Annotated in this window: 48 protein-coding genes and 2 pseudogenes (1 of these 50 running past the window's edge); 22 read left to right on the top strand and 28 right to left on the bottom strand. The window is 60.9% G+C overall.

What is annotated here, in order from left to right:
- The 5 genes from C0Z19_RS15320 to C0Z19_RS15300 all read left to right on the top strand — a co-directional run.
- On the top strand, positions 1 to 297 hold the 3' end of the coding sequence (locus C0Z19_RS15320) for a hypothetical protein (RefSeq protein ID WP_102610689.1). 1,509 nt of this gene lie to the left of the window's left edge; only the last 297 of its 1,806 coding nucleotides appear in the window; its start codon lies beyond the left edge, outside the window; its stop codon occupies positions 295 to 297.
- 263 nt (positions 298 to 560) lie between these two features.
- Complete coding sequence (locus C0Z19_RS15315) at positions 561 to 1,691, top strand: DSD1 family PLP-dependent enzyme (RefSeq protein ID WP_102610688.1); 1,131 nt, start codon at positions 561 to 563, stop codon at positions 1,689 to 1,691.
- A gap of 275 nt (positions 1,692 to 1,966) precedes the next feature.
- Positions 1,967 to 2,635 carry a haloacid dehalogenase type II gene (locus C0Z19_RS15310; protein WP_102610687.1) on the top strand — a complete coding sequence of 223 codons (669 nt, stop codon included), beginning with the start codon at positions 1,967 to 1,969 and terminating at the stop codon, positions 2,633 to 2,635.
- Positions 2,636 to 2,709: 74 nt separating this feature from the next.
- Positions 2,710 to 3,429, top strand: coding sequence for a cupin domain-containing protein (locus C0Z19_RS15305; RefSeq protein ID WP_102610686.1), 720 nt, complete (start codon positions 2,710 to 2,712; stop codon positions 3,427 to 3,429).
- Between the two features lie 2 nt (positions 3,430 to 3,431).
- On the top strand, positions 3,432 to 4,757 hold the full coding sequence (locus C0Z19_RS15300; RefSeq protein WP_102610685.1) for an NAD(P)/FAD-dependent oxidoreductase: 1,326 nt from the start codon (positions 3,432 to 3,434) through the stop codon (positions 4,755 to 4,757).
- A 66-nt stretch (positions 4,758 to 4,823) separates the two neighbouring features.
- Here the strand turns inward: C0Z19_RS15300 and C0Z19_RS15295 are convergent, their stop codons facing one another.
- From C0Z19_RS15295 to C0Z19_RS15285, 3 genes are read right to left on the bottom strand one after another with little or no spacing between them, the layout of a single operon-like run.
- On the bottom strand, positions 4,824 to 6,281 hold the full coding sequence (locus C0Z19_RS15295) for an aldehyde dehydrogenase family protein (protein ID WP_102610684.1): 1,458 nt from the start codon (positions 6,279 to 6,281) through the stop codon (positions 4,824 to 4,826).
- Positions 6,278 to 7,555, bottom strand: coding sequence for an NAD(P)/FAD-dependent oxidoreductase (locus C0Z19_RS15290; protein WP_102610806.1), 1,278 nt, complete (start codon positions 7,553 to 7,555; stop codon positions 6,278 to 6,280). The genes C0Z19_RS15295 and C0Z19_RS15290 overlap by 4 nt, the downstream gene beginning before the upstream one ends.
- A 57-nt stretch (positions 7,556 to 7,612) precedes the next feature.
- The gene (locus C0Z19_RS15285; protein WP_102610683.1) at positions 7,613 to 8,017 is read right to left on the bottom strand and encodes a RidA family protein; all 405 of its coding nucleotides are present in this window, start codon (positions 8,015 to 8,017) and stop codon (positions 7,613 to 7,615) included.
- 107 nt (positions 8,018 to 8,124) lie between these two features.
- Between C0Z19_RS15285 and C0Z19_RS15280 the strand changes: the two genes are divergently transcribed.
- The 4 genes and pseudogenes from C0Z19_RS15280 to C0Z19_RS15265 all read left to right on the top strand — a co-directional run bounded on the left by C0Z19_RS15280 (position 8,125) and on the right by C0Z19_RS15265 (position 12,302).
- Positions 8,125 to 9,045, top strand: a complete 921-nt coding sequence (locus C0Z19_RS15280; protein ID WP_102610682.1) for a LysR substrate-binding domain-containing protein — start codon at positions 8,125 to 8,127, stop codon at positions 9,043 to 9,045.
- A gap of 165 nt (positions 9,046 to 9,210) precedes the next feature.
- Positions 9,211 to 9,396, top strand: a pseudogene (locus C0Z19_RS15275) (ABC transporter substrate-binding protein); the annotation flags it as partial.
- Positions 9,397 to 9,703: 307 nt separating this feature from the next.
- Positions 9,704 to 11,443, top strand: coding sequence for an asparagine synthase (glutamine-hydrolyzing) (gene asnB, locus C0Z19_RS15270; RefSeq protein ID WP_102610681.1), 1,740 nt, complete (start codon positions 9,704 to 9,706; stop codon positions 11,441 to 11,443).
- Complete coding sequence (locus tag C0Z19_RS15265) at positions 11,418 to 12,302, top strand: DMT family transporter (protein ID WP_102610680.1); 885 nt, start codon at positions 11,418 to 11,420, stop codon at positions 12,300 to 12,302. The genes asnB (C0Z19_RS15270) and C0Z19_RS15265 overlap by 26 nt, the downstream gene beginning before the upstream one ends.
- A 461-nt stretch (positions 12,303 to 12,763) precedes the next feature.
- Here the strand turns inward: C0Z19_RS15265 and C0Z19_RS15260 are convergent, their stop codons facing one another.
- The 10 genes and pseudogenes from C0Z19_RS15260 to C0Z19_RS15215 form a co-directional block, all read right to left on the bottom strand.
- Positions 12,764 to 13,132 (bottom strand): cupin domain-containing protein, encoded by a 369-nt coding sequence (locus tag C0Z19_RS15260; protein ID WP_102610679.1) that lies wholly within the window; start codon positions 13,130 to 13,132, stop codon positions 12,764 to 12,766.
- 36 nt (positions 13,133 to 13,168) lie between these two features.
- A complete protein-coding gene (locus C0Z19_RS15255) occupies positions 13,169 to 14,470 on the bottom strand; it encodes an NAD(P)/FAD-dependent oxidoreductase (RefSeq protein WP_102610678.1) in 1,302 nt (433 codons plus the stop codon).
- Positions 14,471 to 14,642: 172 nt separating this feature from the next.
- Positions 14,643 to 15,821, bottom strand: a complete 1,179-nt coding sequence (locus tag C0Z19_RS15250; protein ID WP_102610677.1) for a porin — start codon at positions 15,819 to 15,821, stop codon at positions 14,643 to 14,645.
- A gap of 190 nt (positions 15,822 to 16,011) precedes the next feature.
- On the bottom strand, positions 16,012 to 17,460 hold the full coding sequence (locus C0Z19_RS15245) for an APC family permease (protein WP_102610676.1): 1,449 nt from the start codon (positions 17,458 to 17,460) through the stop codon (positions 16,012 to 16,014).
- A gap of 217 nt (positions 17,461 to 17,677) precedes the next feature.
- Positions 17,678 to 18,616 (bottom strand): helix-turn-helix domain-containing protein, encoded by a 939-nt coding sequence (locus C0Z19_RS15240; RefSeq protein WP_102610675.1) that lies wholly within the window; start codon positions 18,614 to 18,616, stop codon positions 17,678 to 17,680.
- A 96-nt stretch (positions 18,617 to 18,712) separates the two neighbouring features.
- Positions 18,713 to 20,212, bottom strand: coding sequence for an aldehyde dehydrogenase family protein (locus C0Z19_RS15235; RefSeq protein ID WP_102610674.1), 1,500 nt, complete (start codon positions 20,210 to 20,212; stop codon positions 18,713 to 18,715).
- Positions 20,213 to 20,428: 216 nt separating this feature from the next.
- Positions 20,429 to 21,166 carry a response regulator transcription factor gene (locus C0Z19_RS15230; protein WP_102610805.1) on the bottom strand — a complete coding sequence of 246 codons (738 nt, stop codon included), beginning with the start codon at positions 21,164 to 21,166 and terminating at the stop codon, positions 20,429 to 20,431.
- 182 nt (positions 21,167 to 21,348) lie between these two features.
- Positions 21,349 to 22,215: a MoaF C-terminal domain-containing protein gene (locus C0Z19_RS15225; protein ID WP_102610673.1), complete on the bottom strand. Its 867-nt coding sequence runs from the start codon at positions 22,213 to 22,215 to the stop codon at positions 21,349 to 21,351.
- 122 nt (positions 22,216 to 22,337) lie between these two features.
- A pseudogene (locus C0Z19_RS29170) lies at positions 22,338 to 22,532 on the bottom strand (IS66 family transposase); the annotation flags it as partial.
- 279 nt (positions 22,533 to 22,811) lie between these two features.
- The gene (locus tag C0Z19_RS15215) at positions 22,812 to 24,191 is read right to left on the bottom strand and encodes a carboxymuconolactone decarboxylase family protein (protein WP_233196154.1); all 1,380 of its coding nucleotides are present in this window, start codon (positions 24,189 to 24,191) and stop codon (positions 22,812 to 22,814) included.
- Positions 24,192 to 24,283: 92 nt separating this feature from the next.
- Between C0Z19_RS15215 and C0Z19_RS15210 the strand changes: the two genes are divergently transcribed.
- From C0Z19_RS15210 to C0Z19_RS15195, 3 genes are all read left to right on the top strand, one after another.
- Entirely contained in the window at positions 24,284 to 25,201 is a 918-nt protein-coding gene (locus tag C0Z19_RS15210; protein ID WP_102610672.1) for a LysR family transcriptional regulator, read from the top strand.
- A 1,253-nt stretch (positions 25,202 to 26,454) separates the two neighbouring features.
- A complete protein-coding gene (gene asnB, locus C0Z19_RS15200; protein ID WP_102610670.1) occupies positions 26,455 to 28,227 on the top strand; it encodes an asparagine synthase (glutamine-hydrolyzing) in 1,773 nt (590 codons plus the stop codon).
- Between the two features lie 184 nt (positions 28,228 to 28,411).
- Complete coding sequence (locus C0Z19_RS15195) at positions 28,412 to 29,029, top strand: polysaccharide deacetylase family protein (RefSeq protein WP_102610803.1); 618 nt, start codon at positions 28,412 to 28,414, stop codon at positions 29,027 to 29,029.
- Here the strand turns inward: C0Z19_RS15195 and C0Z19_RS15190 are convergent.
- Entirely contained in the window at positions 29,000 to 29,959 is a 960-nt protein-coding gene (locus C0Z19_RS15190) for a phosphotransferase family protein (protein WP_102610802.1), read from the bottom strand. The two genes, C0Z19_RS15195 and C0Z19_RS15190, sit on opposite strands and share 30 nt — an antisense overlap.
- Positions 29,960 to 29,981: 22 nt before the next feature.
- On the opposite strand from C0Z19_RS15190, the gene C0Z19_RS15185 reads away from it, so the two are divergent.
- Entirely contained in the window at positions 29,982 to 30,671 is a 690-nt protein-coding gene (locus tag C0Z19_RS15185) for a cephalosporin hydroxylase family protein (protein ID WP_102610669.1), read from the top strand.
- Here the strand turns inward: C0Z19_RS15185 and C0Z19_RS15180 are convergent.
- The 10 genes from C0Z19_RS15180 to C0Z19_RS15135 form a co-directional block, all read right to left on the bottom strand.
- On the bottom strand, positions 30,628 to 31,833 hold the full coding sequence (locus C0Z19_RS15180; RefSeq protein ID WP_102610668.1) for a glycosyltransferase: 1,206 nt from the start codon (positions 31,831 to 31,833) through the stop codon (positions 30,628 to 30,630). The two genes, C0Z19_RS15185 and C0Z19_RS15180, sit on opposite strands and share 44 nt — an antisense overlap.
- 7 nt (positions 31,834 to 31,840) lie before the next feature.
- Positions 31,841 to 32,893 carry an asparagine synthase-related protein gene (locus C0Z19_RS15175; RefSeq protein ID WP_102610667.1) on the bottom strand — a complete coding sequence of 351 codons (1,053 nt, stop codon included), beginning with the start codon at positions 32,891 to 32,893 and terminating at the stop codon, positions 31,841 to 31,843.
- Complete coding sequence (locus C0Z19_RS15170) at positions 32,890 to 33,762, bottom strand: GTP 3',8-cyclase MoaA family protein (RefSeq protein WP_102610666.1); 873 nt, start codon at positions 33,760 to 33,762, stop codon at positions 32,890 to 32,892. Before C0Z19_RS15170 ends, C0Z19_RS15175 begins: the two co-directional genes overlap by 4 nt.
- Entirely contained in the window at positions 33,759 to 34,757 is a 999-nt protein-coding gene (locus C0Z19_RS15165; protein ID WP_102610665.1) for a phosphotransferase enzyme family protein, read from the bottom strand. The genes C0Z19_RS15170 and C0Z19_RS15165 overlap by 4 nt, the downstream gene beginning before the upstream one ends.
- Positions 34,758 to 35,507 (bottom strand): hypothetical protein, encoded by a 750-nt coding sequence (locus C0Z19_RS15160; protein ID WP_102610664.1) that lies wholly within the window; start codon positions 35,505 to 35,507, stop codon positions 34,758 to 34,760.
- Between the two features lie 428 nt (positions 35,508 to 35,935).
- Entirely contained in the window at positions 35,936 to 36,916 is a 981-nt protein-coding gene (locus C0Z19_RS15155) for an SH3 domain-containing protein (RefSeq protein WP_102610663.1), read from the bottom strand.
- 121 nt (positions 36,917 to 37,037) lie between these two features.
- The gene (locus C0Z19_RS28010; protein ID WP_146012077.1) at positions 37,038 to 38,036 is read right to left on the bottom strand and encodes a hypothetical protein; all 999 of its coding nucleotides are present in this window, start codon (positions 38,034 to 38,036) and stop codon (positions 37,038 to 37,040) included.
- Between the two features lie 111 nt (positions 38,037 to 38,147).
- On the bottom strand, positions 38,148 to 38,630 hold the full coding sequence (locus C0Z19_RS15150) for a hypothetical protein (RefSeq protein ID WP_146012076.1): 483 nt from the start codon (positions 38,628 to 38,630) through the stop codon (positions 38,148 to 38,150).
- A 17-nt stretch (positions 38,631 to 38,647) separates the two neighbouring features.
- A complete protein-coding gene (locus C0Z19_RS15145; RefSeq protein ID WP_102610661.1) occupies positions 38,648 to 40,894 on the bottom strand; it encodes a hypothetical protein in 2,247 nt (748 codons plus the stop codon).
- A gap of 657 nt (positions 40,895 to 41,551) precedes the next feature.
- Positions 41,552 to 43,012, bottom strand: a complete 1,461-nt coding sequence (locus C0Z19_RS15135) for a hypothetical protein (RefSeq protein ID WP_102610659.1) — start codon at positions 43,010 to 43,012, stop codon at positions 41,552 to 41,554.
- Positions 43,013 to 43,710: 698 nt separating this feature from the next.
- Between C0Z19_RS15135 and C0Z19_RS15125 the strand changes: the two genes are divergently transcribed.
- The 8 genes from C0Z19_RS15125 to C0Z19_RS15090 are packed head-to-tail and all read left to right on the top strand — an operon-like array spanning position 43,711 to position 52,033.
- On the top strand, positions 43,711 to 46,074 hold the full coding sequence (locus C0Z19_RS15125) for a bifunctional salicylyl-CoA 5-hydroxylase/oxidoreductase (protein WP_102610657.1): 2,364 nt from the start codon (positions 43,711 to 43,713) through the stop codon (positions 46,072 to 46,074).
- Positions 46,071 to 46,862 carry an SDR family NAD(P)-dependent oxidoreductase gene (locus C0Z19_RS15120; protein WP_102610656.1) on the top strand — a complete coding sequence of 264 codons (792 nt, stop codon included), beginning with the start codon at positions 46,071 to 46,073 and terminating at the stop codon, positions 46,860 to 46,862. The genes C0Z19_RS15125 and C0Z19_RS15120 overlap by 4 nt, the downstream gene beginning before the upstream one ends.
- 35 nt (positions 46,863 to 46,897) lie before the next feature.
- The gene (locus C0Z19_RS15115) at positions 46,898 to 47,398 is read left to right on the top strand and encodes a MarR family winged helix-turn-helix transcriptional regulator (protein ID WP_102610801.1); all 501 of its coding nucleotides are present in this window, start codon (positions 46,898 to 46,900) and stop codon (positions 47,396 to 47,398) included.
- Positions 47,399 to 47,443: 45 nt separating this feature from the next.
- Complete coding sequence (locus tag C0Z19_RS15110) at positions 47,444 to 48,301, top strand: enoyl-CoA hydratase family protein (protein WP_102610655.1); 858 nt, start codon at positions 47,444 to 47,446, stop codon at positions 48,299 to 48,301.
- A gap of 1 nt (position 48,302) precedes the next feature.
- Positions 48,303 to 49,532, top strand: a complete 1,230-nt coding sequence (locus C0Z19_RS15105) for an acyl-CoA dehydrogenase family protein (RefSeq protein ID WP_102610654.1) — start codon at positions 48,303 to 48,305, stop codon at positions 49,530 to 49,532.
- A complete protein-coding gene (locus tag C0Z19_RS15100; RefSeq protein WP_102610653.1) occupies positions 49,529 to 49,990 on the top strand; it encodes an acyl-CoA thioesterase in 462 nt (153 codons plus the stop codon). Before C0Z19_RS15105 ends, C0Z19_RS15100 begins: the two co-directional genes overlap by 4 nt.
- A complete protein-coding gene (locus tag C0Z19_RS15095; protein ID WP_102610652.1) occupies positions 49,987 to 50,382 on the top strand; it encodes a RidA family protein in 396 nt (131 codons plus the stop codon). Before C0Z19_RS15100 ends, C0Z19_RS15095 begins: the two co-directional genes overlap by 4 nt.
- A 13-nt stretch (positions 50,383 to 50,395) precedes the next feature.
- A complete protein-coding gene (locus tag C0Z19_RS15090; RefSeq protein ID WP_102610651.1) occupies positions 50,396 to 52,033 on the top strand; it encodes an AMP-binding protein in 1,638 nt (545 codons plus the stop codon).
- Between the two features lie 59 nt (positions 52,034 to 52,092).
- Here C0Z19_RS15090 and C0Z19_RS15085 read toward each other — a convergent pair whose 3' ends face one another.
- Complete coding sequence (locus C0Z19_RS15085; RefSeq protein WP_102610650.1) at positions 52,093 to 53,472, bottom strand: FAD-containing oxidoreductase; 1,380 nt, start codon at positions 53,470 to 53,472, stop codon at positions 52,093 to 52,095.
- A gap of 706 nt (positions 53,473 to 54,178) precedes the next feature.
- On the opposite strand from C0Z19_RS15085, the gene C0Z19_RS15080 reads away from it, so the two are divergent.
- Positions 54,179 to 54,952 (top strand): 4'-phosphopantetheinyl transferase family protein, encoded by a 774-nt coding sequence (locus C0Z19_RS15080; protein WP_102610649.1) that lies wholly within the window; start codon positions 54,179 to 54,181, stop codon positions 54,950 to 54,952.
- Positions 54,953 to 55,169: 217 nt separating this feature from the next.
- On the opposite strand, the gene C0Z19_RS15075 is transcribed toward C0Z19_RS15080, so the two are convergent.
- The 3 genes from C0Z19_RS15075 to C0Z19_RS15065 form a co-directional block, all read right to left on the bottom strand.
- On the bottom strand, positions 55,170 to 55,949 hold the full coding sequence (locus C0Z19_RS15075; RefSeq protein WP_102610648.1) for a class I SAM-dependent methyltransferase: 780 nt from the start codon (positions 55,947 to 55,949) through the stop codon (positions 55,170 to 55,172).
- Positions 55,950 to 56,072: 123 nt separating this feature from the next.
- Positions 56,073 to 56,729 (bottom strand): pyridoxamine 5'-phosphate oxidase family protein, encoded by a 657-nt coding sequence (locus C0Z19_RS15070; protein WP_102610647.1) that lies wholly within the window; start codon positions 56,727 to 56,729, stop codon positions 56,073 to 56,075.
- 208 nt (positions 56,730 to 56,937) lie between these two features.
- Entirely contained in the window at positions 56,938 to 57,453 is a 516-nt protein-coding gene (locus C0Z19_RS15065) for a pyridoxal-dependent decarboxylase (RefSeq protein WP_269844856.1), read from the bottom strand.
- Positions 57,454 to 57,671 lie beyond the last annotated feature (218 nt).

Below are 57,671 nucleotides of genomic sequence, written 5' to 3'. Positions count from 1 at the left end.
TCAGGCGGTTGGGCCGGCCCTTTCACGAAGCAGCAGTACTACACGCAGTTCTTCGTGCCGCAGACTCAAATCGGCCTCGATGGAAGCTATCAACAGCAATGGGCATACAACCAGCCCGGCGTGATCGTCAGCGCGACGGTGTTCGGCGAAGACATGGCGCAGATGGTGGCGGGCTACACGGATAGCTATGGCCGCGCCTACGTCAGTTCGTCACAAGGCGTCAGTGAGGTGGATCAAATGTGCGGGTTCACGCAATCGATCATTACCAACTATCTGCAGCAGATCGTGAATCCGTAATGAGCGTCGTTCGCTATCGGCAGTTCATCGCCGATTGAACTTCGCGGTTTTGCCCAGGCAGCCGACGCCGACGTCAAAGACCGTCGGCTGCCGGCTGCAGCAGCGTCTACCGCCGCCCTGGGCGAACAACCATTCAAGCTGGTTTAACGGCATCTTTATTCGACGTTAAGCACAAGTTCGCGATGAACTCCTATAGTGGTCTCTCCGCACGGGCGACGTCGGCACCCGCCGCCGATCGCGCGATGAATTGCCAGGAGCCATAGATGACTTTGGAGTCGTTGAGCACGCCCGCAGCCTTGATCGATGTCGCGCGCATGAACCACAACATCGAACGGATGCAACAACGCATGAACACGCTCGGCGTGAGTTTCAGGCCGCACGTCAAGACAACCAAATGCGAGCAGGTAGTCAAAGCGCAAATGGATGCCGGCGCACGCGGTATCACCGTGTCCACACTCAAAGAAGCCGAACAGTTTTTCGTAAGCGGCATCCGCGACATCGTCTACGCGGTGGGCATGGCCCCGCCGAAACTCCCACGGGCACTGGCGCTGCGCCGGCAAGGCTGCGACCTGAAGATCGTTGCCGATAGCGTCGCCTGCGCCGAGGCCATCGTCGCTTTCGGCCGGGAACACAACGAACGCTTCGAAGTCTGGATCGAGGTCGACGTGGACGGCCATCGTTCTGGCATCGCGCCCGGCGACGACACGCTGCTCGCCGTGGCAACGGTCCTTTCTGAGGGCGGCATGCATGTCGGCGGTGTATTGGCCCATGCAGGCTCCAGCTACGACTACGATGCCAACGAGGAACTCGTCCGCATCGCCGAACAGGAACGTTCCGGCTGCGTGCGCGCCGCCGAGCGCATTCGAGCGGCTGGCCTGCCATGCGACGTCGTCAGCATCGGATCGACGCCGACAGCGCTGGCCGCCGAACATCTGGAAGGCGTGACGGAAGTTCGCGCAGGCGTCTACGTCATGTTCGATCTCGTCATGCACAACGTCGGCGTCAACGACACGTCCGAGATTGCATTGAGCGTATTGACTACGGTAATCGGCCACCAGAGTGAGAAAGGCTGGGCCATTGTCGATGCAGGCTGGATGGCTATGAGCCGCGATCGCGGCACCCAGCGCCAAAAACGCGATTTTGGCTACGGACTCGTCTGCCTTGAAAGCGGGGAGGTCCTGGGCGAGTATCTGATGAGCAGCGCGAACCAGGAGCATGGCATCGTGTCTCGGTCCGGCACGCCGGATCGCGAGATCGAGCAGCGGTTTCCCATTGGGACGCGCCTGCGCATCCTGCCCAATCATGCATGTGCGACTGGCGCGCAACACCCGGCCTATCAGGCGCTCAGTGCCGACGGTAGTGTCGAAGCCTGGCCGCGCTTCTATGGCTGGTAAAGCGATCCCATCCGCTCGCCTCGGCGCGCGCGTGACGAGATACGGTGGTCACAGCCTGAGGCATCGCGCCATTCGACACGGCATAAACTGCCGCCAATCCCCACAAAAACGCGTGAAAATTTGTCTTTAAGACCAAGCAATTCAGTGCAGTAGCGAAGTCGTTCCCGCTTAAATTTCACCTGCCGACCTTGCCATCGGTGCTTGCACGAAGTGGCTTTCGGCAAGCTCCTCATTCAAGTGTCCGTTTGGATTCGCTACTCATCGAGACTGAAAACATGATCGACTTCGAACCGAAATTCATTACGTTCGATTGCTACGGCACCCTCGTCAACTTTCGCATGGCCGACACGGCGCGCGAAATCTACGGCAATCGCCTACGTGAAGACGCCATGGAAAGCTTCATCAGGCTATTCGCGGCCTATCGTCGCGACGAAGTGCTCGGCGCATGGAAGCCCTACCGCGACGTCGTGGTCAATGCCGTGCGCCGCACGTGCGAACGCACCGGCGTACCCTTCATCGCAGGCGAAGCCGAACAGTTCTATCGCGCAGTGCCGACGTGGGGGCCGCACCCGGATGTCCCCGAAGGTCTCTCGCGCCTTGCGAAGAAGTACAAGTTGGTTGGCCTGACCAATGCAGACAATTCGCAGATCATGAGCAACATCGAGAAGCTCGGGGCGCCGTTTCATGCCGTCATCACCGCGGAAGACGCCGGCGCCTACAAACCGCGAATGCAAGGCTTCGAATATATGTTCAAGAAGCTCAATGTGCAGCCTCACGAAATCCTGCATGTCTCGTCCAGCCCGCGCTACGACCTGATGACCGCGCACGACCTCGGTATTGTCCACAAGGCCTACGTAATGCGCGGCCATGAGCCGGAAGCGCCGGAGTACGGCTACACACCGGTCCGAAGCATCATCGAGTTGGCCGAGCACCTGGGCCTGTAAGGCAGCCACGCCGTCCGGCCACCACTGGAAATTACATGCACGAACCCTCGTCGGCGCAATCCATAGGAGCAAAAGTGACCGAAGCATTCGTACTGCATCGCGCCGAAGGGGCGCCATTTTCAACCTCGTTCCGTCGAGCAGCGTTCGGCCGGAACGATCCTTTTGCGCGACATCGGGAGATCGCTTGGGAAGGACCGGACTCGATTGCCGCGGGTCGCGTCAGCTTCATCGGCGAGCTCGATGTAGCCCGCTTTCCTCACATCGAAACCATCGTCGTCATGGAAGGCGCACTCACGCTCGAAGCGGCTGGAATGGTGCCGCTCGTGCTTGAAGCGCAAGAGGGTGCGGTGATCGGCAGCGGTACTGCACTTCGCGTCAGGGCCGAATCGCGCACGCTTTTCGTCTTCTGTGCCGCCGCCTGCAACGGGCCGTCGAAGAGCGGGGTCGTCCCCTTGCGCGCTGACGCCGACTTCAAGCCGTCCGCATCGCTACCCGCGGAGGTGCTGCTGGGCCCGGCCCCGCAATGCCGAAGTGACAACGCCTTCACCGATGACAGTACGGAGTTTCACTCGGGTACGTGGGACTCGACGCCCTACCATCGGATCGTTCGCCCGCATCGCGTGAACGAATTCATGCATCTTCTGGCAGGTAGCGTTCGGTTCGGCGCGCCTGACGGCAGCGTGCTCTCGCTCGGCGCCGGCGACGCGCTCTTCGTGCCCAAGGGTGCGCCGATCGGCTGGGAAAGCAGCGAACGAGTGGCGAAATTTTACGTTACGCAAACCGTCCGAGATTGATCATGTCCCCTCCGCTGATTCAGATCCAAACTTCGCCCACGTTGCCTGCCGCCGCCGACGTGGTCGTGATCGGAGGCGGCATCATCGGTGTCTTTGCCGCCTACTACATGGCCCAGCGTGGGGTTTCAGTCGCCCTCGTGGAGAAGGGGAGGATCGGTGCCGAGCAGTCGAGCCGCAACTGGGGCTGGTGCCGGCAGCAAAACCGCGACGCGCGCGAATTGCCGATGGCAAGCAAGAGCCTCGATCTGTGGGAACGATTTGCCGTCGAATCCGGCGAAGACACGGGTTTTCGTCGCTGCGGGCTGCTGTATCTCAGCAACAACGACGCCGAGCTATCCCGGTGGGCCAGTTGGGGCGAGTTTGCAAAGACCGCAGGCGTCACAACCTACATGCTCGATAGCCGGCAAGCTGCGGAGCGGGGGAAGGCGACCGGCCGGGCCTGGAAAGGCGGCGTGTTTTCGCCCAGCGATGGGACGGCGGACCCCGCGAAGGCCGCGCCTGCCGTGGCAACTGCACTCATGAAGCTCGGCGGGAGCGTCACCCAAAACTGCGCGGCGCGCGGCATCGAGTTGGAGGGAGGACGGGTCTGCGGCGTCGTCACGGAAGCCGGGGTCATCAAGACCCGGACGGTCGTGCTCGCGGGTGGCGCGTGGGCATCCGCGTTCTGCCGTCAGCTAGGCATCCGTTTTCCTCAGGCCTCGATCCGCCAATCGATTCTTAGTGTGTCTCCTGTGGAACACCGCTTGCCGGAAGCGCTATTCACGTCCGGCGTGTCCATTACTCGCCGCAACGACGGACGCTACGCGCTGGCCATCAGCGGGCGGGCGCGCGTAGATGTGACACCGCAATTCCTGCGGTTCGCGCCGCAGTTCCTGCCCATGTTCGCCAAGCGCTGGCGCAGCCTTCTTCCAGGCGGCCTGGAAGGCGTTCGCGGCGGCCATGAAACGCTGAAGCGGTGGCGGCTCGATGCGCCGACTCCGATGGAGCGGGTGCGGATTCTCGATCCGAAGCCCGATCAGCCGACGATTACCGAAACCCTGCGCCGCGCCGTCGAACTGCTGCCCGAACTTCGCGAAGCGAAAATCACGCACGCGTGGGCCGGTTTCGTCGACAGCACGCCCGACGGCGTTCCGGGGGTCGGCGAAGTGCCGGGCGTGCCCGGATTGATCCTGGCTGCGGGCTTTTCCGGGCACGGTTTCGGTATCGGGCCCGGCGCGGGTCACCTGGTCGCGGATCTCGCCACCGGTGCGAATCCGATCGTAGACCCCGCTCCGTATCGGCCTGGCCGATTCGCCCGCTCTGCATGGGGCAAGGTCGCGGATTTTTAGAGGGCGGCCGAACGCCGCTCGGAACTTCAAATTCTCAGCATTGCCGCGTCATACGCGACGGCTGCTTCAATCGTAGAAGCCGAGGATCGACTTCACCTCCATGTACTCTTCCATTCCCTCGACCCCATACTCTCGGCCATTGCCCGACTGCTTGTACCCGCCGAACGGCGCCTGCGGATCCCAGGCCGGATAATTCAGATGGACCTGGCCCGACTGAATGCGCGCGGCAACCGCACGCGCGAGCGTCTTATCCGCGCCTTGAACATGCGCACCGAGGCCATAAACCGTATCGTTCGCGATGGCGATGGCTTCCTCGACGGAGTCGTAAGGAAGAATGGCGAGAACCGGGCCGAAGATTTCCTCCTGAGCGATCCTCATATCGGTGCGGACGTCGGAAAAAATGCTCGGCCGTGCATAGAAACCATTGCTGAATCCCGCAGGCCGTCCGGGCCCGCCCACGATCAACCTGGCTTGCTCGTCGATGCCGGCCTCGATCATCTCCTGAACCCGACGAAACTGCGCACGATTCGCCAACGGGCCATGCGTCGTAGCTTCGTCGAATGGATCGCCAACGATCATCTGTTCCGTTGCGGCGGCGGCCAGCGCTTCGACCTGGCTCAGGAGGCTGCGCGGTACGATCATGCGCGTCGGCGCGCTGCACGACTGGCCCATGTTCCGGAACGCGGCGGCAACGCCTGACGAGACGGCACGCGGCAGATCGGCATCGGGCAGCACGACGTTGGGGGATTTTCCGCCTAGCTCCTGCGCCACGCGCTTAACTGTAGGCGCAGCCGCTTGCGCGACCAGCACGCCGGCGCGCGTCGAACCGGTGATCGACACCATATCGACTTGCGGGTGCGACGCAAGCGCCGTCCCGACTTCCGCGCCCGTGCCGCTCACGAGGTTGAATACGCCCGCGGGAATGCCCGCATCGGCAATTACATCCGCGAACAGCAAGGCACTGAGCGGCGAAAGCTCGCTAGGTTTCAGGACCACCGTGCAGCCCGCGGCGAGGGCCGGGCCTACCTTCGCCGTGATCTGATAGATGGGCCAGTTCCACGGCGTAATCAGCGCACAGACACCAATCGGCTCGCGCACGATCGCAGTCGTGCCCCGCTGAGTCCGAAATGCGTAGCTTGTCAGATTGTCGCGCGCGACTCGAATATGTTCCGCCGCGAGCGGCACGTGGGCAGCCCGTGCGTAGGTGATGGGCGCGCCCATTTCCGTCGCCAGCGCCGCGGCAAACAGTTCGGCCCGCTCGAGCATCAGGGCATGAACGCGGTCGAGCAAGGTCGCACGCTCTTGTGGCGACGTTGTCGACCAACCCTCGAACGCCCTGCGCGCCGCGAGAATCGCCCGCTCGGCGTCGCTTTTGTTGCCGAGCGCGATCTCGCAGAGCGCGTCTTCGGTTGACGGAGAGATGACGGCGATTCGATCGGCGCCCTCGGGCGCGACCCATTCGCCGTCGATGAAGAACCGATCCAGCCTTCCCGCTTGCATCAAGCGATGAACAGGTGAAGTCATTGCAACGTGTCCTTGAGTCGGTACCATGCGCCCACGAACGGCAAGAACCATGGCTTGCCGAAGTGGCCGGGGATAGCAGGCCAGTCGAAGTCTTTCCACGGGTTGAGATCGGTGCGCCCGTCCATGATCTCCGCCATCAATGTGCCCATCAGGGTGGCCATGTGCGTGCCGTGGCCGCTATAGCCCATCGAGTAGTACACACCGTCTCGCTGGCCCGCGCGCGGCAGGCGGTTGGCCGTCATATCGACCATGCCGCCCCAGCAATAGTCGATGCGCACGTTGGCCAATTCGGGAAACACAGTGGCCATCTGCTGTCGCAAAATCAACCCGCTTTTTTCGTCCGAACGGGGGTTCGACGTCGCGAAACGCGCACGCCCCCCAAAAAGCATCCGATTGTCGGGCGTCACACGAAAGAAATTGACGAAGTTTTTGGTGTCGGTGGCCATCCGGCGCGTCGGCAGCAACCGGTCGAGCAGTTCCACCGGCAAAGGCTCGGTGACGATGATGAAAGCCCCAACCGGCACGATTCTGCGCCGAATCCAGCCAAACGGTCCCACCTGCGAGATGCCGCTCGCAAGAAGCACCTGCGGTGCGCGGATCTCTCCACGCGGCGTTCGCACGACATAGGCGCCCCGGGATTCCCGCTGTAGCCCCAGGACCGGCACGTGCTCCAGAATATGCGCGCCACGTGCTTGCGCAGCTTTCGCGAGACCACGCACATAGCGACCGACGTGCATCCCGGCACTCTTCTTAAAGATCAACCCGCCGTGATAACGGTCCGAGCCGATCTCGTCACGAAGCTCTGCCTTCGTCACAAGGCGCGTATCGGGATCCACGCTCGCGGCAAGCAACGCCTGGCTTCGCGCAAGCTTGTCGAAATGCTCGGGCTTCGCCGCGAGCTTGAGCTTTCCCCCGCGAACGAAATCGCAATCGATCGACTCTTCCCTGACCAGCCGCTCGACCGTGTCGACACCCGCGTCGAACGCAAGATACAGCCGGTTGGCCAATTCCGTGCCGATCCGCTGCGACAGCGAAGCGTAATCCTGCGCGAAGCCGTTGTTACACATACCACCGTTGCGGCCCGACGCCGCCTGCCCCACGGTTCCTGCCTCGCAGACCATGACGCGTGCGCCTTTCTTTGCCAGCGCCAATGCAGCCGCCGCGCCTGTCATCCCCCCACCCACCACGACCACGTCGCAACTTCCGCCGTGCATGTCAGGTGAGCCGCTAACGAATGGCTCGGACGTATCCAGCCAATAAGAACTGAAATTCATCACACACTCCAAAGCTGGCGGACCGGTGTTCCCTGGGACCATCGATACTCAGGCTGGCTATACCACTGCCACCGCTTCCACCTCAATCTTTAAACCGAAGTGCAGCGCAGGAACCGGGACCACGGCGCGAGCGGGTCTCGCATCTCCGGCCCAACGCGCATAGATCTCATTGAAACTCGCCCAATGCCCGACATCGACGATATAGGCACGGACCTGGGCCAGTTTCGTGACGTCGCTGCCTGCACCGACAAGCGCGGAAGCCAGATTGGCCAACACCTGTTCGGCCTGGGCCTCAAACGGACTGTCCGTGAGTTTTCGTCCGGTCGCGTCGATCGGAAGTTGACCCGACACAAAAATCAGCCCATTGGCAATCGAAACGTGGCTGTAGTGACCACCCGGCGTCGCCAGTCCAGCGGGATTTACCGTCTGGGGGTACTGCGCACCATGTTCATGCTGATCCATGAAGACCACTCGAAGTAGAAAGGGTGTCAAGCTCACGCGACCCACTATAGGAAAGAATGCCTTTGTCGTGTTTAATATCCGATGAACCCATCGTTAATGAGGCCTTAATGCTTCAGTTGGAAGACATGCAACTCCTCCGAGCGCTCGGCGGATCACACTCGCTTGCGGCAGCCGCAAGACTGTTGGATCTAACGCCGCCCGCGGTCACGGTCAGGCTTCAGCGCATCGAAGAGCGTGTGGGGGTACGTCTTGCCACGCGTGCGGCTCGAGGGATTTCCCTCACTGACGAGGGCCAGCGCCTTGTTCAGGAAGCGATCGACATCCTCGAGCGAATCGAGTCCATTCCGTCCCGTATCTCCGGGGAGTCGAGTGGCGTGAGCGGCCATTTGCGCGTCGTGGCCCCGTTCGGGTTCGGCCGCGAATATGTCGCGCCGCTGGTTCGGGACCTGCACCGGTCACATCCCAATCTGGCGATTTCGCTCATTTTGGTCGAAAGTCCGCTCGCTGCCGCGTCGGGCGCAGACGTGGTGATTTCTATCGGTCACATCAAAGGGTCCTCCTGGGTAGGCCATTTTCTGGCGCATAACGACCGCTTCCTTTGTGCGAGTCCGGCCTTGGCGCGCAGCCTGGCGAAGCTCAAGCATCCGTCCGAGCTCACCCGGCACCCCTACCTGACCTTACGAGAAAACGATGATGACGTGAGCCGTCTGCGTTTCGCTCAACACGATGCTGCGGGCAAACGCATAAGCAAAGCCGTAACAGTTCGGTTGAACAGCGCACTGTCTTCGAACGACGGCACCGTGGTCAGAGACTGGGCGGTCGACGGCCTCGGAGTTGTCGCGCGATCCGAATGGGATTGCGCGCGGCTGCTCAAACAAGGGGCGCTGAAGCGCGTGCTGCCGACATGGCGCCTCGAACCCGCACCGGTAATCGCTCTGACGCCCACGCGCCAGGGCCTGACAACTCGTCAGCGCGTGTTCTTGGAAGCCGCGAAAGCAGCCCTCGACCCGGCGCCGTGGCGGAAATGAATTCCCGTTCGATGCCGCCCGCGCAGGTTTCTGGCAGATCGGTGCAAGGCCGAGCGTTTGTGTCCACATAAATTCGTCACCGCTGTCATGCGTTACGCTCTTGCTCATTGCTCCACCTCACCAATAGTTATGGCTTAACCATAAAAAGGGCGGCCACCGCGGGCAGAGAACGGAGCACGGCTTGCGGTCGAGGAAATCGACCAGAAGGGCCTCGTGGTGGGCGGCCAGAAGGTCAAGCTGGTGCTCGACGCCGAGGACGATGCGGGTGATCCTCGTCAAGCGACGCAAGTTGCGCAAAAGCTCGTCGACGACGAGGTCGTCGCCGTGGTCGGGCATATGAACTCGGGCACAAGGCGGACGGCATGGCGGGCTCGACCGATCGGGCCAAGATCCTCACGGCGATGCCGTCGACGACGGCCGCAAAGCCGACTTGCTGGCGGGATTTTGAACGAGGTCGTGCTGAAGCAGTCGCCCGGCGGCGGGCGCAGCACCGGTTGCGAACTCGAAGATGGCTGATGCGCACCGACCCTACCCTCCCAAATCTGTTAGTACGCTAAGGGGCCGTTCTATGCAACATTGTGCACCCGGCCGGAATGAGTCGCCAATCCATTGGCGTTGACGATAGAAACCGGCAGCTCCTCCTGTAGAGAAACGCCGCATGTGCAGAATGTTCGGGCTATTCGGAAGCAACAAGCGCAACAAAATCATCGAATGCATTGAGTCACTAAAGGCCGGCGGGCCGGACGAACAAAACGTTCGATTTCTACGGACTGGCTTGCTCGGCCATACTCGCTTATCTATCAATGGCTTATTGAACGGCAGCCAACCTTATACCCTCGACGGCCGGCACTGCATATTCGTCGGGGAGATCTACAATCACAAAGAACTATCGGCCACATACGGGATCACGCGGCACCCGGGTGATGCCGACGGTAGCGTGATCTTGCCGTTGTTCGAGCGCCTCGGTCCGCGCTTCGTCGAAGAACTCGATGGGATGTTCGCGATCGCGATCGTCGATACGCGGCAAAACGACAAGCTGACTCTGTACACAGACAGCGTCGCGGTCAAGCCCGTCTATTACAAACACTCACCGGGCTGCTTGAGTTTTGCCTCCGAGATCGAGGCGCTGCCCGATTTCGAGAAAGACGACCGGACGATACAAGCATCGGGTTTCGACACCTATGGCACGTTCCGCGCATGTCTCGGTGCGCAAACCATATTTCCGAACGTCAAGGTTCTTGAACCCGCGACATATCTGACATTCGACGGCGAGCGCGCGTCGATCGATCACTATGTGCCATCGCCCGAGCGATCGTTACCGGAGCGTTACGATGTTGCCGCCTTAGAGGCCGACGTTTCCCAAGCTGTGGCATGGATGACGAACGCAGAAGTGCCTGGTTGCTCGACCCTCTCGGGCGGCATCGATTCGAGCCTTATCGCGGTACTGGCGAATCGTCACCCCGGGATGCTCAACGCATTCAACGTCTGGTATGAAGGCGCCTGGCAAGAAGACGAAACCGCATACGCGAAAATGGTCGCCGAGCATGCGCAACTGCGCTACCACCAGGTGACCGTCGAGAACGATCGCTTTCCGAGCCTCATCGAGCGGATGTGTCGGGCATTGAGTCAGCCCAACGCGGCCGCACACTGTCTAAGCACTTTCAGGCTATACGAGGCGATTTCTTCGGGAGGATTCCGGGTCGCGCTAGTCGGAGAAGGCGCCGACGACTTCTTCGGCGGTTACGATCGCATGGTTCATGTCGCGACGGCCTTCGAGCAGGAGGAAGCGTTGTCCGCCTACATTCGTGATCTCGCGGCCATTCCAAGCACCTTGCGCGCGCGCTTGATCGACCCCGAGGCGGTCGACATGCAGTACGCCATGCGATTGAAGGAGTTCATTCGCGGCCTGCCAGGAAGCAGTTGGTTCCGCAAGATCGTTCAGTTCGAAGCCAAGCATCGGCTCCCGTATTACATTCTCCACCGGGTGGATGCGCTGAGCATGGCTCATTCTGTCGAGGCACGCGTACCGTTTTGCCTGCCTTCTGTCTATCGGCATGCAGCGGTTTGCGAAGACAGGCAATTGGTCAATCAGCAGGCGCGCAAGCGGCCCATCTATGAGTGCGCGCGAGGCGTTTTGCCCTCGGCCGTCCTCGCCCGGCGCAAACAGCCGTTTTTGCTGCCGATTGCCGGTATGTTGCGACCTGGCTTTCCCATATTCGACTACCTGATGGACACAGTGCGCTCATCCTGCCGAACGTTCGATTTCGTCAACAAGGACGTTCTGCTCGGATGCATCGAGGAAAATATGCATCGCCCCACCACAGCCCTCGGCAATTCAATATGGGCCTGGTTGATTTTCGAGGTATGGGCCAATGAGCACGACATCACGTTCCGTTAGACCCGAAATCATTGCTTCCATCCTCCTCTGTCCGATCAGTCTCGCGGGCATGGGGATGTTCATCAAAGCCGCCAAGGGCGTGCCCGAATCCGCGCTGCTGCTCGCTCGTTTCGGCGTGCCCGCATTGATCTACTGGGGCCTGCTTTGCTTCAAGCGCTATCCGTTCCGCACTATTCGACCGCATAAGCACTTGCTGCGCGCAGCGCTCGGATTCCTATCGGTGTCTTGCCTATTCGCGGCGATCGCGCGAATCCCGCTATCGACCGCGCTCTGTCTGTCCTACACGTTGCCGTTCTTCGCCTATGGGATCGCTTTGCTCTCCGGGCGCGACCGCCTCGATGCAAGAGGTCTGTTCGTCATCGGAGCACTCGTCGGCGTGGCGCTTATGACAAACCCGAGCGCGCACGCCGACATCGCCGGCATTGTGTTTGCGCTGGCATCCGCTCTGTCTGGCGCCGTCGCACTCTACGAGATCAAGCGCATCGCACGCTCGGAGGATTCGGATGCGGTGCTCATCATGTATTTCACGATTTCGACGATCGCGCTGATGCTTTATATTCTGTTCTTCGACAAAAGCGCCGTCCAGACGATGAACACCGTCCCTTGGGGAATGTTGATGCTCATTGGCATATCTGGCCTGGTCTACCAAGTCGGGCTCGTCACTTCGCTGAAGGAAGTGTCGGTATCGCTTCTTTCGATGTTTCTTTTGTTCTCGGTTGCCATCGGCTTCGCAGGCGATCGGATGCTGTTCAAATCACCCTTCACGTTCACCGGCACGCTCGGCCTCGTCGTTCTGGCCGTCAGCATCCTCGGCTTCCAATACGTCGAAGGCCGAAACGCAAAGACGCGGGGAAGGTGAAAGGCGGTACTTCGCGCCGAGCGGGTCGAACGTAAGCGATCGATAATCGATGCCCTGTTCCTGGGAGGCCAGACCGGCGACGATTGTGTCTACTTTAAAACCTTCCGTCGTTAAGCCGTTCGATCTCGACCTTCCTGGTCGTACCTTGACTCGTGCCACGGCCGTCAAGAGATTTTCATGTCGGCGCCCAAATCAGCATAGGTAGCTCGTGTTCGGTGAAAGCAGTGTTTTGGGGCAATTGCTACTGTTACCTCAAGTGCACCTACGATCGTCAACGATTGAGGGGCTTGTGTCGAACGTCTCCAGCTGGCCGACATGAGCCGTTGCCGTCCCGATAATCGCGCGTCCAAAGTGGTTTGACGATATCGTCAGTTCGAACCCAATTGAGCAGCGGACGCGTCCTTCCCTGCGAATCAGTGGGTTCGCGACAGCAGCGCCGGGGCGACAAAAAGCCAGCCCAATCACGAGAACGCCAAATAGTGTTTCGTAAAACCATCGCTCAACACTTCCCATAGCGTAGGCGTTCCCTTTTCCACAAACCAGGAATCGCCTGCACGGAATAGCGCGCTTTGCCCGGTCGACTCGTCCGTGATACGCACTTCTCCCTGCAGGATCGTTGCCTGTTCACTGAAGGGGTACACGAGGCGGTAAGTGCCTTTCGACGTACCGAAATAGCCTGCGTTGATGGGATCGGTGGGCTCGCCGTGCGTCGCGTCGCCATATGCCTGCACGTCTCCCCCTTCGAGAATTTCGGCGCCGAGCTTGCTCAGACTGCCCCACGGATGAAGATGCACGATCGTCATATTGCGATCGATGATGGTCAGACTCATGATGAAAAATCCCGTGTCGAAAGAAGAGAATGGAACTCAACGGCGTCCATTCCAGTAGCCGGAAATCTGGTGAAGCGCCTTGCCAAGGCTGACGAGCAACGCGCGATAGCGGTCCTTGCCGCTGATTTCCGCACGACTGATTGCGCTGATCAGCCGATAGCGCTCCGAGCCGCCCAGGATGCCCTCTGCCAGAATCTTGCAGATGATCTGGCTCGGCGTGACGCCGAAGCCGGAGTAGCCCTGTACGAAGAACGCGTTGGAATGTCCAGGCAGAGAGCCGATCTGCGGAAAAAGGTTGCGCGTTGTAGCCATAGGTCCGCCCCACGCTAGATCGATTCGGACGTCGTGCAGGTACGGAAATACCTCCAGCATCAAGCGTCGGTTCCATTGCTTGAGATCGGTGGGTACGCGTTCGATTACCTGCGTCGACGAACCGAACATCAGCCGGTTATCGTTCGTCACCCGGTAGTAATTGATGATCGGCCGGATGTCGCTATACGCGCCACGAATCGGGCTGATCCGCTCGATCAGGTCCTGGCTCAGCGGTTCCGTTACCGAGTTGAATGCGTACACGTTGATCGTGCTGCGATGTAGCTCCGGCTCGATCCGGTTATTGAATCCGTCTACGGCCCACACCAGCTTGCGTGCGCTTACCGATCCCTTTGCCGTTCTGACTCTGATCCGGTCACCATAAGTCACCTCCAGCGCCGGGCTGTATTCGAAGATCCTGACGCCGTAGATCTCCGAAATCGCCTTCGCCTCGCCAAGCAGCAGATTGAGCGAATGCACATGCCCGCCGCCCATATGCAGCAGTGCGGCTTCGTAGACGTCGGAACCAACGATCTGCCTAACGTCGCGCCCTTCCATAAAACGTATTTCGTGCGGGGAACCGAGCGACTTGAATTCCGTTTCCCAACTGCGCAGGGTCTTCGCCTGGCGCGCGTTATAGGCGAGATAGCCGTATCCGCTACGGAAGTCCGCATCGATGTTGTATTTGGCGATACGGTCACGCATGATCTGCGGTCCGAGGTCGCTGAGCGCGAATATCGCCCGCAAGCCCTCTTCGCCAACATCGGCTTTGATCGCATCGAGATCGTGTCCGATCCCGGCCATGACCTGGCCACCGTTGCGCCCCGTACCGCCATACCCCAGGTAGCGTCCTTCCAGAACAACGGTGTCGGTCACACCCTGCTCCGCTAGCTCGAGCGCTGTGTGAACGCCGGAGAATCCGCCGCCGACGATCACCACGTCCGCTTCAATATCGCCGTCGAGCGACGGGAAACTCAAATCGTATTTTCTGGTTGCCGTGTAGTACGTCGGCGTTTCATCCGTGTGCATTGCGCGTCCCGTTTGTAGCGAAACGTGCGGGCCTGCCATGGCCCGCACAATCGTGGTGTGCAAACGATCTTAAGCAGACAGAACCTACGCCGTTATCACAAATCGGCAGCCTCTCGACGAAAACCAGAGCGCTCTGCTTGCGTCGTTGTTTCCCCACGCAGGATCCGACGTCTTAGAACATCATCCTTAATCCCGCCATCAACGCGAGCTGGCGATTCGAATTGCTGTTGACCAGGTTCGGTATCTGAGCGTAATTTGCCGTGCCGCCCGTCGCAGGGTTGATGCCCAGTCCCTGCCCGGATGCCACCTGTCCGATCGCTACGCCGTACAGTGCCGTGCGCTTCGACAGCGCGTAGGTCGCGCCCAGGTTGACCTGATGGACGCGCGTCGAACCGCCCCCTTCGACGCGCGCGCGGTTGAAGATGTACGCAGCTCCAAGCGTCCATGCCGGCGTCAGGTTGTATGTGGTGTTCAATTCGGCAATATCGAACGTCACGTCTGCCCCGTCAGGACTTGCACTGCTCGCGAAGTACGCGCTTCTTTCGAGCTTCGTGTGTGTATAGACGAGCGCGACCAACGCGTGACCTAACGTGACCGATGCACCAACACCTGCCTCCTTCATGGTGCGGGCATTCTGCAGATTGCAGTACATCGCCGCCGCGTTGCTGCAGGCAAAGTCGCCTATGTAGCCGGAGGTTCCGCCCAGCGCGGCGTCGAGCGGATTGTCGAGAGCGAGATAACCGGCGCTCACCGACACGGGGCCATGGGTATAGGCTGCGGCAAGCGCATAGCCGCGTCGTGCGCTGAAGTCGCCGGCTTGGCCGCCCAGACTGAACGTGCCGCCGAAGGTGAACCCGCTGAAGTCGACGCTCGTGAACTTCACGGCGTTATTCATGTTGAACGCTTCGTTGAGGTTATCGACGTCACCGAAGTGCGCCCCGTAGAGCGTCGACCACGCATTGCTCGACGCATAGACGCCGAGGAAATCGGAGTACGAATCGTATTGCCGCCCGAGACTGAGGGTGCCATACCGATCGTCCCGCATACCGACCCATGCCTGGCGATTGAAGAGCGCGCCATTCTGCAGCATCGCACCGTTTCCGGTCAGGAATTGGTTCTCGAGCGCAAACGTCGCTTTAAGGCCGCCTCCCAGCTCCTCGGTCCCCATGAGCCCCCACCGGGAGGGCATCAGATAGCCGCCCCCAAGCTGCACCGCATGCCCGCCGTGCACGGCGCCGCTCGCGTCGGTGACCTGCTGATTGGTCGAATAGAGGACCCCTGCATCCACCGATCCATACAGCGTCACGCTGCTTTGCGCGTGTGCCTCGTGAACCGCCGCACCGAACAGCATGGCGCACACGGCGGCATGTCTCGCTTTACCTTTCACGTTCTAACTCCTGTGTTTTGTCGAGAATCCTGCGGCCCGAATGGAGTTCGCTCTCCAGTGCGGCGAACTTCGGGCAAAGCCAATCCCGCTGAGCGGCGCAGAGCGCCCTCATCTGGCTTGCGGGAAGGGAATGAATCAGTCGCTACGCGGCGGATTAGAGCCGCGAATTGCCCAGCGCGTCGAACGCGCGTGGATTACGCGTCTTGAGCCGACGGGCAGAGACGATCCCGGCGATGGCGAAAGCCGGCATCAACACGATGAGCCCATACGAGAGCCCGACGCTTGCGCCCGTCAGAACCGGGAAGTTGATGATGGCGAGCACGAGCACACCGAGAAGTGCAATACCGGAAAGCACCGGGAACGCGAAGACGCGCAACGCGCCTTCCTCCCGGTGGGGCGTCCGCGTGAAAAACCGAAGCACGGCCGCGGACGACAGCACCATCAAGGCGATGATGCAAAGCGTCGCAAGATTGGTAAGCCACGAGAACAGCGTGAGTACGGGATCCGACTTGCCGACGATGAACGCGATGACGACACACGCGGCAATGATGGTCTGAAGTACCGACCCAACGTGTGGGCTGCTGTGCGAGGCATGCGTGTGCCCGAGCGATGCGGGCAGCAAGCCTTCGCGCCCGCTTGCATAGAAGTAACGCGCCGCCGAATTGTGGAAGGCGAGAAGACCCGCGTAAACGCTCGTGATGAATAGCACGCTCATCGCGTCGGTCAATGCATGGTTGGCGTAGTGATCGGACAGCGAATAGAGAAACGTTGTGGGATCGGAAAGTCCGTTCAGGGTCTTCACGATCTCGCCGGCGCCCGCGCCGATCACCATGCACCACAGCGAGAACGCGTAGAAGCCGCCGATCAGCAACACTGAGATGTACGTCGCAAGCGGTACCGTGCGGCGCGGATTTTTCGCCTCTTCGCTATAGATCGTGGTGGCCTCGAAGCCGACGAAGCTGGCAAAGCAGAACAGGAATCCGATGGCCGGCGTGCCGCTCAGGAATACGTGCGGCGTGAACGACGCAAAGGTAATGCCGTGTGCGCCGCCCGCCTTGAGGATCGCCGTGTCGAGAATGAGCACGATAATGTATTCGCCGAACACGAGCAGCGACAGCAGCTTCGCCGATAGGTCGATTTGCCGGTAGCCGAGCACCGCTATGCTGGCCAACGCGACGAGCGAACAGATCCACCAAGGCATAGCGATGCCGAGACGCGCGGACAGGAAGCCGGACGCCACTGCTCCAAACATTCCGTAAAGCCCGATCTGCATCGTGTTGTAGCCGAGCAGCGCGAGAAACGCCGCGGCACCGCCCGCGGTTCCGCCCAGCCCGCGGGCCGTGAAGGCATAGAACCCGCCGGCGTTCGTGACATAGCGCGACATCGCCGTGTATCCCGCGGCGAACATCAGCAAGATCAGCACGGTGGCAATGAGCAGCGCCGGTGTGCCGGCTCCGTTGCCCAGCATGATGCCGATGGGGAAGCCGCCCGCAATCGCGACGAGCGGGCCCGCGGCCGAGATGACGAAGAAAACGATGAAGCCGAGGCCGAGCGCGCCCTTGCGCAGCTCGGTCGACGGTGTAGGGTCCATTGCGACACTCATTTGATTCGCTCCCGATGGAATTGCCTGCCTGCTGTCGTGGTACACGGCATCGGGATCCCTCGTCTCCGCTCCGACTGGACCGGACGGTAGCCCGCCGCATGGATGGCAATGTATGAAGCCAAAAGTCGAATCCGGCAGCACAGATTGGCAAGACGTCGCATGCTTGGGGTTTACGCGTTCCCGTGGGAGCGCTTCGACGCGCGCCTGGCGTGGCGCGTCAATTCTTTCTCGGCGTTTGCGAGGGCAGTTCGCCGAAGAGGTCGCGGTACTCACGCGCGAAGTAGCTGAGATGCGTGAACCCCCATCGAGCAGCGGCATCGCCGATCAGCAATTCTCCCGCCGCTGTCGAGCGCAACAGCTGGCGAACGGCGTTGAGGCGGATGGAGCGCAGGTATTCGACCGGAGTGACATTCGCGACGCGCTGAAAGCTCGTCTGAAGCGTGCGCCGGCTACAGCGCAGATGGCGGCACAAATCGAGAACCGTGAGAGGCTCGTCCGCCTGGTCCTGGATCAGGCGTTCGCAGCGCCGCACGATTTCACTGTAGGTGCTGTGCGTCAGGTCGCGTGCCTCGTCGGTGGCGGCCTCGAGAAGACCGAGCATGAGGCTCACCACTTCATCCTGAAAAAGTCGTGTGGCCGACGGATTGACGAAGCCAGCCGGATTGCGAGCGGCAGCGTCCAAATAGCGCGTCAGGACTTCGCGCAGAACCGCAACGCGTTCGCCGGGCACGGGCAACACGTGCTTTCTCAACTGACGCACGGCAGCGTCGCCGACCGTAATTCCGACGAGCTCCTCCATCGTTCCGGCCGCGAGGCTGACGACGGCGTAGTGCATCGACTCCGGGGTGTAGAGGCGAAACTCCTCGTGCGTGCCGAGTGCCATGATGGCGTAGCCATCGACACGCTGCCCCTGGAACGTGCCCTGCATGGGCGCGGTCAGCGGTACCGCTATAGACGAGACGCCGCACGGCGAGACGCCCGACTGCACGACCCGTCGGTTGGTCGCTTCCTGGAAAAACTGGAAGCCGGGACTGTTCACCTGGAACAGCGTGCCTTCGAAGCGACCGGGCGTGATCTGGCGGTAAATCTGCTCCCAGCCGTTGACGGCATGCGACAGATCATGGGCGTCGGCGAGGGCGGCAGTGCGGAATTCCATGATCCTCTCCTGCGAAACACAAAGCATCGTGCCCGATCAAAATACCGATTGCGACAAGGTCTCCGACACTTTCGTACCGCCAACGCCCACTGCGCTTCAGTACGCAATGCAAACCGACTTCGTTTCGGTGAAACCCTCGATCGCATGTCGCCCAAACTCGCGACCGATGCCGGACTGCTTGTAACCGCCGAACGGCATACCGGGATCGAGCGGCACATGGCAATTCACCCACACAGTACCGGCCTCGATCTGTGGAACGAGGCTCATCGCCGCGCGCAGGTCGTTGGTCCAAAGGCTCGCGGCGAGGCCGTATGGGCTGTCGTTCGCAAGACGCAAGGCTTCGGCCGGGTCATCGAACGGCGCGAGCGCCAGTACGGGCCCGAACACTTCGTCGCGCATGATGGAGGCGTCGGGCGGAACATCGGCGATCACGGCGGGCCGCACATAGTAGCCGGGCGCATCGACCTGCGTGCCGCCTGCCAAAAACTGTAGCCCCTCTGCGCGGGCGCGTGCAAGGTGTTCTTCCACACGTGCGCGGTGGTGCGCGGAAACCAGCGGGTTGATCTGCGCGGACGGGTCGAGGCCGGGGCCCATCGTCATAGCGTTGGCGCTGTCGGCCAGCCCCTCGAGCACCTTCCGGTATTTGCTGCGATGCACATAGATGCGCGACACCGCCGCGCACACCTGCCCCTGGTTCAAAAGCCCGCCCGCGAGCACACCCTGCACCGCCTGGTCGACGTCGATGTCTGCGAGCATCACTGCCGGATTCTTGCCGCCGAGTTCGAGCGAAAAGCGCGTCATGTTTTGCACAGCCGCGGTGCCGACCCGCTTGCCGGTGGGCGTCGAACCGGTAAACGAAATTTTGTTGACGCCGGGATGCGCGGCAAGCGCGGCGCCGCATTCGGCGCCCCCCGTCACCACGTTGAACACGCCCGGCCCAATGCCTGCGTCGATGGCCAGTTCGGCCAGCCGCAACGCCGTGAGTGGTGTCTCGGGCGACGGTTTGATGACGACTGAGCACCCGGCCGCGAGTGCGGGAACCAGCTTCCAGACTGCAATCATCATCGGGAAATTCCACGGCACGATACCGGCTACCACGCCCACAGGCTCTTGCCGCGTGAACGCGGTATAGCGCGCGCCCGGCGGAAACGGGATCGACACGTCCAGCGTCTCCCCCACGATCTTCGTCGCCCATCCCGCCATATAGCGGACGTACTCGAGCGTCGCCGCCACGTCGATCGCACGGGCCACATTGATCGACTTGCCCTGATTGAGGGTCTCCAGCTGCGCAAGCTCTTCGGCATGCGCCTCCAACACATCCGCGAAACGCAACAGAATGCGCTCACGAGCGGCCGGCCGCAGCCCCCGCCACACACGTGCCTCGAACGCGGCCCGAGCGCTAGCCACGGCCTTGTCCACGTCAGCCGGATCGGCATCCGGCACTGTGGTTAGCACATTGCCCGTCGCGGGATCGAATACGTTCGACCGGCGCGGCGAATGGGCAAGGCAAATGGCGCCGTCCACGAAAAGGCCGTGTTCTCGTCCGACGAATGCACGGACGGCCTCGCATAGTGCGACTTTCGCATCGCTGCTCATATCGTTGATCTCTCGGCTCAGAGGTGAAATGGCGCGCCCGGTGTAGGTCTACCCGCAGCGTTCGCGAATCGGGCACCGATTGCTGCCTCCCCGACTCTAAAGAGCCGGCGCTGCGCGCGTTAGCGCAAATCGGCAGACGCACTGGAATTGCGGGTAAACCGCCGGGGGTTGCGCACCGGCGTGGGCAGCTCGAATATCTGCGCGGCGCGTGCTTCGTCAGTGGAAAAGCACACCGACCAGTTCGGTGCGACTTGATACGCCGAGTTTGCGGAACATGCGCAATAGGTGCGTCTTGACCGTGGGCTGGGCGAGCGCCAGATCGCGGGCAATCTGCTTGTTCGAGAGCCCGTTGCGAACCAGCCGCGCGACCTGTTGCTCGCGGTGCGTAAGACACGCCGCACGGTCCGCTGCCTCCGGCTTGGCCGGGGAGAAACACAAAGCAGGATCGCGGCGCAGCCTGGACTCCAGAACGAGTTCGAGCAACGGCGCAAGCGCATTCGCACTTTCCACCTCCGTTCGGGAAAAGGGCGCATCTGGCTCGAAACGCAGCAGCGAAAACGCGCCGACGACATCGTCATCGGCGCGCAGGAGTACTTCCATCACGTCGACCACGTGATGAGGCCGCAAGAAGCGTTGCCAGTAGACAGACTTGATGCGCAGCATCTCGGGCAGTTCACCGGCGAGCGTGAGCACGCTGCCTTGCTGTTGGATACAACGCGATGGATGTAACGGGTCGAGCAGGCAATAGCGCTGCAGATAGGTGCGATGCATCCCCTCCGCCAGGCCGAACAGTTCGAAGCCCGACGGCTGGCGGTCCCTGCCGATCCGGTAGAACACAGTCGCGCCTGGCCGCACAAGTTTGGCCAGTGTAGCCACGGCGGCTTCGAGCGCATGATCCTCGCGCGTTGCGTGCCGCGCAGTGGGGTAGGGGCGAATACCGGGGTCGCAGGACATCACGTCTCCTTCATGAGCCAGTCGAGTCTTTGCCCAATCGATCCTAGCAACCGGCGCCTCGAAGGCGTGAGCCTTAATCGGCAAATCCCCTTCCCTTCGCGAATGGACCGCCTCGCGCTGTGGCGTATTTGGCGGGCGAGCGCGCGTACCGGCGCCCCTTGCCCCTGGTCAGGACGACGTGTTCATTCGGGATACTGCGTGACGTTGAGCACCCTTGCGTGCGCACCGACCGGGAAATTGGAGAGCGCGTCGAAGCGGCTGCCGTGATAGCCGAAGATCTTGCCGTCGGTCTTCATCCGTTCGAGGTCGATCATGATGACGCCAAGCGTAGGCACGATCTTCTCGCGCCAGATGAACAGATACAGCGAGGTGTCGATACCAATCGTGTGACAACGGTCGACATCGCCCAGTCCCGCCTCCACGCCAGACAGGCATTGCCACGCGTAGAAGTTCTCGTTCAGGTAGATGTGCTCGTAGCGCTCGGTCGCGCTGTAGATATACAGGTTGCGCATGCCGATCAACTCCGTGGTCGGCTCATGGAGCCCGGCGCCGGGGGCTCCAACATCGGCGTCGATCCGGCCATGACGTATCTGCGCCTGCACGCCCGTTAGTTCCATTCCGCGCTCGACGCGCGTGAATGCGTCGATCCGCGTTTCCTTTTCGCTTGGTAGCGCACCTACGACGACAGTGCAAAGCTGTCTGCTCAGGTCCAGCACATAGCTAGTGCTGGACGCTCGCGGTTGGCCGTCTCCCTCCGCGAGCGGCTCGTCGGCGCCGATGTAATCCACGAAGTAGATGTCCGCGCGCAGCGAGGTCACGCGGCACACATGCCGCTCGCGGGGTTGTGCCGGCCGCACGGCCTGCGCCGGGACACGTTCGACTTCCACCGATTGCGCGGTGCCGAAATGCAGCGTATCGACGCTTCCATCCGCGAAGGTCAACACCAATGTGCGTCCTTCGAGATCGTCGACTGGCGCAAGAATGTGGCTATTGGGCGCAAAGCCGTCGGCGAGCGCGCCGACCTGGATGAACGCGGGTTGGGACGTCATGATGAAGCGGGCTCCTGTGGGACGAAGGCTGAACACACACCGCCCATTGAAAGGCGGCACATGCACCCACTCTACAGACGGGGCGCCGCGCGCGGCATCGATCAAAAGGATGACAAGGGCTGTTGAATGCTGTTGGCAATTGGCACGCTGTGTTCCTGGCGCAATCGGTACGTGTAATCGTTGCGTGTTTCGCCTGCGGGCGGCTCGCCCTTTGCGGGTGTCTCGACCCGATACGACGCCTTGAAGTACTCGAATGGCTGCGCTGCACGACCACCAGGCTTCCTCTGGATTTTGAGCGCATCGACGAACGCTCCGCGGGGCTATGCGCAAATCAGTATCAGCCAATCCGCCTACTGTCGGCGTCGCCGAACACCGGTAGAAAGAGCGCACGAATAGTACGTAAAGCAACGCCCGTACGGATTAACGAGATGCGTGCGGTCATCCTGTCTTTCGACGATACCTGGGCAGACCACCAATAAAGGCTTCCCGCACACGGAATGCACAGGATCCGCGTCGCAAGCGTCGCGTACCGACCGACCCCAAGCCGACGTAGACCGCTCCCAGAACCGGACGTCGAATCGGAGCAAAGCCGACATTCAGGAAATTAGCGCGCCTACTTCAGAATCGCTGCGCTTTCTGAATTCCTCGCCGACGACACGTATGCTTTCCTCGACTGCGGGATATCCGCGATAGGGAAGGAGGTTTAGCAGCGTTTCGACGATTTCCGCCTGCGTCGCGCCCGCCGTCAGCGCCGCATTCGCATGGACCCGCAGCGGCGTCTCCGTCGCTTTGCTTCCCACCGCGGCGAGCGCCGAGCATGCGGCAAGCTCGCGCGTTTTCGCGTCGAGCCCGGCACGGCTGAAGATGTCGCCGTAGGAGTGCTCGACGATCGCGCGGCCGATATCTGGGGCCAGGTCGTTAAAGCTGTTGACCACGGCCTCGCCCGCCTGGGCAGAAGTCTTGGCGAGTGTCGCCAATCCGCGTTCGCTGCGAGCCTTGCGAGTTTCAGAGACGATTGCATTCGCGCTTACCCAGCCGCCTGCCCCTTCTTTCTCTTTTTGCTCCGGCTTCGTGAAGACGGCGTTCGCAACCCCAAAGGCATTGAGAGCGCTAGGGAACCCGGCATAGACAGCCAGTTGCATCAGGGCTTCGGTGATCTCGGTGCGGGACAGGCCCGACTTGAGCCCGGCTTCGATATGAAGGCGGAGCAGATCGCTACGATTGCCGGCTGCCGCGAGCATCGAGATGATCGCGATCTGTCTTGCCTTTGGATTGAGTCCTTCGCGAACGAAGATCTCACCGAACGCAAACTCGACCGACCAGCGAGCGAGTTCGGGTGAAGTGCTTTCCAGCTTTTCCATGTACTCCTCCGGATTGGCCATCAAGTCGTCGAGCACCTCGAGACCCCGCTGATATCGCGCAGCGCCATCGTCGGACACTGGGGCTATCGGATCGAAAACTAGACCGCGCTCCCGAAAGATCTCGCGAACGATGCCCACGGCATTGATCGAGACCGGAAACCCCAGGATAGCAATCGCCTGGAACAGCATTTCGACCAATTCCGTTGGCTCGCCGCCGGCATTGAGGAAGCCGGTCATGTGATATTTCAGTTGCGGTTGCACGCTGCCATGGGCCATCAGCGCGGCAACGGTGGCGATCTGGCGAAGGCGCAGATCCAGCCCCGGCCGCGACAGGATGTCTCCGTAGGCAAATTCAACCGTGAATCGTGCCAAATCCGGGGCAACCTGCGCCAGACGGTGGACCGGGATATCGTAGCCCGCGCCACCGATCCTCTTCAGCACCTCTATACCCCGGGAATAACGTTCTGCACTGGTTCCGGCAGCGGAAGCGCCCAAGAGGGCCGTCACGCCTGTCTGAGCCGTAGATCCATTCATCTGTGTTTTGCCTTCGGCCGGTGCCAGCGTTCCGGCTGCGGTGATCCTCTGCGGAAAGTCCTTACGCTTGCACGTATCCATGTCTGATTTGCTCCTTCTCGAAGTCAGTGGAACGGAGCATACGGGCAGGAAGATGCAATGGGCCAAGACCAAATTCGTGATACCTTTTCTGCATGAGGATACGAATCGATCTGCGCCAGTTGGAGTGCTTCGTCGCAGTGGCGGAGGAAGGCACCTTCCGCGCCGCGGCCGAACGACTGCACATGTCACAACCGCCTCTAAGCCGCCAGATCAAACAGCTCGAGAGCGAACTCGGGGTGACATTGCTCAATCGCGATTCGGCGGGCGCGGAACTTACGACAGCGGGCAGCGCATTCCTGAAGGGGGCCAGGAAGACGCTGCTTCAGGCCGCAGAGGCGATCGAAACCGCACGACGGCATTCAAAGGGAACGCCCCGGCAGCTCAGGGTCGGTTATACCAAGGTATTCGACCCGGAGGTCTTTCCGTCCCTCGAGCCTGCCTTCAAGAAAGCGGTTCCTGACGGGTCCCTGGTTTTCGTTGCCGCCATTTCCGTCGAGCTTATCCGGCGCCTGCAGCGTGGCGCGCTCGATGTCGCCTTGATCGGACTGCCAAGCGCAACAGGGGATCTGGTGGTTGAACCGCTGCACAAAGAGCCGCTGGTCGCGGTAATCCCCGCACGGCATCCGCTCGCGCGACACAAAGTCCTGTCGATCGCGCAGTTGAATGACCAACCCCTGTTCTGGCCGCAGCGCCGAACAAATCCCGGATTCTTCGATCACTACGAGGAAGTGTTCGCGAAGCTCGGACATGCGCCGAGCCGCAGACTGACGGAACCCGCGGATCACCACCTCCTGCTGGCCGAAGTGGCGAACGGACGAGGCATCGGCTTCATACCGAAGTCGATGACGAAGGTGCGGCGCGCCGGTGCGACTTTCAGGCCGCTCAAGGAAAGGGAATTCTGGATCGGATTTGGCCTCGCCTACAGGAATGCGCAACACGCATCAGAGTTGGATGCGTTGTTACGCATCGCGCGGCGCAAAACGGCGTTGCTCCCTCCGGGCATGGAATAGCCACGGCCGTGCCGTTCGTCCTGTGGCGCTTCTGGCGCTGTGACGGCGCCCAGTGGACCGCATAGGAAAACCGTGTGCCGGATAAGGAAGACGTCGTGTGCTGGTGTGCCGAGCGCTTATAGCGAGTGGAGAGACCTATCGCGAACGTCTGCTTCCCGGTGAAGTTCACCCAGCGATCGAGTGTCCACAACTGGCCGAATTGCGCCGTTGCCGTCCCGATAGTCGCGCGAACAACGTGCTTCGACGATATCGTCAGTCGAACCCAATGGAGCAGCGGGCGCGTCCTTCGCTGCAAATGAGTGGGTTCGCGCCAGCGCGCGCGGGGCGATACTCCGTGTCTTTTCGCGGGCGCCGAGCCCTGGGGCGTGTGGAGTCGCCCGCCATCTGTCCCCAAGACGAACTTTATTCTCCCGAGACGGACTTTATTACACCGGATCAATGCTGATCCGGGAGAATAAAGTCCGTCTGAGGGACAGTTCGTAACTCATTGAATCGATAGGCTGCCGGCTTTCGATCATGCTCCCGCGCAAAGTCCGTCATGACGATCGGAAACCGCGGTTCGGCGATCCTGCCACGGAATAAAGTCCGTCTTGCGACATTTGAGACGCCAAAAACCAACAAAGGGAGTACGTCGGCTCCGACGTGGCATCAGGCAGCAGTCAGCCGAGAGGAGCCGCTCGAAGCACCGCTTCCAAAGCGGTCACTGACTCTGTCTATACTTTCTTAATTTGGCAAAAGGACTCCAGCCGCATTTCTCGCCGATGTACATTAGCGTGGGCGCGGCAAGCGCCGCTCCGCACGAATCAATGGGTGTTATTGCGCCCGAACCATAGAGCACCAACCATAAATGGCATCCAACAATATGAGCACCACGGTCATCACGAAGCGACCAAAGAAGGATCGAACCGAAATTCCACGAGACGTAGTGGCACGAATCCAATTTTGGTCGGATCGAACCCGTTGTGTATGCCGCGTATCGATCCAACCGTGATCGCGCATCTCTTGATGCCTGCCGCCCGACACGACCAGGGAGTGCCTGCGCGAGCTGACCGACACGCTGCACCTGCACGCGCAATTGGTGTAAGGCCCGAAGCGCAGCTGACCAGCGCCGCCGGTGTCGCTGCTGGCTCAGACACGCACTGCGCACCCTCCTACAGACTACAACGGCCGGGGCGGGGCTTGAACGAGGATGCCAAACGTCTGCTGTGGACCACGTTGTTACTCGCCCTCGACCACCTGGGTGTGACCGTCTGATGTGCGGGCTGGCTGGACTGATCCGTCATGACGGTCACGCACCGGCGCAGGTCGAGCGCGTGCTCGCCATGCGCGAGCGGCAACGGCATCGCGGCCCGGATGACCAGGGTTTGTGGCATGACCACTACGCCGTGCTCGCCCATAACCGCCTGGCCATGCTCGATGCCGAGCACGGCGCGCAGCCGATGTGCAGCGCCGACCATCGTTACGTGCTGGTCTACAACGGCGAGATCTATAACTACGCAGAACTGCGCCGCGATCTGGCCGCGTACTGGCCGTTCCGCACCAACACCGATACTGAAGTGGTACTTGCCGCCTATGCGGTATGGGGAGAGGCATGCCTGCGCCGCTTCAACGGCATGTTTGCGTTCCTGGTCTGGGACACACATCGACAGCAAGCTTTTGCCGCACGCGACCGGCTGGGCGTCAAACCGTTCGTTTACTTGCAGCAAGGCGGCGAATTCCTGTTCGCCTCCGAGGCGAAAGGATTGCTGCCGGCGATGCAAGCGCCGCGCGCGAATATTGAAGCCCTGCTGGAATACCTGGTGGCACCGTTCTTCAGCGGTGTAGCGCAGCCGATGTTCGATGGCATGGCCTACCTGCCACCCGGGCATCTGCTACGCCTGGATCGCCATGGCTTGCGGCTGTCACGCTGGTCACCCGAGATAACGGAAAATCTGGCCGCGACGGCCGACGATATCGCTCGCGCACTGCGCGACCGGCTGGCCGCGGCCGTCCGGCGCAGCCTGATCGCCGATGTGCCTGTCGGCCTGTTCTTCAGCGGCGGCCTTGATTCCACGCTTATCGGCGGCCTGGCACGCGCGGCAGGTGCGACGCCGCCCTGCTTAACCATTCGCTTCGAAGGTCATGATCGCTACGACTACGCGCGTTCGCTAATCGTGGCTTCCGACGATCAACCTTTTGCCGAACACGCTGCGTCGAAATTGGGCCTGCCACGCGAAGATGTAACGCCTTCGCGTTCCGCACTGGCTCACGACCTGTCGCGATTGGCTGCGCAAAACGATGCCCTGCCGGCATGGGAGCAGGAGCTGGCGCAACATCATCTGGCACGTGCCGCAAGCACGCGTCTCAAGGCGGTGATGGTAGGCGATGCGGCCGATGAAACGCATTATGGCTATCACTTTCTGCTTGACCCGCACGCTATCAGCGATCCCACCCATATCCTGCAGCGCTTGACTGCCGATCCGTATCTGCGTCACGGCCTGTTAGAACAACCGTTACAACACTACGGCAATGTCTATCGCAAACTGGCCATCGCAGCCGGACACGATTGGGATACGCCCGCCGGACGTCTGCGCGCCACGCAATGGCTGGTCCGTCATCGCTGGTTGCAGCGCCTGCTGCATAACGGCGATATCCATTGCATGGCACACGGGCTGGAAGCGCGCGTGCCGTTCAGCGATACCGAAGTGCTGGACCTGGCCGCCACCATTCCTCCGGAGCTGGCTTTACGCGATGGCGTGGAAAAAGCCATGTTACGCGAAGCCTCGCGCGGCGCATTGCCTGAAGCCGTGCGCTTGCGCAGAAAATCGGCCTTACCCAAGGATCAAGGCAATGGCGAGCTGTTGCGCCAGCACGTGCGTGAGATACTGGCCACGGATGCCGGGCGCATTGCCGGTTTGCTCGATGTGCCCCGGCTCCAGCGCCGTTGCGCCGATCCGTCCCCGCTCAACGAACATGAGCGCGCCGTGATGTTTCGGACCTGCGCACTGGCACACTGGTCGCGGATTCACGGCGTGAGCATGCCGTGAGACGAGCCTTGTGGAGACCTTGAAATAATGGCGAATCCAGGCTGGGCACCACCTGGGCGAATTGATGCGATCTGGTTCTGGCTGCATGTGCGTGTTCGGTGTGCATGGACTGCCTGTCGATAATGCCGAGGCCTCAAGGTCGATCCGTTCTTCATGCCCATAACGCGGCCATTCCAACGTGTACATATCAACTCGACTCAGTTTTGACGACGGTCCCGGACCGTCGACGCCTGAACTGCTGAACGTATTGCGCGCCGCGTCGTGTCAGGCTACATTTTTTGTGCTTGGGCACAATCTGGCGCAAGCGATGGACGTTGCAACCCAGGCCATCCGCGAAGGACACGTGCTGGGCAATCACACCTACTCGCACGCCCGGTCGGGCACGTTGTCTGATGCAGCGTTGAGCGATGAAATCGAACGAACCGATGCACTGCTCCGCGAGGCCTATCGGCTCGCTGACGTGCCGGTACCGGCTTCGATTCCGTTGCGGCTTCCTTATGGTCTGGAACCACAGGATGTGCGCAGTGACGTGCTCGCGCGCCTGAAGCGCAGCCACACGGGATGGACGGCCATTCTCGACGACTGGTGTCGGCCGCCGCCGTCGCCCCATGCGCTCGCGCAGAGCATGCGCCAGCATATCGCGGACGGGACGTCGCGCGGGCAGGATGTCCTGTTCTGTCTGCACGATAGCTCGCGCTTCGCGGAAGCGCGACCCGCGACCGTCGAGGCCGTACGGCTGCTGCTCAGCGATCCGGGCTGGCAGACCGGCCCGCTAGCGATCAGGCGGTGTACTGGCCAGTAACTGTCGCCAGCAGGTCAGGAAGCCCATACCCGGTCCTGGCGTCCATAGACCGCGCTGGGCGGCTTCCAGATGAATCAACGATTGGTCCGCACAGAACAGGTTCACGAGCGCGTCGCGTTGCAAATGCATCAGGTCCGAGACGGCGTCGTCAGGCAGCAGCGCGGCGTAGGCACGCAGGCCAGTGTCCCAAAGCCGGACGTCGAAAGTAAAACGGTCTTCATCGGTGACGTCGCGCGAGAGTGCGAATAGTGCAAAGGCGGCCTCCAGCCAGTGCGCGCCTTGCCCGACGTCGTCGAAATCCAGCACGCCCGTCACCGCTCCACTGGCGAACAGCAGGTTGCCGGCGTGATAGTCGCCGTGCAGCCAGCCCACCGGTCCGCGAATCCATTTCGCTGCCGCCGTCAGATGCATGCCGATACGCCACAGCAGCCCATCGTAGTGCGCCAGAAGGATGGTGGGCAAAGGCGGCACCGGCCGTACCGAAACCCGTGCGTAGCGCTCGTTGAGCCACGCGAGCGGATCGGACACGCTCGCGTCCATCGTCGCCATCGCCGCATGCAGACGGGCGAGCGTATGCATCGCGTCGACGATGGCTGGCTCCGCCTCGTCAGGCAGACCGGGCGCGCCGTCGATGTGCTCGAACAGGTGCAGCCAGCTACCATCATCGGCTTGTGCGTACGGCTGTGCGTTCACGGTCGCCTGGAATCGCGGTAGCGCGGGCAGTTGTGGCGACGAGCCGAGACGCTCCAGGATCGACGCTTCGCGCCGGACCTGCCCGGCGGATTTGCCGGGCCATGACACACGCAGCACGGCAGCGCGCGAGCCGCAGTCGATGCGATACGTTTTGTTAGTATGACCTGTCGATAGCGCCTGAACCCGCGTGGGCCGGATGTCCCAGTGCTTCATCAGCAGCAGTTCGAGTCTTTCCACGTCATTCATCATTGCATCGATCATGTCTGAGCGAATTTCGTCCCGTATGCGGGACATCAATATCGAATGGCTGACTCGAGCAGCCGAGTTCGACCATCTGTTTCATACGCGCTGGCTGGGTGAGCGCTTCTTTCATCTGCCGGGCGACATGCTCGCGATCCAGGAACTGATCTGGCGCGAACGCCCCGACTGTATCGTGCAAACAGGTGTTGCGGCGGGGGGCGGCGTGGTGTTCTCCGCATCGATGCTGGAACTGACAGGCAACAAAGGCCGCGTCATCGCCATCGAGCCGCGTCTGCGCGACGAGGTCAAAACGCGTCTGCAATCGAGCCGGCTGGCGCATCGCATGGTGCTGATCGAAGGCGAATCGTGCTCGGCCGTGACGCTGGCGTCGGTCCGCGAACAGATCGACGGCTGCGCCTCCGTCATGGTGATCCTCGACCTCACGCATACGCACGAGCACGTCCTGCGCGAGCTGGAATGCTACGCGGGACTCGCGACGCCAGGCAGTTACGTGATCGTCATGGACACCATCATGGAATACCTACCGGAACGGATGTTTCATGGCAAGGCTTACGGAAGGGGCAACAACCCCGCCACCGCCGTGCAGGCTTTCCTCGCTCGCGACACGCGCCTCGAAGTCGACGGCGATATTGAAGACCGCGTGCTCATGACGCTGTCGCCGGGCGGCTTCCTGAAGCGAGTTCGATGATACGGCGTGCAGCGTGCGCCGATCCGTCGCGCCGGTAACTCGCGGCGATCCGCGCGGCTTGCTCGCGCAACGGACCCGGGCGCAGCAGATCGCCGAGCGCGGCGGCGATGTCCAGCACCGTTGCCTGCTCCAGATCCAGACGGCGTCCCGCGCCGGCCCGTTCGACGAACCACGCCGAATGGAACTGGTCGTTGCAAAACGGCGACAGCAGCATGGGGACGCCGCAAGCCAGCGCTTCCATCACCGAGTTGGCGCCGCCGTGGTTGATGAACGCCTGCGAGCGCCGCAGCAGGGCCAGTTGCGGCGCGTAGCGTACGGCGACGACCCACTCGTCCGCGGCCGGCAGCAGGTCTGTGTCGACCAGTTCGCCGACGGACAGCACGAGTTGCGCGGAGGTGGCGCGCGTCGCCTCGATGACTTTCGCAAACAGATCCGGCTGGTAGTACAACTGGCTGCCCAGCGACATATAGACGAGCGGACGGGACACGTCGAGGCGTTCCCACGGAAAAGGCCGCTCGTCACCGCGCGGGCCGGCCGGCAGCGCGGGACCGACCAGCTCGACACCTTGCGGTGGCTCGCCGACGAGATCCTCGGTGGTGAAGGCGAGCGTCAGGTGCGGCGAGAGCACGTCGCAGCCGCGAAAACGCGCTGCGATTCCATAGCGTGCGAACAGGCGGTCACGTTCCGGCGCGAGCCATCGCACCGTGCCGAGCAGTTCCGAGTCGAGCGAATCCGGCAGCACCGGATTCAGCGAGTTCGACATCGCGACCCACGGCAAGCCCTCCAGTTCCGCAGCGATAGCCGATGCGTAAAGCAGCGGATCGATCACCACCACGTCAGGCCGCCACTGCCGCAAGATCGCTCGCAGTCCGTCCACCTGCGCGGGCGTCTGCTCGATCAGCAGCGTGTGTATCCAGCGCCGCAGCCAGGCGGAGTCGCGAATGCTCGCGGCGAAACTCGCACCACGCGACAGATCGTGGCGCTCGGGCGTATCGCGTGGTCCGAGAAAAGCAAACGCGCCCGCAGCGTCGAGTTGCGCGCTGATGTCGGCGGGTGCATAGAACGCGACTTCGCAGTCCGCCGCCTGCAAATGCTGTGCGGGGCCGATGCAGGGGTTGACGTGTCCCTTTTCGGGCACCACGCAGAACAGGATACGTTTCATGGTCGTTTTATAGCAGGCGCGTGGCCGCGCCCAGGTGGTCCAGGGTGAGTGTCAAGGTTGTCCACAGCACACGTTCGGTGTCGGCTTCGAGCGTAGGAGCGGGCAGCCCGAGCGATGCGGCCAGCGCGCGGATGCGCTCGCGTTCGAGCCACTCGCCGAGGTCCATCGCCGGCGCCAGCCGGCCTCGCTTCGGACCATGCACCAGCCGCCCGGGCAGGTGCAGGCGTGCGCCGAGTTCGCGCAGACACTGCTTGTGCGGATCGGGCGGGATGCTGGTCAGATGCGCGACGACGTTCGGGTCGACGAACGGCGGACACAGGCTAACCGAGGCTGCCCCGAACAACGCATTGCATAGCGGCAGATAGTTGGCGGACTGGTCGCGGCGCAGCACCTGGTCCGCGCCATCGCCGGTAACGGCAAGTTCGATGCCATCTTCGGCCATCGCTTCGGCCAGCAGTAGCTTCGCGACCGGATGCAGGTTGAACATCGGTTCCTCGACAATGTGCGTCGCCCTGGGCAGCGCCGCCACGAAGTCGGCTTCGCTCACTCGCACCATCTTCACGTTGGCCTGCATCTGCGTCGCCAGTTCGAGCGCCGCATCCCCCTCGCAATAGTCGGGCATGCCGGTTGCCAGAATGTACGAGCTCACGTGCTGCTGTGCGCCGAGCTCGCGCAGCAGAGCAAGCAGGAGCGCGGAGTCCAGCCCCCCGCTCAGGGCGAGCGCGACGCGTTTCCCGCTTTCGAGCGCACGTTGCAGCGAATCGCGCAGCACGGTCTCCAGATCGCTGTGGAACGGCTGGCTGGGTGCGTCGCACACGTCAAGGCCTAGCGGCGACTGGGTCAGCGCATGGCCTGGCGGAACGGCCAGCACGTCGCGCAACACCGTGTGTGCGACGGGGCGCTCGCCGCTCAGATAGCCGGCGATAGCGGCCACGTCGGGTTCGCCTGCTTCCTGTCCCGATGCCAGGAGCACTTGCCGGATGCTGGGCGCCCAGGTGCCGCTGCGCGGATGGTAGAGGAGGCGCTGGAAGCCGAAGAGATCTCGCGTGCCGACGATCATGGATAGCGCGCCTTCAAGGTGTCCACTTCGATGCGCCGCATGATGCGGTGAGGCGCCTGTGGCGCACTGCCGCCGTAGCAATGCAGACAGGCTTCGAGCGGCGCTTCGCGTTGCAGATAGACCAGCAGTGCGTCGAGCATGCCGGCGTCGTCTCGCAGCGGCAGGCCGTCGGAACGGAAGTCGCGCTCGCCCTGGTACAAGGTCTGAAAATGCGCCGGGCGCGTGCAGGTATAAAACATGCCATCACGGATCATGTGACATCGTTCGCGAATCCAGCAGTCGCGATAGATGCGCTGCGCCTCGGCGAGGTCGTCGCATGGCTGCGCGCGGGTCATGCTCGAGAACGCGTCCTGTGCCTTCCAGTTCAGACGCACGTTGAAGCGCGCCGCCTGGGCTTCGATATGCTCGATCAAAGCCGGCGCGAGTGACGGCTTCGGATAGCGCGAGATCGTCAGCGCATCGACCGCTTGCCAGAAATCGTCCGTCATGTCGCCGAGTTTCAGGCCATTCGTCGTGATGGAAATGACCGGCGCGATACCCGTCTCGCGGACGCCCAGGATAACGTCGACGAGTTGCGGATGCAGCAGCGGCTCGCCGCCGACCAGTTTGAAGACGCGGGGATTCAGCACCTTGACGGCCTTGCGCAGATCGTCGACGACCGACCCGGGTGTGGCGTACCACGCGGGCAGCAGCGGCGACAGCGAACAGCATTCGGCGCAGGTCAGATTGCAGTGATCGACGATGTGCGCTTCCAGCGATCTCGTCTCGACGCGCCCCGCGGACACGCGATAGTGACGGTCCATGGGCGGCGGAAAGAAATGCGTTCGTCCATCGGACGACGTCGTGCTCAGGGGAGCGTTCAGGTTCATGGGCTTCCTGCGTCCAGGCAACGGGAAAAGAAATCGATCAGGCGGCCACGCGCACCGAGCAGCGTCGACGCCATCTTCATCGCGCCGTGCAGATGCACGGCGAAGCGTGGCGCATCGTTCAGCCAGCCTTGCACTACCCAGCGCTTGAGCGCGTGTTGCAGACAGGCGGCATCGACTGCCCACGCGATCCGGTCGGCATGCAGCGGCCGGACTTGCAGATAGGCCTGCACGAACGCCGCGGCGAGGTCCGGCGCTTCCAGCGGCAGATGATTAAGACAACGTATCACTTCGAATTCGCGCGGTGCGCCGATTGCCGCTTCCCAGTCGAGAATGATCGGCGGCAAGGTGCCGTCGAACAGATAGTTGAACTGGTTGTAGTCGTTGTGGATCGGATGCTGCGGGTCGCCGGCGGGAAAAGCGTCGATGCTGCCGGGGTAGTGTGTGTCGAGCATGCGCAGGCATACATCGACAAAGACGCGTAGCAGCGCGCCATCGCCGTCCCGCGGCGTGTGCCCGATTGCGTCGAGCAGGTCGCGGCGCGTGTCGTCTGCGTCGATTGTGATGAGGCGCGCGCGAATCGTGTCGAGCGCCCGCAGCGTCAGCCGGTCGAGGCTCAGATGCAAGGCGGCGAGGCTCGCGCCGAGCGCGCGCCACTCGGCAGGCGCGAACGTGTCGTACGTGCGAAATTGCCCGGCTTCCCAGCGCGTGAGCATCGCCTGAGCGTCGCAGCCGGTCCATGCCGGTGCGCCGTCTGCGGTACGTTGCAGGGTCTGGACGCGAAAGCGCGCGTCGCCATGCGCCGCAAGATGCGTGAGTACAGTGGCTTCCTTGTTCGCTCGCGTGTGCTGCCCGGCGGTGTAGAGCTTGACGGCGACGTCGCCGCTTGCGGTTGGCAAATGCCAGACCCGTTCGCTGATCCGGCGCGCGGGGCCGCTTTGCTTCAGCGCATAGGCCTCGCAGATCGCGTCGAAGGGCGCGCGCAGTGGCTGGTCCATTCAGATCGGCTCGGCCGGGCCGTAGCGATACGGATGGCCGCTCAGAAACGTGTTGTGGCCGACATAGCGCAGCTTGTACATCGCCGGGCGGAACAGGACCGAGGGATCGTTGCGGGCGATGCCGAGGAGCGGATACAGATCGCGGCGGACGAAGAAGGCGTTATTGCCCATGTCGTCGCAACACACCAGTTCGTAGCCTTTGCGTTTGGCGAGATGATGCAGCGATTCGAGGCTGGCTCCGTAATAGGTCGAGCCGTCCCATTCGTGCTCGGGGTTAAAGCACATGACCCAGCGCTCGGGCGGCGCGTAGTACGGGTTGTATTCGATGACCACGATGCGCGGCCGGAAAGCCTCCAGGCGCTGCCAGACCCAGTAATCGTTGCCATCGATGTCGATCGAAAGCAGATCGAACGCTTCGGGCATGCCTGCGTCCGAAAGCAATCTGTCCACGGTGTCCGGCTGGACGCGTTCATGGCGAAGCTGGACGCCGTCGGCGCAGCCGTAGTTCGCCTTGAGTTTGTCGTAACGATAGCGGCTGCCTTCGACCAGCAGCCCCTGCCATCCGCCTTCACGCAGCAGCAACGCGGTGTTGCTGTTGCGTATGCCATCGCTCGCGCCAATGTCCACGCAGAAGCGGTTGGTCGGCGCAATCCGTTCCATCAGGCGCGCGAGAATGGATTCTTCGCTTCCCTGGGCATACAGGCTTTGAGCGAGACCCGACAGGTCGAGTGGGGCAACAGAGTCCTGCATGGATGGTTGCGCGGCGGAGCGATGGATTGGTCGGAAGGGTAAATGTACCTGAGATCCGGCGTAGTCAAAATGTCGGCGCGACGATGCATTGGCATCGCGACGGAACGGGCCCAGGCGGGATCGGGCCAGGCTTTCTTCAGTGACCGGACGCAGTGCGTCGGGCTCCTCCCTCACCCCGGACGCATGAATGGTACCGGCTACTTATCCAGAGCGCAGGTGGTCAACACGTGCCCGACCACGGGGACACCCTTGATTGGAGTTGCCCCTGTAACTCAGTCCTCGCCGTTGTTGCAAAGTGTCTCTTCTTCCTGCGACGATTGATCCTGCGCACTCACCGCATCGCATGTGAAGAGCGACAACAGGGCAATCGTAAAAACTGCTGCTATACGCATCCGATATCCGACTGACGCCAGTTGCGCCGACGCACTTCAGCGAGTGATGTCCTGTCGCTGCAACCAGGCTTCCAGCGGCGCTTTGCCGGCGCGGATGTAGCGGATTCGCACCCAGTCTGGCTTCTCTTCGCCAATCACCTCCACATGATCCCCGCGGATCAAATACCCGTGCCTGTTGCTTCCCACCGAGGGGCGTTCATAGAGCCAGGACCGGGCGACCTTTACTGTCCATACCGGCGCGGAAGTAAGATCCGCTGGAGCCGCGCCAGCAGGTGCCGAGCTGCTCGTGACGCGGGAAGAGTCACCAAGCGCAGCCTGTATTCGAGCGTAGTAGCCTGCATTTTCTGCACTCGGTGGATCGCACGCTCGAAGATTCTCAATGCCAAGCGCAACGCGCAAGAACGGCTTGATATCGGTGGTCTTGGCCTGGCTGAACTGCGTCCAAACGTCCCGGGCCGTCGGTTTCTCAAGGGCCACCATCGATTCAGAAACTTGTTTGCCCGAGTCAAGTTGACTATGCCAAACCGCTTTTTGGGCGTCCCATGTTCCACCACAAACGACCCCGGTGTAGTCGCGTGCGACGCATCCCGTCTGCGTGTCTAGGATCGGGCAGTACTCGCGACTTGCTACGGTGGGCTTACCGTCCTCGGTTTCCGTCACTCCGTTGCGTGTGATGTCTAGCACTACATATCGTCCGTCGTGTGAGCGAGCCGTGGCACCCACACTCGAGAAAATGACCCCGCCTTCGGTTGTGAGCGGTTCGTCGGGAATGATCGGTAGCGTGCTGCCGTCCGGCCGCGTAATCGTGAGACGCGTCCAACCGGAGCCGAACGTGCGGCTCAATTCGGGCGAGACGGGCTCCGAATAAATCAGCCGCACATGGTTTGGGAAATCCAGCTCGGGCCGATCCTGCGCAGACCACACCTGTTGAGAAGCCAGCAACGCGGGGATCAGCAAGAAGTGGCGAATTGCTATGCTCATGGTCAGCCGACCCATCTCCCAGTGGCTTGCGGTCATGAACGCGTTGACTATGGCGCGACGATCTGGATGAGAGGTCCTCATCTTGATTGACGCGTGGCAGTTGCCGAATGCGCCGGCCGAACGCGACAGGATTAATGCGACCAGGCCGCAAGTCACATCATGGCTTGATCGTTAGTTGTTCTGCCTTACTCCATCGGAGAAGATGCTTGCCAGAAGCGTTGACATAGTCCACGTAGGCCCAGCCGGTTGGCACCTGCTTCAATACTGTCACAGTATCGTTCCGGACCAGATACGCACGGCTCGCGCGCGCGTCATTTGGCGCGGTATAGAGCATCGCTTTTTCTACCGATACGATTCCTACGAGATGCTCCGTTTCCGTCGGTGACGGGAGGGGCGTATTCGGAGCACTATCTCCCACCTTCGAGAGTCCCGCCTCTATGAGTCGCGCCTCGCTTTGCGCACCCGCGGCGCGCAAAGCAATCGCAATTTTCTGATACGCCTGACGACTGGCAGGCGACGGTGGATCGCAACGCAGAACATTGTCCGCGCCGGAATCATCATCAACTATTGACCGTGGCGGCTGACCAGCGCTTATAAAGTGCAGTACTCGATTTGCCGATGGCCGGTCCCGCCTCAGCATTACGTTTGTCTGATCGTCTGTGCCCCACTGCGCGGGCTGACCGGCCTGCCAGCCCGCGCCGCATATCTCACCCGTTTGATCCGCAGTAATGCATCCGGTGCGTATCTTGATGACGGAGCAATACTCCCGACTGAGTACAGACTCCGACTGCCCTGGCCCCGACGAAACCATGCCCGATTCGACTCGCCCAATTACCACATATTGGCCGGACGGCGAAATATCGCTTTCGTTCGGTGGTTCGATTTCGGCGCCGGCGGTATCCGATTTTCCGATTCTTGGTAACAAACTGAACGTCGCTCCATTCGGAAAATGAAAAACCGCGCGTTGACAGGAGCGCTCGGGCAAGAGCGCTTGAGGATTCGAAGCGGTGCTATAAAGAATGGCCGCTCCACCCGGCAATGAGAACCGGAACGTGGAGGATGACGTCGCGGCAAGCGCTTGTTCGGCAACGCCGCTCATCAGCGGGACAGCCGCCAAAATTATCGCGATGCGACGAACAACATGAATTCCAGACAAACAGATTCCAAATTTACGACAACAGGCATTCATGAATTTTGACGTTGCTTTATCAAGACTAACCGATCAACGCGCGGGTGACGCCAGCGTCCCCGCCGCGGTGGCACAATCTCAGTGGATATCGACCTTCGACACCGGCGCATCATTGATTCCATCGAAAACCTTGTTCGAGAAGCTCTTGTATCTCGAAGCCTGACATTCCTTATCGAATACTATCTTTCCTTTTTTCGATACATAAATTCCACCGGGCGAAACCGAGGAAACGACATATGTGTACGGCCCATTCGAGAATTTCAAGTGCAAGCCACGAATGCTTCCTTCTGAAACGTCTGTGATCTTGACCGTGCTGACAGGTGGTGTGCTCATATTTGGAAATGCGAAAGCATTGTCCTTTGTACCGTACCGGTATTGCACATAACCCTGATCCGGCGCGGTGTTGCCCTTCGCGCACACAGAGACGGTCTTTCTGTTCTCTAGCGGACAGCTGAAATATACGTCCTCGCCGTTGTTGCAAAGTGTCTCTTCTTCTTGCGACGGCTGATCCTGCGCGCTCACCGCGTCACATCTAAAGAGCGACAACAGAGCAATCGTCAAAACTGCTGCTATACGGATCACCTCAAGCCCTCCCAGTTGTGAATCGAAGCGAAGTTACTTCGCCGATCAACGATGTCGCTCATATTCTCCGGGTTGATCGGTTGACCGGGCCGATGTTTGAAAAGTCCCGGATTAATGGCTCTTGTGATGTTATCGACATCGCCCTCTGTAGCGCCTTGATCAGCCGTTTCATACATTCTGTTATTGATCCAATATGCAGCGGCCGATCTTACCGCGTATTTGACCTCGCCTACCAGCGTGTAGTCGTTCAGAAAATCCAGGTTCGCCTCGTCGGGCCATCCGCTCGAATTCTGCCGGTGCCATTCGGTAAAGTGTTGGTACTGGGTTCGACCCGTAATCTGTATCAACCCTCTCCCCCGGTATTTCCATCCATCCCCGCTGGCGATGTCTCCGTTACCATTTCTGTTCGCATAGGCGCGGTTGGCTATCGCCTCTTGATCGGCAGGATGGTCAGCTGTACGACCATATAATTCCGATTCGTCCGCATGTGCCTGGAAATAGCTGAATTTGAGCCTCAACCGATCCGGCGGATAATTAAGGCTTTCTCCATCGTGAACAGCCAATGATGGCCCAGCCTCACGCCTGATTTGCGCCATGAAGTGTTCACGCCTGAGTGGCTTATCGAGCTTGAACAATTCGATATGCGCATTCAATTCCGCCATTGCGGCTTGCAATGTCGCAACGCTGGCACTTGGAAAGATATGTTGCATCATCGCCAGCGTGAACTGGAAGCCATTGCGGTGAAAATTGCCTACCAGCCCAACGGGATGCAGATGATAAACGTTCGCGCTCGCAGGGGTAACGCCAGCAGTACCTTGCCAGAACCTGAGGGCATCGATCCGTGTCTTCTCCGCCTTCCACACAGGCAAACCCGCGTGCATATGCGAATCCAGCGCGTCCCACTTGCTCATCTCCCCGCCCCATTCGCTTTCGTAGCGAACGATCAGATGATCAATTCGGTCTGCTAGCCACGGTTTGCTTAGCGCGACCTGCAGTTCGCGCGCAGTAATTTTGCCATCGCGCTGTTCCTGAGCGTCTATGGCGTCTTCCAGCTTTCGAATGGTTTCATCGGATCGTGCGTTGTTGAATGAGTTTTCGAATTTCGCGATCTCATCGGGCGTGCCGCTATCGGCAATAAACAAAGCACGTTCGAACATGTCGGAAACCGACGTCTGCAGGCTTACGACATCGAACCCGGGCCAGTCCCAAGAGCTTTTTAGCTCAACGTGAGGGTGTCCGTGATCGCACACCCAACCGTCGACTTGCGCGTTGTTCTCGTCGGCAATACTCACCGCGTACCACGTCTTGCCCTGTGCTTCGACGCAGCGTTGCGCCGATGCAGTGCTCACCACGCGCGTCCAGGCTGCGGCAGCGCCTCCTGCCGACTGCACGCTGAGCGGAAACTGGCTCCACGCCGAGCGGGCATCGTTTCCGTGCGGTTCGTCCCGCGCAATCCAAAGCGGCTGATCGCTGGTCGGCTGCCCGGTTGCGTTCGTCCGTAGAACCTTCCGCCAAGGACCGCTGCTCGGGGAACCAGGGGCGTCCTTGACGGATGCCCCTTGCGGAATCGATAAATCTGGCGAAGACGGCTGAGCCAGCTTCGCACCCTTCGAGATGAGCAACAGGTTGCGGGATTTCGGATCGAGTTGTTGCGCCCGCGCGCGGCTGCGCGAAATGAATGCGTTGATATCGTCGCCGGTGAAGACCTCTACATGAAGCAGAGGGCGTTCACCAGCCTTAGGAGGCAAAGTGTGATGCGTGCGCGCCTCGATGAACCGCTGATACTCGCCGATATAGGCGACCGTCTCGCCCGCCACGATCTTGTGAGGTTTCGGCAGAACTTGGATCCTGTCAACAGCCGTAGGCTTGCTTTCCTTGTCCAGTTCCCCAAGGAAAATCCATGCTGTCGCAGCGTTTGCAGGCAAGGCATGGTCTTCCTGATACGGTTGCAAGGCACCCGATACGAATTTCGTTATCTTGCCCCAAGAACCGTGTCTCTCGCCAATCTCGACCTTAGTGCCGCGTGGAAGCCAACCAACAATGGCGCTGCCCGCGGCATGCGACGCACGCACGCGAAGGCCCAGTTGGGTATGGTCTTCGTGGCCCGCGGCGTTCTTGCGAGGATCTTTCGCCTTCGCGCCAACAGTGTAGATGCCTGTCGCGCCATAGTAGGTAGGCAGCGTCTTAGATGCACCGTAGCCGTCGAGCGGCAACGTGTGCATGTAAAGGCTGAAAAACGTCAAGATGTCTTCGGCGGGAGGGGTCGCGTTCTGTGCTGGCGCGCTGTTGGAGCGCTCGCAGGCGGCCCTGGTGGCTTTGGCAGCACGAGCCGATGCCGTACGAGCGTGAAGCCGCTCGAGTACCCTGCCTTGATTCCGCCGGGATACGTGAGTTCTTGAATTTTCGCATTGATGCGATACGCGACAACCTCACCGTCGGCAATACACTTCACGCCGTGGTCTTGGTCGAACTTGCCAGCAGTGTCCTGCCCGAAATGGATACCGCCATGCCATAGCCCGTTCGCACCGAGGGGATAAAAACCATCTTCGGAAGCACTCAATGCGCGGAGATAGTCTCCCGGTGCAGGTTGAACGCCAGGATTCGTCAAAGAAAACGGATACACCCACGTCTCGACCTGAGACGGCTGTTCCTGCTGCTCCACTAGCTATCCTTTATTTAATTCGTTTGTCTTACAGGGATGCCTGTTCGCCGTCTCTCAGTCGACGGGTGACCGCTATTATCCTGATGCCTTGGGAGATTGCAATCCGATGCGACGCCGCTTTCAGTCGCGGCTCGGCCAACAGCGGTCGATCGCCTCAGCGCGAGCCAACGATCAGTTCCTAGCCTAGGCCCGGGCATTCCACCGCGCGGCGACGACTCCAATAGGGTCTCTGCTCTCGTCAAGCCCTCGTTTGCGAGGACGGCGCCTCATCTGAGGAAGGCAGTGAGGCATCGGCCTTTCGCCTTCCCGTCCCGGGCTTCGGTGGCTTAGCCACCGACTTAGCGACCTCCTTGCCCTTCTTCGCCGCCTTGGTGTCGATGCCGCGCCGCGTGAGATCTATGCCTATCACCCGAATGTCCTCAACGCCGGGGTAGTCGTTTGAGATCAGCATCCAGTGCCGCTGAAGCTCGTCCGTTAGCATTTCGAAAGTGTCGGCTCGGTGCCCATTCGGCAGTTCCCAGTAGGATTTCGTCCCGAGATAGACGATGACGAAGATGCCGCGGCTTGAGCGGACGTCGCGCAGATAGTCGCCGCACAGTCGGATTTCGAGGCGCTCGAAAAGGTGGGGACCAGTCCAATTGTCGGCAAGCTTGAGCTCGGCCGGCACTGGAGCGTCGAAGCCGACGCCGAGGAACCGGAGGTCGGGACGCTTCGCGTCGGCAAGTTCCTCTTCCTGCGGAATGACGTATCGGCCAGCGGCGCGGTCGCGACACCATCCGCCTAGGAACTTCCTGAACTCAGTCTCCTGGTCAACCGCTTGAAGGATCGAGGCGATGCTCGAATCGCCGTTCTCGAGATCGTGCTTTAAAGCGTCCAACTTGTCGACGGCGTGATACCAGAGTTCGCGGTGATTCGCTGGCGTAGCCACCAGCGACTTGGTGAACTCCTGAACCTGCGACGGCGTCCACGCATCGACGTCGGGGTGCGCGCGTCCCATCTCGAGGAGCGAGAGAAACGCCTCCTTCCCAGGCGTCTCTTCTATGAATGCCATGAGCGCGTTTCGCGCGTCCTGCGCATCATCTCGCGAACCTGGCGAATAGACGCCTTTTCCTGCACGGTCGATGTCGTCCTGCTGTCGGATGTAGCGCGCCATAAGCAGATAGAGCGACTTCATGTGCTCCACCGTGCGGAATGCCTTTCGGGCTCGGCCTTCCTGCGACCTACCGCCCACGAGAGCGACGATGAAGGCAAGGGCCAACTTCGTCTGCTGGACCGGGTCGTCCATGCCGGCGAACCGGGCGACAAGCGCTGGGATGGCCGCGGCAGGATCGACCCCGACCCAGGCGGCAAACCAGATAGGAGCAAAGATGAGGTTGCGGGTGGCGTTAGCCTTCCGCGAAGCAATTGCGGCGATCACCTTGTCGGCAACCGATGATTGGTTGATGATCGCCAGGAGATGCCCGAGGTTCCGCGTATTAACTCGTTTCGCGCGCAACTCGGGCAAGAGCGCCGGAGCGATTTGATCCCAGAGCCAATCGCCGCGCCAGGCGACGTCAGCGAGCGCGTAGTGGCTGTCCCCCGTCGCCGTTTCGGAAGAAAGCTCGTATTTGATCTCCCGCAGCAGGATGTCGAGGACTTGCGATGGGAATGCCTTGTGCAACAGAGGGAGCCAAACCGGAAAGCCGTTAAGCTCCTGCAAAGCGCATATCGAGTCGCAATCTCCGCTTCTTCCGGACCGAGGGATGATGGCCAGGCACTAGTCTCTCGCGCTTCGATCGCCAGCCCGGTAAGACCGAAGATCGTCGAGAACGGGGTGCCGTTCGCCGCAGCATCCTCGGAGCGAAGCAGAGGGCTATTCTGTCGCCAGTATCCGACTGGTGCCATCTCGGAATGCGACTGCGACTTCCTGGCCGAACTCTTCGATGAGCAATCGCCAATTGCCCTCTGTCCACCGATTGTGCTGACCTTCGGCGCTTCGCATGTGATCGTGAAGGTAGCGCTGGTCGCCGGAGATCATGCCGGGCTTTCCGGGGTCACGGATTCCCTCCACTCGGCCAGCCAAGATCTGCTTTGCGCTTTCCCTGGCCGCCGCCTCCGTCTTCGCTGCTTTCTCGGACCCGCGCTTCCAGGCCGCCTCCTGGCGCCTCAACTCGGTACGGGCGCCCTTGGGCGGCTTTAGCAACTTGCCTAGATGCGAGAGAAATACGAGCAATAGGCGCATGGAATTTCCCCGGCGATCTTGGCGCGCTCGATCGAGATCGCCTCGATCTGGCCCCAAGACTGACTTTATTACACCGGATCAAATGCGTGACCGCGGAGAACCAGTAACCCAACCATTTACTTGACATCTAAACTATTTACCCCTAAATTTCCCCCATCGACACGCGAGGAGACGCCATGCGCATCGTCTGCATCGGGGGCGGCCCGGCCGGCCTGTACTTCGGCTTATTGATGAAACTGCGCCACCCGGCGTATGAAGTCTCCGTCATCGAGCGGAATCGTCCCTACGATACGTTCGGCTGGGGCGTCGTCTTCTCCGATCAAACGCTGGAAAACCTGCGTGCCGCCGATGCCCCGAGCGCGGAGATGATTCTCGATGCGTTCAACCACTGGGACGACATCGACGTTCATTTCCGCGGCCGCACGATTCGTTCTTCAGGCCACGGCTTTTGCGGTATCGGGCGCAAGCGTCTGCTCAATATCCTGCAAGCGCGCTGCGAAGCGCTCGGCGTGAAACTCGTCTTCGAAACGAACGTCACGAACGACGACGATTACGACGCCGACCTGATCATCGCCTGCGATGGCGCCAACAGCCCTATCCGCCAGAAATACGCCGCAACATTCCGCCCCGACATCGACACGCGCGATTGTCGCTTCGTATGGCTAGGCACACATAAGCTCTTCGACGCCTTCACGTTCGCTTTCGAAAAAACCGAATGGGGCTGGTTTCAAGCGCACGCCTATCGATTCGACGAAGATACGTCGACCTTCATCGTCGAAACGCCAGAAAAGGTGTGGCGGGCCGCCGGCCTCGACGAAATGAGCAAAGAAGACAGCATCGCCTTCTGTGAGCGGCTCTTTGCCAAGTACCTCGACGGTCACCCGTTGATGTCGAACGCCTCACACCTGCGCGGCTCCGCGCAATGGATTCGATTCCCGCGCGTCGTCAATCAGGAATGGGTGCATTACAAGCCGCGCAATGGCGGCGGCTCCACGCCCGTCGTACTGATGGGCGACGCCGCGCACACGGCGCATTTCTCCATCGGTTCAGGTACGAAGCTCGCACTTGAAGACGCCATCGCGCTGGCCGATAGCATCGATGCGCACCCGCACGATCTGCGCGCCGCGCTCACGCATTACACCGACACGCGCAGCGTCGACGTGCTGCGCATCCAAAACGCCGCGCGCAATTCGACGGAATGGTTCGAGCATGTCTCGCGCTATGCATCGTTCGAACCCGAGCAGTTCGCGTACTCCCTGCTCACTCGTTCGCAGCGCATCTCGCATGAAAACCTGCGCGAACGCGACGCAATCTATGTCCGTTCATTCGAGCAGTGGCTTGCTCAAAAGGCCGGCATCCAGCACGCACGCGATGCGAAGCAATCCATTCCGCCGATGTTTACGCCGTTTTCGGTGCGCGATGTCACGCTCAAGAATCGCGTCGTCGTCTCGCCGATGGCGCAGTACTCGGCTGTCGACGGCACCGTGGGCGACTATCACCTCGCGCACCTCGGTGCGCGGGCGATGGGTGGCGCAGGGCTCGTCATGACGGAAATGACCTGCGTCTCGCCCGAAGGACGCATCACGCCGGGGTGTCCCGGCATGTACTCCGATGAACACCTGGAAGCCTGGCGCCGTATCGTCGACCTCGTCCATCAGATGAGCGATGCGAAGATCGGCATGCAGTTGGGCCATGCCGGAGCGAAGGCATCGACACGCGTCAGTTGGGAAGGCATCGATCAACCGCTGCCCGACGGCAATTGGCCGATCGTGTCGGCCTCGCCGCAACAGTATCTTGCCGGCGTCAGCCAGTGGTCGCATGCGGCCACGCACGACGAGTTGCGCGAAATCGAAAAGCAATTCATACGTGCCGCACAGATGGCCGACCAAGCCGGCTTCGATTGGCTCGAACTGCACTGCGCGCACGGATACTTTCTATCGAGCTTCATTTCGCCACTGACCAATCGGCGCACCGACGAATACGGCGGCGCCCTCGAAAACCGCCTACGTTACCCGCTCGAAGTGTTCAGCGCGATTCGCAAGGTCTGGCCGCAAGGCAAGCCTATCTCGGTTCGGATTTCGGCCAACGACTGGGTCGACGGCGGCACGACGCCTGATGATGCGGTAGCGATCGCGCGTGCATTCAAGGCCGCGGGCGCCGACATGATCGATGTTTCCTCGGGCCAGGTCAGCCAAGCGGAAAAACCCGTATACGGTCGCATGTTTCAAACGCCGTTCTCCGATCGCATTCGCAACGAAGCCGGCATCGCGACAATCGCAGTCGGCGCGATCTCCGAGGCCGACCACGTCAACAGCATCATCGCGGCAGGACGCGCCGATCTTTGCGCCATCGCTCGGCCGCATCTGGCCAATCCGGCATGGACGCTGACCGAAGCCGCGAAGATCGGCTATTTCGACGTCGCGTGGCCGAAGCAATACGCCGCCGCCAAAGCACAACTCGAACGCCATTTCGAACGCGAACGCGCAAGTCATGTCGCCACAGCCGCACAGGTAGCCGCAGCCGCCGAGGTGACACAATGAACGCCGTCGCAAACACCCTGCCGCTCCAAAACCTGCATGCCGTGGTCACCGGCGGCGGCAGCGGCATCGGCGCCGCTATCGCGCGAATACTCGTCGAGGCAGGTGCGCGCGTCACGCTCATGGGCCGCGACCCGTCCAAACTCGAAGCGCAGCGCGCAGCGCTTGGCGAAGCGCACCCCGTTCACTGCGCGGCTGCCGATGTCACACAGGCCGCAGCTGTCGAAGCTGCCTTCGCCTCGGCGCGCGAGGTATTCGGCCCCGTCGACATCCTCGTCAACAACGCGGGGCAAGCGCAAGCCGCGCCGTTCGCCAAGACCGATCTCGGCTTGTGGCAACGCATGCTCGACGTCAACCTGACGGGCGTCTATCTCTGCACGCAGGCTGCGTTGCCGTCGATGATCGAGCGTGGCTTCGGCCGCATCGTCAACGTCGCCAGCACTGCCGGCCAAATCGGCTACGCCTACGTCACCGCCTATTGCGCCGCGAAGCATGGCGTCATCGGCTTGACGCGTGCGCTCGCGCTCGAAACGGCCACCACGGGCGTCACCGTCAATGCGGTGTGCCCCGGCTATACGGAAACTCCGCTGCTGCAGGCTTCGCTCGACCAGGTCGTCTCGAAGACAGGCCGCAGCACCGACTATGCGCGCGCCGCGCTGCAACGCGCTAATCCGCAAAGGCGCTTCATCGAACCCGATGAAGTCGCTCGTGCCGTGCTCTGGCTCGCGCTGCGCGAATCGCAGTCTATGACTGGCCAATCGATATCCGTCTCCGGTGGAGAAGTAATGTGAGCGACGCTGCACGTTCATCGACGAAGAAGAAGTCCATGCCGCGCGAAGCACGCGCAGCGAATGTAGTCGACCTCGAAATGAGCACGGGTGCCGATAGCCATACGAGCCTTCGCTTGTGGCTGCGCCTGCTGACGACGACGAACCTCGTGCAGACCGAATTGCGCCGCCGCCTGCGCGCTGAATTCGATACGACGCTGCCGCGTTTCGATTTCATGGCGCAACTCGAGCGTCATCCTGAAGGGCTCAAGATGAGCGAGATTTCGAGGCGCCTGATGGTGACAGGTGGCAACGTCACCGGGCTGACCGATCAGCTTGAAAAAGAAGGCCTCGTCGCGCGTGATGTCGATCCGAGCGATCGACGCGCATTTACCGTACGCCTTACACCAGCAGGCCGCGCGCTCTTCGACAAGATGGCACAGGCGCACGAACGTTGGGTCGTCGAGCTGTTCGGCGGTCTATCGATCGACGACAAATCCAAGATGCAGCAACGCCTGGGCAAGCTCAAACAGCATCTGCTCGATTGCATCAAAGGTTGATTCAGCGAACGACGACGCGACGTAATTGATTAGGAGAACCAGGCAATGACGGATGCTGCGAACACCGCCGATGCGCTGCGCGCGGGAAACCGCACGACGCTCGCCACCTATGCCGCGCGCCACTTTGGATGGCGTGTCGCCGACGGCGTCGGCACGATCATGCTCGATCGCCCCGAACGCAAAAACCCCTTGACGTTCGATTCATACGCCGAGCTGCGCGATTTGTTTCGCAACCTCGCCTATGCAACGGACGTAAAGGCCATCGTCATTCACGGCGCTGGTGAAAACTTCTGCTCCGGCGGAGACGTGCATGAAATCATCGGCCCGCTGATCGGTCTGCCGATGCCCGAACTGTTGATGTTCACGCGCATGACGGGCGATCTCGTCAAAGCCATGCGCCACTGCCCGCAGCCGATCGTCGCTGCCGTCGACGGCGTCTGCGCGGGCGCCGGCGCGATTATCGCGATGGCCTCGGACATGCGTCTCGCCACCACGCGCAGCAAGCTCGCGTTTTTGTTTACGCGCGTCGGTTTGGCCGGATGCGACATGGGCGCATGCTCGATTCTGCCGCGCATCATCGGCCAGGGACGGGCTTCCGAATTATTGCTCACAGGTCGGTCGGCGAGCGGCGACGAAGGGTTCGCCTGGGGCTTTTACAACCGCCTTTGCGAGCCCGAACGGCTGTTGACCGATGCCGACGAACTCGCTCGATCGATCGCCTCCGGACCGACGTTCGCGCACGGCGTCACGAAAAAGATGCTTCATCAGGAATGGAGCATGAGCGTCGACGAAGCGATCGAATCGGAAGCGCAGGCGCAGGCGATCTGCATGGCGACGCGCGACTTCGAGCGCGCCTATCGCGCATTCGCCGCCAAATCGCGGCCAGTCTTCGAAGGGGACTGATATGTCAAACGCCCATTCGCCCGACATGCTCGATTGGCCATTCTTTGAAGATCGTCATCGCAAGTTGGCCGTCGAACTGCAAGCATGGTGCGATTCGCAAGACGCACTGATTGCGCGAGCCGAGCCGCTAGAGGCTGGCCCCCATGGCCGCGACGAAGTCGATCGGCAATGTCGCCGGCTCGTGCGGGCGCTTGGCGAAGGCGGTTGGTTGCGCTACGGGGTCGGCGGCACGACGTACGGCGGCCACGGCGATACGATCGACACGCGCGCCGTCTGCTTGCTGCGCGAAACGCTCGCCATGCATTCGGGCCTGGCCGATTTCGCGCTGGCGATGCAAGGACTCGGCTCGGGCGCGATCTCGCTCGCCGGCACCGACACGCAAAAGCGCCGGTACCTGCCGCGCGTCGCGAGCGGTGAAGCCATCGCGGCCTTCGCACTGTCGGAGCCCGAAGCAGGCTCCGATGTCGCGGCGCTCACCTTGGCGGCGCGAGAGGACGGCGATGAATACGTCCTTGACGGCGAAAAAACCTGGATTTCGAACGGCGGCATCGCCGACTTTTACGTCGTCTTTGCACGTACGGGCGAAGCGCCTGGCGCACGCGGCATCAGCGCCTTTATCGTCGATGCCGAAACGCCCGGCTTCACGATCGCCGAGCGCATCGACGTCATCGCTCCGCATCCGCTCGCGCGCCTGCGCTTCGACGGCGCGCGCATCGCCAAATCGCAGATGCTCGGCGCGGCTGGGGAAGGGTTCAAGCTTGCGATGCGAACGCTCGACATTTTCCGGACATCGGTGGCCGCCGCCTCGCTGGGCTTCGCCCGACACGCGATGGCCGAGGGGCTTGCACGGGCCTCTTCGCGCCGCATGTTCGGGCAAACGCTCGGCGATTTTCAGTTGACGCAGGCCAAGCTTGCAGAGATGGCGCTGACGATCGATTCGGCCGCCCTGCTCGTCTATCGCGCCGCGTGGATGCGCGATCAAGGCAAGCGCGTGACGCGCGAGGCGGCAATGGCGAAGTGGCACGCGAGCGAAGGTGCTCAGCGTGTCATCGATGCTGCCGTGCAATTGTGGGGGGGCCAAGGCGTTTGCAGCGGCACCCCCGTTGAGACGCTTTACCGTGAGATACGCGCACTGCGCATCTATGAAGGCGCGACGGAAGTCCAGCAATTGATCATTGGGCGTGATTTGCTCAAAGCCTACGCGGAGCAACGCGACGGAGCCCACCGATGAACGAGATCGCGCCCATCGCTTTCGAGCGCCCCGTTCGCATTCGCTTCGCGCACTGCGATCCGGCCGGCATCGTGTTCTTTCCGCAATACCTGACGCTGACGAACGCGCTCGTCGAAGATTGGTTCACCGACGCGCTCGGCATCGACTATGCCGCGATGATCGGCCAGCGCCGCATCGGGCTTCCCATCGTGCGGCTTGAATGCGAGTTTGCGCGGCCGAGCCGCATGGGCGAGACGATCTCGCTCTCGCTTTCCCTGACGAGGGTCGGGCAGCGCTCGATCTCGATCGGCATCGCCGGACGCGGTGGCGACGGCCTGCGTTTCGTTGCGAACCAAGTGCTCGTCACGACATCGCTCGACACCGGCGAATCGATCAGCATTCCTAACGACATCCGCGCCGCACTCGCGCGTGCGGCAGCGTCTTCATCTACAACCGCAGTCGAGGGTCCATCGCTATGAAACGTCCACTTCTGCCAGCGGGCTGGCCCAAGCCCCGAGGTTACGCCAACGGCGTCGCCGCTCACGGTACGCAGGTATACATCGCCGGTCAAATCGGCTGGGACGAAACGGGGCAATTCCGTTCCGACACCTTCGCCGATCAGGCGCGACAGGCACTCGAAAACATTGTCGCGGTGTTGAAGGAAGCGGGGGCACGTCCCGAACATCTCGTGCGAATGACGTGGTACGTGACGGACAAACGCGAATATCTGGCCTCGGCTCGCGATGTCGGGCAGGCGTTTCGCGATTTGATCGGCGATTACGACATCGCCATGAGCGCGGTGCAGGTGGCCGCCCTCATCGAAGACCGAGCGAAAGTAGAAATCGAAGCCACCGCCGTGATATCCGACTGAACCGGAGCGAGCCATGGAACCGTCAGCCCATGTCGATACGTTTGCGCGAGACCATCTGCCGCCGCAAGATCAATGGCCCGTCTTGCTGCTCGATCAACCCGATGTCTCCTACCCCAAGCGATTCAACTGTGCGACGGAGTTGCTCGACGCCACGATCGCCGCGGGACACGGCGACCGGGTAGCGATTTGGTCGGAGGTGAACGATACGCCTCGAGGAACGACCTATAACGAGCTGCGCGCGATGGTCGATCGTTGGGCGCATGTGCTGGTCGCAGACATGGGCTTGGTACCGGGCAACCGTGTGTTGCTGCGCGGGCCGAATACGCTGCAGATGGCGGTAGCGTTCCTTGCGAGCCTGAAGGCGGGGTTGGTCGTCGTGCCGACGATGCCGCTGCTGCGAGCGAAGGAGCTTAAGCAGATCATCGATAAAGCGCAGATTCGCGCAGCGCTTTGCGATGCGCGCCTCATTGAAGAACTCGACCGATGCGACGACGAGAACGACGAGTTCTACTGCGCCGATCTTACCGACGTGCGAGTGTTTCATAGCGACGCGCCGCGCTCGATGGAATCGCTGGCTGCGGGCAAGCCCGCGCAATTCACGGCTTGCGATACGGCCGCGGATGACGTTTGCCTGATCGCTTTTACGAGCGGGACGACGGGCGCGCCGAAGGGGTGCGTGCATTTTCATCGCGACGTGCTGGCGATGTGCGATTTGTTTCCACGGCACATTCTCAAGCCGACCGCCGACGACGTGTTTTGCGGCACGCCGCCTCTCGCGTTTACCTTCGGGCTTGGCGGGCTATTGTGCTTTCCGATGCGCGTTGGGGCGTCGACCGTGTTGATCGAAAAGCTCACACCCGAAACGCTGTTGCGCACGACGCAGCGATTTCATGCGACGACGATGTTCACAGCGCCGACGTTCTATCGGCAAATGGCCGCACTGGTGCCGCGCTTCGATATCTCCAGCTTGAGGAAGACCGTATCGGCGGGCGAAGCGCTGCCCGATTCGACGCGTGAACTCTGGCGCAAAGCGACGGGCATCGAGATGATCGACGGCATCGGTGGGACGGAGATGATTCATATCTTCATCTCGTCGGCCGGCGACGAGGTACGCCCGCATGCGATCGGCAAGGCTGTACCAGGGTATGTCATCGAGGTCGTCGATGACGATATGCATCCGGTGCCGGTTGGCACGATTGGCAAGCTCGCGGTGCGCGGGCCCACCGGGTGCCGCTATCTGGCGGACGAGCGCCAGAAGAAGTTCGTGCGCGACGGTTGGAATCTACCGGGCGATGCGGTGTATGTCGACGCCGATGGATACGTCTTCTATCAGGCGCGCGCCGACGACATGATCGTTTCGGCGGGCTACAACATTTCCGGGCCTGAAGTGGAAAGCGTGCTGATGCTGCACGAGGCCGTGGCCGAATGCGGTGTGATCGGCGCACCTGATGAGGAGCGCGGGCAAGTGGTGAAGGCTTTTGTAGTCGTCAAGCCGGGATATGCGGCGGACGATGCGCTCGTTGCCGAGCTGCAAGCCTTCGTCAAGCGGACGGTGGCGCCGTATAAGTATCCGCGCGTGATTCGGTTCATCGATGCGTTGCCGCGTACGGAAACGGGGAAATTGAAGCGGTTTGCGTTGCGGAGTATGTGACGGCTGTTCGGCGTCTTTGAGGTGACGTTCGATACAGCGTCGAACACGCACGGCACGCCCTATCCCACAGGCTGCAACTCCTGCAACAGCGTCGGCACGAGTTCGGAGACGGTCGGATGGATGTGCATCGCACGACTAATCGTGCGATACGGCGCCTTCGCATACATCACGTCGAGCAGGGAGTGAATCACCTCGTCGCCGGTGACACCCAGGATCGAGGCGCCCAGAATCAGCTCGGTCTCAGCGTCGACAATCACCTTCATGAAGCCTTTACTTTCGCCTTTTTCCACGGCGCGCCCGACGCGCGTCATCGGGCGCGTGCCAACCAATAGCTTGCGTCCCGATTGCATCGCCTCCGCTTGCGTCATACCAGCGCGGCCAAGCGGAGGGTCTATGAACATGGCGTATGCCGAGATTCGGTCTGAAACCTTGCGCGCGTCATTGTCGAGAAGATTAGCCGCCACGATCTCATAGTCGTTGTACGACGTATGCGTGAACGCGCCTCGACCGTTACAGTCGCCCAGTGCCCAGATGTTCGGGACACTGGTGCGCAACTGCTCATCCACCTTGATGTACCCTCGTGCGTCGGTCTCGACGCCCGCCCGGTCGAGCCCGAGATCGTCAGTGTTGGGGACGCGCCCGACAGCGAGGAGCAAATGCGAGCCTGTGACTTCGCGGGCTCCGGTGGCGCAATCCAGCCCCACAACCACGTTGCCTGCGTCACGTCGCACGGTGAGGCAGTTGGCATTGAGCTGGATGTCGATCCCCTCGCTTTCCAATATCTCCCGCACCGCTTGCGAGACATCTTCATCCTCGCGTGCGATCAGGCGCGCGCCTTTCTCCACGATCGTTACGCGGGAACCGAAGCGCCTGTACATCTGGCCGAACTCGAGGCCCACATAGCTGCCACCCACGACGATCAGGTGTTCCGGCACGAAGTCCACGTCCATCATGCTCGAGTTCGTGAGGTAGTCAACTTGGTCCAGACCCTGCATGGAGGGGATAAGCGCACGGCCGCCGACGTTGATGTATATCCGGTCGGCCTCCAGCAATTCATCGTCGACGCGAACGACATGCGCGCTCTCGAAGCGGGCATGGCCGCGATAGACCGTGCAGTTTTCAAGAGCGCGGACCCACTGCTCGACACCTTGGCTCGAGTGCGCGGAAATCCGGTCTTTCCGTGCTTTAACCTGCTTCATGTCGACCGTGACCGGCCCACCCACAGCCACCCCGAATTCGTCAGCGCGCCGCGCCAAGTGAGCCGCATAGGCGCTGGCAATCAGCGTCTTGGTAGGGATGCAGCCGGTGTTCACACACGTCCCGCCGAACCGCGCTCGTTCCACTATCGCGACCTTCATTCCGGCGCCGGATAACCGCGCCGCGAGCGGCGGGCCGGATTGCCCGGTGCCGATGATGATTGCTTCGAATCGTTGCGTCATGGCGCTCTCCTTCGCTGCTGCGGCAGTGTATGCATGAGGTGCATTCGATATCGATCAAGCTTCGCGATAGATCCCCTTGGCGTTAGCGGCATAAACGGCGAGCTTGTCCGACAGCACCGAGTCGATCGAAACTTGCCGTGTTCATGATCTGTCGCATTCGTCGATGTCATGCGCGATCAAAGCGTGCGCATTTCTCAGGAGACCGGCGCGAGCCTGGAAAATTCCCTGGGAGATGCAGTTTCCGACGGAGCCCAAGCCTTCGGTCGCGTTCCCCGCTCTTCGGTCAGGGACCCGCTGCGAGCGGCGTGTTACACGGCTACACTCGAATTAGTTTCTGATCGAACCCTTTCCACTGTTCCATAACAAATGCAGATAACGGCTGATTGGGCGCCTTGGCGACCGTCCCCGACTCGGGGCAGTCTGAAGAGGCACGTTGCGGCCGATTGTGTTGAAAAACTCCAATTTCTGCGGGGCAGGGACCGGGTCGCGAAAAGTCGGCTTCTCAGATGGCTCTACAAGCCGCTCGACCACTGCCCCCTAAAAGCTCCCAATGATCGGGCGGGGCGGCTACTCAAGCCCAAAAAACCTCTGCTATATGCGAAGCTTCGCATATTTGCGAATCCCGGCCGACCTTCTGCAGGGATAATGGGCGACGCAATTTTGTTAGCCCGTAATCGGCGCTCACGCCGACTCATGCCGAGCCGCATTGACCAAATTTTCTGATCGACCCGCCTTTTGGACGAGTCCTGTTGACGTGCCGCGCGCGAGCGCGGCTGGCGTCGAAGTCATCCTCGTCACGTTCGAGTTTCGGGCACGCCTAGATTCGTCAGCGTTCGATGTCCTCACCGACGACGAACGCGCAAGCGCCGCACGCTTTGTACGGCACGAGGACGCAATGAGGTATGCGGCAACGCGCGCTGCGCTTCGCGAACTACTCGGCACCCGCCTGGCAGCGCCCGCCCGAGGGTTAAGTCTCGAGCGCGACATCCATGGTCGGCCACGGCTCGCGCACAGGCTCGCCCGGGAAAGCGTCGATTTCAACGTGTCGCATTCGGGAGAACACGCGCTCCTGGCGTTTTCGCGCAAGCGCCGCGTTGGCGTTGACATTGAGGCGCAGCAGACGGGCCTAGATTGGCAATCGCTTGCTCCTGCCGTTCTCGCTCCCGCAGACGAGGCCCATCTGAGGGCGCTACCCGAGCATCGTCACCGCGATGTCTTCTACGATGCTTGGACCGCCAAAGAAGCGTTGCTGAAGGCGCTCGGGGTAGGGATTGCGATAGAAATGACGCATTTCTCGGTACTGGGCAACTCGTCCGACGCGCCGGACGTCCACCTGATTGGCACGCCAAGTGAGTCCGCTGAGGTCTCGCTCCCGGCCGTCACGGCGTTCGATGCGGTCTGGTTCGAGGCGCCGGCTGGATACGCAGCTTGCGTGGCATGGTCCCGCAGCGCTCTGCCCGCGCTACACGCTGCACTGTGATACTCGCAGGGCTGTAGATTGTCAATTACCATGGCCGCCCTCTACGCTGCTTTCGCCGCTCGACAGGACCCCGACAGGGGCGAGCCGCATAAATCTCTCGGCTATGGGATTCGCGAAACAGGGGCAAGGTCAGGCCCGTGGGCCGGCCTCGTTCGGTTTTCGCTCGCTCTCGATCCACGTAATGAATTTTGCATCCGAGGTTTGCCGCGAGTGAACATCACATCTTTTTAAAAACATAATGCATATACATCAAATCTCTTTTTTGCAGATCTTGCCAGATTGGCGTTCCAACACATGCCCATTCGTTGATCCACCATGCCTTACGTTCTTCACTAATATCTAGCTCATGGATCAGAGACAGTTTTCTTTGGTTGGCGAGGGTCAAACCGCCAACAACACCATCCGTTATATCCTCTACCTTGGTCAATTCGAAGGGCAGCATAGCCGTAATCTGCTTGACCTGTTCATTCATGTCCGGCGTCATCAGATCCGCATAGCAAAAACTTCCGCCATTGCACAGAACGCGGTACACTTCTTCAAAGAAACGCTCTAAATTCGGATAGCAGTGCGATGACTCGATATTTGCTACAACATCTACTGAACTTACTTCGATATCAAGATTACTGGCATCACCCTGATAAAACTCAAGATTATTTACGCTACCAAAGCTATCACGAGACGCACTCACGTTTTGAGGCAGATATTCAATGCCCACGACCTTTTTGGCGCCCAAATACTGCTTGATATAATAACTACCACCGCCACGCCCGGAGCCAATTTCCAGCACATCAGCTCCATGAACATCAACCGTGCGCAGTACGTAATGGTAGAGCTGCGCATGAATGTCAAAAGCAGCATCTTGCTGTTCCATGGCAAGTCCAGACCGTAAATCGTATCCATAATTGAGAAATGGCTGGTGACGCCCACCCAATTCCCTATCTACCATGGTGTACATGTCAGTAACTGTCTGATACAGCCCTTGCTGATCTATCGCCATTATTTTTACCTTCTGGTATGTTCTGAAAAGCAGGAGTGGTTGTACGGCGTTCGCTGGATGCCCACTGCACCTTAGCGCCCGCCTTTTTACTTGGCGCACTTTGGTTCTGGCTGCCCTAGCAAGTCAATCGGCCCAAGTTTTTACATAATCCGGTATGATTACATCTTTATTGTTTTCGTTATGAACTGGGGATCCGCGGGTCATTTTCATCGGCAGGATTCCCGCCCAAACGGGGAGGTCGATGTCCTCGTCCTTGTCAGAGGGGCCAGAGTCACTGATCTTTACCGCAACTTCCGTGAGAGAAATCCGAAGTATATTGGTGGCGGCAATTTCTTTGGAATTGCCGCGCCGCGCCTCTTCCTTGCGGCCCATAGCAATCTTATCCATAAAAACATCCAATGCTTCGAGCTTTTCTGCGCTACCCTGCACGATTTCAAAGTGTCCGTAAATAACTGCAGATCGGTAATTCATCGAGTGGCTAAATGCCGACTTGGCCAAAACCAAACCATCCAGCAATGTAATTGCAACGGAGGTTTGTACGCCAGCGGCTAGAGATTTTATTAGGCGGCTTCCATTGGACCCATGGATATATAGATAATCATCCTTTCTCCAGTGAGCGGTTGGAATGCAGTGCGTGTCGTTGTTCGCTGAGAAAGCAATGTGGCAGACGTAAGATTCATCTAAAATACTATAAAATGTTGCCCGGTCGTGATTGGCGAGTTCAGGCAAGCGACGAATGGTAGTGCGGGCGGACGGCGGTACAGCAGATCGTTCATTCATGGTCTGTTATCCGATTCGATCAAAATAAGGTGCGCAATTATACGTACTCTTTAAGCTGGTCGCCAGATGCCGAAAAAATATGCGCGCGGAAATTCGTGTCGGGCGCAAATGCTGAGTCGACCATCGCACTTTTCGGGCATTTGCGTCTGCTCTCCAGTCTGGTTAAACGCTGCGATTTATGATCTATTGCATACCTCGGTCAAATTCCTCATGCGAGTACGCCACCCGCTAGGCAATCTGCCGACGCCATCTTTGTGCGAGACGTTCCTGTCCTGATGATCTCGTCCCGCCGACTTTCAGCAAAGTGGGAAATCAGCTGCAGTAGTTCGTCAAACTCGGCCTCGCGCAAACACGGATTCAATATGGTGAGTTTGAGTGCCACCTGTTCATTTACAACCGTTTCGCCCAGCACCGCGACGCCCTTCTGCAGCAGTGCCGAGCGCAGGCCGCGATTGAATTCGTCGATGGATACGCGCGAATCGCCGACGACGTACCGGAACAAAATGGTGGAAAGCCGCGGCGGGGCCAAGAGTTCGTACTGAGTACTATTGCGAATTTTCTCTGCGATGGCCCGCGTCTGAGCCAACAGATGGTCGACCATGGCCCCCATCGCCTCACAGCCCAGCGCCCGCAACATCATGTATACCTTGAGTGCATCGAAGCGGCGGGTGGTCGACAGCGTTTTGTCTACCAGATTCGGTAGGTCGTCCGATTCGCGGTTCAGGTAATCGGCCTATGCGAGTCGACGAGCGACCGTTGTACGTTGAAAGCCGACGCAGATGCGACACTGGGTCGACTGTCGGCAATGGGTCGGCGGACTAAACCGCTCGCGCGGTAGGGGCTACGGTCCGGCGCTGGAGGTCAGGGAGAGGCCGGTCACGCGGCTTTATGTTGGCGAATGAGGCAATCCGCCTCGTTCTTCAACAGGAGCCGAATCATGAC

The organism is Trinickia soli, from assembly GCF_002879855.1.
Classification (GTDB): Bacteria; Pseudomonadota; Gammaproteobacteria; order Burkholderiales; family Burkholderiaceae; genus Trinickia; species Trinickia soli.
This window is presented reverse-complemented; position numbering and strand designations above follow the sequence as displayed.

Bases quoted from the DNA above. Each gene is read 5' to 3' on its own strand.
- C0Z19_RS15310 (WP_102610687.1), top strand. From the start codon at position 1,967: ATGATCGACTTCGAACCGAAATTCATTACGTTCGATTGCTACGGCACC.
- C0Z19_RS15125 (WP_102610657.1), top strand. From the start codon at position 43,711: ATGCGCATCGTCTGCATCGGGGGCGGCCCGGCCGGCCTGTACTTCGGC.
- C0Z19_RS15265 (WP_102610680.1), top strand. From the start codon at position 11,418: ATGAGCACGACATCACGTTCCGTTAGACCCGAAATCATTGCTTCCATC.
- C0Z19_RS15295 (WP_102610684.1), bottom strand. From the start codon at position 6,281: ATGACTTCACCTGTTCATCGCTTGATGCAAGCGGGAAGGCTGGATCGG.
- C0Z19_RS15290 (WP_102610806.1), bottom strand. From the start codon at position 7,555: ATGAATTTCAGTTCTTATTGGCTGGATACGTCCGAGCCATTCGTTAGC.
- C0Z19_RS15175 (WP_102610667.1), bottom strand. From the start codon at position 32,893: ATGATCGTCGGCACGCGAGATCTCTTCGGCTTCCAGCGCCTCCTCTAC.
- C0Z19_RS15095 (WP_102610652.1), top strand. From the start codon at position 49,987: ATGAAACGTCCACTTCTGCCAGCGGGCTGGCCCAAGCCCCGAGGTTAC.
- C0Z19_RS15240 (WP_102610675.1), bottom strand. From the start codon at position 18,616: ATGGAATTCCGCACTGCCGCCCTCGCCGACGCCCATGATCTGTCGCAT.
- C0Z19_RS15300 (WP_102610685.1), top strand. From the start codon at position 3,432: ATGTCCCCTCCGCTGATTCAGATCCAAACTTCGCCCACGTTGCCTGCC.
- C0Z19_RS15260 (WP_102610679.1), bottom strand. From the start codon at position 13,132: ATGAGTCTGACCATCATCGATCGCAATATGACGATCGTGCATCTTCAT.
- C0Z19_RS15085 (WP_102610650.1), bottom strand. From the start codon at position 53,472: ATGACGCAACGATTCGAAGCAATCATCATCGGCACCGGGCAATCCGGC.
- C0Z19_RS15180 (WP_102610668.1), bottom strand. From the start codon at position 31,833: ATGAAACGTATCCTGTTCTGCGTGGTGCCCGAAAAGGGACACGTCAAC.
- C0Z19_RS15315 (WP_102610688.1), top strand. From the start codon at position 561: ATGACTTTGGAGTCGTTGAGCACGCCCGCAGCCTTGATCGATGTCGCG.
- C0Z19_RS15215 (WP_233196154.1), bottom strand. From the start codon at position 24,191: ATGGATACGTGCAAGCGTAAGGACTTTCCGCAGAGGATCACCGCAGCC.
- C0Z19_RS15210 (WP_102610672.1), top strand. From the start codon at position 24,284: ATGAGGATACGAATCGATCTGCGCCAGTTGGAGTGCTTCGTCGCAGTG.
- C0Z19_RS15160 (WP_102610664.1), bottom strand. From the start codon at position 35,507: ATGCAGGACTCTGTTGCCCCACTCGACCTGTCGGGTCTCGCTCAAAGC.
- C0Z19_RS15245 (WP_102610676.1), bottom strand. From the start codon at position 17,460: ATGAGTGTCGCAATGGACCCTACACCGTCGACCGAGCTGCGCAAGGGC.
- C0Z19_RS15105 (WP_102610654.1), top strand. From the start codon at position 48,303: ATGTCAAACGCCCATTCGCCCGACATGCTCGATTGGCCATTCTTTGAA.
- asnB (WP_102610670.1), top strand. From the start codon at position 26,455: ATGTGCGGGCTGGCTGGACTGATCCGTCATGACGGTCACGCACCGGCG.
- C0Z19_RS15280 (WP_102610682.1), top strand. From the start codon at position 8,125: ATGCTTCAGTTGGAAGACATGCAACTCCTCCGAGCGCTCGGCGGATCA.
- C0Z19_RS15230 (WP_102610805.1), bottom strand. From the start codon at position 21,166: ATGTCCTGCGACCCCGGTATTCGCCCCTACCCCACTGCGCGGCACGCA.
- C0Z19_RS15165 (WP_102610665.1), bottom strand. From the start codon at position 34,757: ATGGACCAGCCACTGCGCGCGCCCTTCGACGCGATCTGCGAGGCCTAT.
- C0Z19_RS15120 (WP_102610656.1), top strand. From the start codon at position 46,071: ATGAACGCCGTCGCAAACACCCTGCCGCTCCAAAACCTGCATGCCGTG.
- C0Z19_RS15170 (WP_102610666.1), bottom strand. From the start codon at position 33,762: ATGAACCTGAACGCTCCCCTGAGCACGACGTCGTCCGATGGACGAACG.
- C0Z19_RS15090 (WP_102610651.1), top strand. From the start codon at position 50,396: ATGGAACCGTCAGCCCATGTCGATACGTTTGCGCGAGACCATCTGCCG.
- C0Z19_RS15075 (WP_102610648.1), bottom strand. From the start codon at position 55,949: ATGGCGATAGATCAGCAAGGGCTGTATCAGACAGTTACTGACATGTAC.
- C0Z19_RS15155 (WP_102610663.1), bottom strand. From the start codon at position 36,916: ATGACCGCAAGCCACTGGGAGATGGGTCGGCTGACCATGAGCATAGCA.
- C0Z19_RS15185 (WP_102610669.1), top strand. From the start codon at position 29,982: ATGTCTGAGCGAATTTCGTCCCGTATGCGGGACATCAATATCGAATGG.
- C0Z19_RS15100 (WP_102610653.1), top strand. From the start codon at position 49,529: ATGAACGAGATCGCGCCCATCGCTTTCGAGCGCCCCGTTCGCATTCGC.
- C0Z19_RS15070 (WP_102610647.1), bottom strand. From the start codon at position 56,729: ATGAATGAACGATCTGCTGTACCGCCGTCCGCCCGCACTACCATTCGT.
- C0Z19_RS15110 (WP_102610655.1), top strand. From the start codon at position 47,444: ATGACGGATGCTGCGAACACCGCCGATGCGCTGCGCGCGGGAAACCGC.
- asnB (WP_102610681.1), top strand. From the start codon at position 9,704: ATGTGCAGAATGTTCGGGCTATTCGGAAGCAACAAGCGCAACAAAATC.
- C0Z19_RS15250 (WP_102610677.1), bottom strand. From the start codon at position 15,821: ATGCTGTTCGGTGCGGCGGTTCACGAGGCACACGCGCAAAGCAGCGTG.
- C0Z19_RS15285 (WP_102610683.1), bottom strand. From the start codon at position 8,017: ATGGATCAGCATGAACATGGTGCGCAGTACCCCCAGACGGTAAATCCC.
- C0Z19_RS15255 (WP_102610678.1), bottom strand. From the start codon at position 14,470: ATGCACACGGATGAAACGCCGACGTACTACACGGCAACCAGAAAATAC.
- C0Z19_RS15225 (WP_102610673.1), bottom strand. From the start codon at position 22,215: ATGACGTCCCAACCCGCGTTCATCCAGGTCGGCGCGCTCGCCGACGGC.
- C0Z19_RS15115 (WP_102610801.1), top strand. From the start codon at position 46,898: ATGCCGCGCGAAGCACGCGCAGCGAATGTAGTCGACCTCGAAATGAGC.
- C0Z19_RS15235 (WP_102610674.1), bottom strand. From the start codon at position 20,212: ATGAGCAGCGATGCGAAAGTCGCACTATGCGAGGCCGTCCGTGCATTC.